Here is a 54,092-nt window from a genome sequence, read left to right on the forward strand (position 1 = left end):
GCGCAGGCTCAAGAACCATTGTGGCAGGCCGAGCGCGCCCACGAAGCCGAGCCCGAGCGCGATGAGGAGCGATCCGCTGACCATCAGCACCACGAGGAACAGGGTCAGGCCGAGGGCGACGCAGGCCATGATATAGGCCCGAACGGAGATGCGCAGACCCGCCTGCAACAGGCGCGCTTCGAGGCTCGCCTTTCGCAGATGGCCGTTGCGCTTGCGGTTCTTCTCTTCCAGATCCTGAAGCGAGGCCTGAAGCGTCTTGCGCCGCTTGCTCACCTCCTGCATCCGGTCGCGCGCCGCCTGGCGCAGCGCCAGATCGTTTTCGGAGGCCGAGAACTGGTCGAAGCGCGAGCGCGACGCCTTGTCGTTTTCGAGACGCGGCTGGACCAGGCCATAGATCAGCGCGCCGGTTGCCAGCGCGACGAGCAGCATGAAGAGAAGAGCGGTCACAGCCCACGCTCCCCTTCGACATTGGCCGCGTCCAGCGCGCGGGCCAGGCGCTGCTCTTCGTTGTAGTAGCGCGCGCGGTCCCAGAAGGCCGGCCGGCCGATGCCGGTGGAGCGATGCCGCCCGAGGAGACGCCCGCGCGAGTCTTCGCCCAGAATGTCGTAGAGGAAGAGATCCTGCGTGATGATGACGTCGCCTTCCATGCCCACCACCTCGGTGATGTGGGTGATGCGGCGCGAGCCGTCGCGCAGGCGCGCGGCCTGGACGATCACGTCCACCGAGCCGACGATGATCTCCTTCACCGTGCGCGAGGGCAGCGAGAAGCCGCCCATGGCGATCATGGCCTCCATACGGTTGAGGCATTCGCGCGGGCTGTTGGCGTGGATCGTGCCCATCGAGCCGTCATGGCCCGTGTTCATCGCCTGAAGGAGATCGAAGACCTCCGGTCCGCGCACTTCGCCGACGATGATGCGTTCGGGGCGCATACGCAGGCAGTTCTTGACGAGATCGCGCATGGTGATCTCGCCCTCGCCCTCGATATTGGGCGGGCGCGTTTCGAGGCGCACAACATGGGGCTGCTGGAGCTGGAGTTCGGCCGAATCCTCGCAGGTGATGATGCGCTCGTCCTCGTCGATATAGCGCGTCAGACAGTTGAGGAGCGTGGTCTTGCCCGAGCCCGTGCCGCCGGAGATGACGACGTTGCAGCGCACGCGGCCGATGATCTCGAGGATCGTCGCCCCTTCCGGCGAAATCGCGCCGAAATCCACGAGCTGCGGCAGGGTCAGCTTGTCCTTCTTGAACTTACGAATGGTGAGCACCGTGCCGTCGATGGCGAGCGGTGGGGCGATCACGTTGACGCGCGAGCCGTCCGGCAGGCGCGCGTCGCAGATGGGCGAAGATTCGTCCACGCGTCGGCCGACCTGCGACACGATGCGCTGGCAGATATTGAGAAGCTGCTGGTTGTCGCGGAAGCGCACCCCGGCTTCGATCACCTTGCCGCCGACTTCGATGAAGGTCTGGCGCGCGCCGTTGACCATGATGTCGGCGATGTCGTCGCGAACCAGAAGCGGCTCCAGCGGACCGTAGCCCAGAACGTCGTTGCAGATGTCGGCGAGCAGGTCTTCCTGCTCGGCGATCGTCATCGCGAAATTCTTGATCGAGATGATGTCGTTGACGATGTCGCGGATTTCCTCGCGCGCCATCTCGGCTTCGAGCCGGGCGAGCTGCGACAGATCGATCGTGTCGATCAGCGCGGCGAAGATCTTGCTCTTGGTCTCGTAGTAGCTGTCGGGCCGTGGCTTGGCGGCCACCGGTGCGGACGCGCTGGCGGGGGCGGCCGAGGCGGGAGCGGCGCTTTTCACTGGCTTGGGCGGGGCAGCGGCCTCGCGCGGCGCGGGAGCCGCGACAGGCACGGCGGTCACAGGCGGCGCGGCCGGTGCCGGCCGCGCCAAAGTGCCCGTGTCGTTTCCGCGCTTGCCGAACATCGCCGCTGGTTCCCTATTCCTCGCGGGGGCGACCGCCGCCCCTCACTCTGTCTTGTCGAAGCGTCTGCTCCGCCGCCCGTCAGGCCGAGCGCCGGCGCATCAGGGCACGCAGCCCACTCAGCCCCGCGCGTGGCGCCTGCTTGGCGACGCTGCGCCCCGTCAGCACATGCGCCATATGCTCGAAGGCCGCGACGGCGGCGTGTTTGCCGTCGATCTCGGTCAGCATCCGGCCGGTATTGGCGGCCGTGCCGAAGGTCAGCGGGTCGAAGGCGATCTGGGCCGCCGGCTGGACGCCGAGCGGCTCCACGAATTCGGCCGGCGCGATCTCGGGCCGCTTGGGCACGCCGACGCGGTTCAACACGAGATGCGGGGGCTTGTCGTTGGGGCGCGCCTTGCGCAGCGTGTCCATCAGGTTCTTGGCGTTGCGCAGGTTGGCGAGATCCGGCTCGGCCACGATCACCACCTCGTCGGCGCGCTCCAGAACGGTGCGCGTCCAGCTGTTCCAGACATGGGGCACGTCGAGCACGACGCAGGGCGTTCCGCGCTGGGCGGCGTCGATCAGCGCCGAAAAGGCTTCCGCGTCGAAATCATAGGCGCGCTCCAGCGTGGAGGGTGCCGCCAGAAGCGAGAGATGCTCGGCGCAGGTGACGAGGAGCCGGTCGAGAAACACCTCGTCCAGCCGCTCGGCCGAGAACACCGCCTCCGCCACGCCCTGCGGCGGATCGCGGTCGAAATCGATATTGGCCGTGCCGAAGGGCAGGTCGAGATCGGCCAGCATGACCTCGCCGCCGAACAGCTTGGCGATGGTCCAGCTGATATTGTGGCAGATGGTGGAGGCCCCCGAGCCGCCCTTGGCACCGACAAAGGCCAGCGTACGGCCGAGCGGCTCGGCGTTTTCGGCCATGAACAGCTGCGACACGACGCTGATAACATCGGCCATCTGCACGGGTGCCAGCATATAGTCCGACACGCCGCGCCGGGTCAGCTCGCGATAGAGCGATACGTCGTTGTGGTGGCCGATGATCACCACTTTCGAGCCGGGATCGCAGACCTCGGCCAGGCCGTCGAGATCGGCCAGGAGATCGGCCGGCGACTGCGCCGATTCCAGGAGCACGAGATTGGGCGTCGGCGCGGTGGCGTAATGCTCGTTCGCCGCGCGGATGCCGCCCAGGTGCACGCGCGCATGCGCCTTCACCATGCGCCGGTCGGCAGCCGCCGCCTCGATCGCGGCGGCGACGGGCGCGGTTTCGCAGAAGGCCTGAATGGTGATGCGCGGCACCGGACGCAGGGCTTCGAGGCGCTCGCGCATGTCCATGTCGGACGGACGATAGGCGGCATCGTCGAGGGGAAGATCGGTCATCGCGTGTGGCCTACCAATTGTAATCGGACGATTGGCGAGGCGGCTCGGAGGCCGTCCGTTGCCCTTGGCGATACTTCTCGATCACCACCGAGCGGCGCTCGGCATCGATCTCGCTTTCGCCGCGGGGCCCCAGAAGATCGCGCGGATCGGCGATCTGGGCGGCCAGATTGCTCTGCGTGGCGCAGCCGAAATTCTGATAGTTGCGGTTCTCGCTCGTGTCGGCGAGGTCGTCCGGCCAGCGTCCGCAGGGCGCGACCTCGGCCACCATCCCGTTGAAGGACAAAAGCAGCGGCGGCACGTCGGCGACGCCGTGCGCGGGGTATGACGTGACCAGAATGCGCTGGCGCGGCACGCCGATCTGGCGAAGCACCCGCGTCACGTCGTCGGCGACCAGCCGGGCGGCCGCCTCGTTGCGCGCGCCCGACGGCACACCAACGCGCAGGACCGAAGCCCGCGCCCGGCGAAAGCGGGTGCCGAAGCTTTCGACGCGCGTCAGGTCGGGATGGGTCAGTCGCGTGTCCGACGAGGCGACGAACAGTTCCAGATCCTCCGTCGCCTCGCGCACCGTGATCGGGTGCCGGGTGCGATAATCGTCGGGAACGGCGCCGACCTCCACATGCTGGTTGGCGCAGCCAGCCAGAAGCGACAGGGCGACAAGGGGCAGGAAACGGCGGGGGGAAAGGCTGCGGCGCGCGGTCATTTGTAGATGTATCCGACGTTGCCGTGGTAGCGGCCGGGGGGAAGACGGGTGTCTGCGGCGCCATAGACGCGGTTCACGCGGCCAAGGAAGTTGGAAGCGCCGTCCGAGGAGAAGTTCAGATTGTCGTCCGGCCGGGCCAGTTGCTGGCGCGCGACCGGGCGCACCAGATAGGGCGTCACGATCACCACGAGTTCGGTCTCGTAGCGCTGGAAGTCGCGCGAGCGGAACAGGGTGCCGAGGATCGGAAGCTTGGACAGACCGGGAAAGCCCGAGATGACCTGACGCATCTCGTCGCGCACGAGGCCCGCGATCACCAGCGAGCCGCCGGAGGGCAGCTCGACCGTGGTGTCGGCGAGGCGCTTGCGAATGCCCACGAGGTTGACGCCCGGCGCGATGCCGCCCGGAATCGCATAGGGCGACTCAAAGGTGGGCTCGGACACCGCCGTTCGGATCTTCAGGCTGATGCGCCCCGGCGACAGGACCACCGGCGTGAAGTCGAGCCCGATCCCGTAGTCGATGTCCTTGTGCTGGTACTCGACGCTGGCCGGGGTTTCGTCGTAGCCGATGATCCCGCCATTGGCGTTCAAGATCGGCGTGCGCTTGGCCGGCGTTTCCGACTTGCCGCTGGCAACGGTGAATTCGCCACCGACCTTGAACGAGGCGCTTTCGCCCGAGATGGCCGTGAGGCTCGGCTCGGCCAGCGTTCGCATCACGCCCGCCTGCTCCATGGCGCGAAGCTGGGCGGAGATGCCGTTGGGGCTGTTGCCGCCATTGGCAATCGCCGCGCCCGCCGAGGAGATCGCCTTGCCGAGGCCGAACGGATTGTCGCTGACGGAGGAGAAGAGCATTCCGTCGAGCGAGGAGGTGCCCGTGCCGTCGATGCCGAGCTGCTTGACCACGGAGCGCTGCACCTCGGCGACGGTCACTTTCAGCGTGACCTGATCCTCGCCCTGGATTTGCAGCATGTTGACGATCTGACTGCTCTGGCGGCGTTCCTGCGCCTGCGACACGCCGCCGATCGCCACCCCGCCGCCGCCAGCCGCCGAGGCTCCGCTGGTCGCCGTCTTGATATATTGGCCGGTGGTCGCCTCGCCGCCCGTGACGAAAATGTTCGCCAGATCGACCGCGCGCTGGGCATCCTGCGCGTTCTCGACCGTGCCGGTCAGGATCACGTTGTCGTTCAGCATCTCGGCCCGCACCTCGGCGGTCGGGATGAAGCGCTTGATGGTGGAGGCGAGCGCCGAGATGTCACGCTCGATGCGCAGATCGAGAACCGCGATCTCGCGCCCATTGGCGTCGAAGACGAAGATGTTCGTCTGGCCGATCTGCTTGCCGAAAATATAGATGCGCCGGGCCGTGCGCGTCACGGCGTCGGCCACCGCCGGATTCGACACGACGATGTCGTGCGCGTCGCGCGGCAGGTCGATCACCTTGGACTTGTCGAGGCCGAGGCTGATCGTCTGCTGCGGGCGGTTGATGGCGATTACGGCACTGTCGGCCAGCGCCGGCAGCGGCACGAGAGGCAGGACGGCCAGCGAAGCTTGCAGGAGAGCGGCGATCCGGCGCGAATGGGATCGGCGGAAGGAAAGCGACATCCGTCAGTTCCTCGTCGTGATGTCGGTGGTCTTGCCGTAGCGCACCACGCGGATCTGCGTTTTCTGCGGAGCCTGCTCCTGCTCCAGCAGGAAGCGGGCATAGCCGGGCGAGCCGGGAACGGAATCGGCCAGCGCGCGCAGCGACAGGATGAGACGATCGCTCATCCGGCTGGCTGCCGTCAGGGCTTCGGCCTGTTGCGGATCGACTTCCAGCGTTGCCGTGGAGCCGACCACGACCCGCGTTCCGTCCTTTTCCTCGATCGTCTGGTCGATCGCGAGGACGCGCAGGTTCTTCAGGATCGTCGTGGTCTCGACGCTCGTCTGGGGCTGGGAGGCCGCGCCCGGCGTCGTCTTCTCGCGCGCCATGATCACGTCCACATGGTCGTTCGGCAGGATGAAGCCGCCGGCCGAGGTGTCGGCGGCGATCTGCACGGCGATGGCGCGCTTGCCCTCCGGCAGGATGGCCGACATGAACCCGCGATCGCTCTTGATCAGCTTGGCATCCCGGATGGGCTCGCCGGTGAAGAAGGCCTGCCGGGCGATGGAGCCCTTGGACTCCTCCAGGGCATTGGGGCTGCTGTCGCGGCGAAGAAGCCCTTCCGACAGCGCGGTTTCAGGCCATTGAACCCATTCCAGCGCGCCATCCACGCGCTCGCCCATGGCGATGTTGCGCGAGGCAGCGAGAACCTCCACCAGCTTGATCGGAGGCTCGGCCGGCTGAGCCGTGATCACCACGGTCTCGGGTGCGGCGGTGGGCGCCGTGAGATTGACGGCAATGAGGCCGGCGCCGGCCGCAGCAGCCCCTGCCACGCCAAAAATCGCCAGACGCGTCCCACGCATTGCGTTCCCCCGATCGTGCTCCGAGCCGGATGTCCGCTCGTTAAGCCTTTATCGACGGAAAACTCTCAAGACATGGTTAACAAGCCGGAAACACCGCCGGCTTTCGCGACGTCACATCAGCGCCAGAAGAGATTGCATCTCGGGAAAGCGCGCAAGCACGAGAAGGCCGGCAGGCCCCAGCGCCACGCCATAAGGGACGCCCGAACCGGCATCCAGCAGCCGGTCGATCGAGGCGTTGCCTGTGGTGGGACGCAGACACGCGCGCAGCGTCAGGATCGCCAACGTCAAAACGCCGCCGAACAGGCTGGCCAGAAACAGATAGTCCCAGAACGCGGAGGTCGGGCCGAACCAGAGGGCGCTCGCCGCGATCAGCTTCGCGTCCCCTCCCCCCATCCACCCGCAAGCGAAGGCGGCAAAGGTCAGGCACAGGATGGCGCAACCTGTCGCCAGATGCCAGCCGACGGAAGCCCAAGGCCAACCAGCGCTCAGAGCGTAAACGAAAAAGGAGAGCGCGACCGCACCCACGAGGCGGTTCGGGATCGTCATGCTGGCGAGATCGGTGACGACGGCCAGCAGCAGCGCGCCGGCAAAGATCAGGCAGCAGATCGTCGCGAGCATGTCGCCTCCCGCATGGGCCGGTGCATTCGATGTCGGAGGGATGCTTCATCAACCGGAGAAGGGACATCCCTGCATGGAAAACGTCAAAATTCCCGATAGCAGCGCGCCGGGCGGGCACCCAAGCCCGTCCGGCGCAGCTCAAAGTCCGAGTTCGTCAGCCTGACTCAGATCAGGGAACGGTCGTGCCGATCTTCGTGCCGATGTTGCTGAACTTGGTGTTCAAATTGTTGCCCAGAGTCGACGCACCGGCAATGATGCCCACGCCGATCAGCGCCGCCAGAAGGCCGTACTCGATGGCCGTGGCGCCGGATTCGTTCTTCTGGAAGCGAGCGAAAAGCTTCATCATGAATGAGGTCCCCTGAGGAGCTGTTATGGTCTCATCCCGACGACCCGGCCCAGCCTCGTCGTTCGGTTAAGCCCAAACTAAGCCCCTCAGGATTTCCCTTAGGTTAAGGAGCGTACTTAACGATCACTAAAAATGCCGGCCGATCACGAAGTGGTAAACAAGGGGGGAATCGAACCGAAACCTGTTCTTAACCTTGCCGCCACATGATCGGGCGCAAGGGCGACACTAGCCCGAGCCTGATGGAGTTCGCGTGTTCATGCGCCGGTCCGCCCCCTTGTCGATCGTCCTGACCCTCGCCGTCCTGGCTGCGAGCGCGCCTGCCGCCATGGCCGAAAGCGTGGGCGGCCTCGACGTCGCGGTGGACCACGCGCGTATCCTGAAAATCCCGCGCGCGGCCGGCACGATCATCATCGGCAATCCGTCCATCGTGGACGTGACCGTGCATGATGCCGAAACGCTGGTGCTGACGGGCCGCTCCTATGGCGTGACGAATGTCGTGGTGCTCGGCCCTGCGGGCGACGTGGTGCTGGACGACGATGTCACCGTCACGAGCCGGGAAGACCGTTCCGTGCGCATCTACCGGCAGGCGGCCCGCTCCACCTTCTCCTGCTCGCCGCGCTGCGAGCCGAAAGTGACGGTGGGCGACGAGGACGACAATTTCAGCCGCGCGCTCGCCCAGTTCAAGAGTCACGAGGGCATGATCACCACCGGCCAGTGATCACCCGAGTTAACGGCTTCTCAAGCCTTCTATCACCCCTATACCCCCGCGCCATGCGGCGTGAAGGGAGACGAGGATGAAAGCCAGGCTGCCCGGCGAAAGAGCCCGAAGCCGCCGAGGTGTCTGGGCACGGCGTCCTTCTCGGGACAATTCGGGCGCAACCGCCATCGAGTTTGCGCTTCTAGTGATTCCGTTCCTGTTCGTGGTCTTCGCAACGGTGGAAACGGGCCTCCTGTTCATGTCGCAACTGACACTGGACGGCGGGGTCGATCAGGTGTCGCGACTGGTTCGAACGGGGCAACTCGACGCCGACGATCTGAAACCGGAAACCTTCCGCAAGATCATCTGCGAACGGGTCGAGGTCTTCTTGTCGTGCGACAAATTGACGATCGACCTCCGAACTTACTCGTCGTTCAAGGATGTGGACCTCTCGCAACCGGCCGAAAGCGAACGGAATGGCACGCAGACTCAGCAAGGTTCGGCCAAGACGATCATGGCCCTGCGCGTGTATTATCCGTGGACGCCCGTGAGTGACGTCTTGAATCTTCTATCCGACGCCGATCGCACGGTGATGCTCGCCAGCGTCTCCGCCTTTCGCACGGAGCCCTATTGATGGGCGGTACGGCAATAGACCTTTTGGCCCGGTTTCACCGAAACAGGCAGGGCATCGCGGCGGTCGAGTTCGCCGTGATCGTCCCGGTGATGTTGCTCCTTTACATAGGCGCGTCGGATGTGGCGCTGGCGATCACCGCCCATCGCAAGCTCCAGTCTACCGCCAACGCGACGGCCGATCTCATCGCGCAGGATTCCGCCACCACCAAGGCGGACCTCACGGCCGAACTCGACATCGCCCGCGCGCTGATGCAGCCGCTGGACGCCGCGAAGGTCAAGATCGTCTTGAGTTCGATCCTGATCGACGCCAAGGGCAAGGCGGTGGTGGATTGGTCGAGCGCGGTCAACGGCGCGGTGGCACGGCGCAAGGGCACGGAGTTTATCCTGCCGGACTCGCTCGCCAACCAGCCGTCGCGCAGCTTCGTTGTGGTGGAAGCCAGCTATCTTTACACGCCGCTCGGCGGTTTCGGCTTCACGCATGGGATCGAGATGAGCAAATCCGCCTATTTCGCACCACGCAACACAAGCGGCAACGCCGGCATCCAGTGCTCGGACTGCTCCTGAGGATCGCCTGCAAACGCTAAGACAGGAGAGGTCTGCGATGCGCCCCTTCCCTTCGTCTTTCGTCGCCGGCCGCGCCATGGCACAAGACGGGCAAGGAGACTTGGTTCATGACCCGCGCCGTTCTGATCGTTCTGGATTCCTTCGGCATCGGCCAAGCCGGCGACGCGAGCGCCTTCGGTGACGAGGGCGCCGACACGTTCGGCCATATCCGGGAAGCCGCCGAGCGCGGGGAGGCCGATCGAACGGGCCAGCGCGCCGGGCCGCTGCGCCTGCCCAACATGGAGCGGCTCGGGCTTTTCCATGCGGCCGGTCGCGGGCATGGCGGCGAGCCCGCCGGGCTCTGGGGTTCGGCGGCCGAGATCAGCCGGGGCAAGGACACGCCATCGGGCCATTGGGAGATCGCGGGCGTCCCTGTCCTGTTCGACTGGGGCTATTTCCCGCGCACGGTCCCCTGCTTCCCGCCCGAGCTGATCGCGGCAATCCAGGACGATACGGGCATTCCCGGAATTCTGGGCGATTGCCATGCTTCGGGCACGGAGATCATCGAGCGCTTCGGCGAGGAGAGCATCCGCTCGGGCAAGCCGATCTTCTACACATCCAGCGACAGTGTGTTGCAGATCGCCGCGCACGAGACCCATTTCGGCCTCGACCGTCTGTACGAGCTTTGCATCGCGGCCCGCCGCCATGTCGATCCGCTCAATATCGGCCGCGTCATCGCCAGGCCCTTCACCGGAGAAACAGCGGACAGCTTCCGCCGCACGGCCAACCGGCGCGATTATTCCGTGCCGCCCCCGGAAGCCACCGTGCTCGACCGTGCCGTGGCCGCCGGCCGCCGCGTCATCGGCATCGGCAAGATCGGCGACATCTTCGCCCATCAGGGCATCAGCGAGGTGCGCAAGGGCGACGGCAACATGGCGCTGTTCGACGCCATGCTCGGCGCGGTTCACGACGCGGGGGATGGCGATCTCGTCTTCGCCAATTTCGTGGATTTCGACATGATCTACGGCCATCGACGCGACGTGCCGGGCTATGCGAAAGCCCTCGAAGAGTTCGACGCGCGCCTGCCGGAACTCGAAGCCCTGCTGCGGCCGGGCGATCTCGCGATCCTCACCGCCGACCACGGCTGCGACCCGACCTATCCCGGCACCGACCACACGCGTGAGCATGTGCCGATTCTCGGCTTCGGGCCGGGCATGGAGCCCCGCGCCATCGGCCTTCGACCGAGCTTTGCCGATATCGGCGAAAGCGTCGCCGCCCATCTCGGCCTGCCGGCCGGCGCGCATGGAAGGAGCTTCCTGTGATCGCCTCCTCCACCGACGCCCGTTTTCCGCTGGCCGAGCTTCACGCCCATGTCGAGGGCACGCTGGAGCCCGCCTTCGCGCGCGAACTGGCGCGGCGCGAGGGCGTGGATCTCGGCAGCTTCGCGGAAGGCGAGACCTATCGCTGGGAGGGCTTTTCCGGCTTTCTCGCGGCGTATGACCGGGCGGCGGCGCTTCTGCGTCGGCCGGAGGATTATCGCCGTCTCGCCTATGATTATCTGACGCGCATCGCCGCCGACGGCGCGATCTATAGCGAGCTGACGATTTCACCCGACCATGCGCGGGCGAGCGGCCTGTCGCCTGAGACCTATCTCAACGCGCTTTCGCAAGGGGCAAAGGACGCGGAACAGGCGAGCGGCATCGTCTGCCGTTTCCTCGTGGTCGGCGTGCGCCATCTCGGCCCCGAGGCGGTGGAGGAAGCCGCGCGCTTTGCCGCCGGCGCGCCTGGCGTCACGGGCTTCGGCATGGCCGGCGACGAGCGGCTTCACCGCCCGCGCGACTTCGCCCGCGCCTTTCGCATCGCCGCCGAGGCGGGGCTCGGCCTCACCGCCCATGCCGGCGAGTTCGCGGGGGCCGATGGCATCAGCGAGACGCTGGATGAGCTGAAGGTCACGCGGATCGGACATGGCGTGCGGTCGATCGAGGACGCGGACCTCCTGAAGCGCCTGCGCGACGAGGCGATCACGCTGGAAGTCTGCCCCGGCTCGAACCTCTCGCTCGGTGTCTATCCCGACGCCGCGGCTCATCCGCTGAAGCGCCTGCGCGAGGCCGGGCTGCGCCTGACCGTGAATTCCGACGATCCGCCCTTTTTCGGCACCGATCTCGCCCGCGAATATATCTTTGCCGCAGCGGCGGGCTTCGGTCCGTCCGAACGGCTGGCGCTGACGCGCAACGCCATCGAGGCCGGTTTCATGGACGCGGCGACGCGCCAGCGCCTCCTGTCCCTGTTGACCATGCGCGCGCTCCTGCTTGGCGCGCCGGCCGCAACGCAATAGACCTGTCATACGAACGAACGACCAGAAGAGGTTCCCGCATGGACGGCGTCACCGTCATCGACCATCCGCTCGTGCAGCACAAGCTCACCCTGATGCGCAAAAAGGAGACCTCGACGGCGAGCTTCCGCCGGCTCCTGCGGGAAATTTCGACGCTTCTGTGCTACGAGGTGACACGCGATCTCGACCTGACCACGACCCGCATCGAAACGCCGATGCGCGAGATGGACGCGCCGATCCTGGAAGGCAAGAAGCTGGTCTTCGCTTCCATCCTGCGCGCCGGCAACGGGCTCTTGGAAGGGATGCTGGATCTCGTGCCGGCCGCGCGCGTCGCCCATATCGGCATGTACCGCGACCACGATACGCTCCAACCCGTGGAATATTACTTCAAGGCGCCCGAAGACCTCGCCAACCGCCTGATCATCGTGGTGGACCCGATGCTGGCGACGGCCAATTCCGCCACCGCCGCCATGGAAAAGCTGAAGGAGCGCGGTGCCAAGAACATCCGCTTCCTGTGTCTTCTCGCCGCGCCCGAAGGCATCCAGCGCTTCCGCGCCGCCCATCCCGACATTCCCGTCTTCACCGCCTCGATCGACGAGGGGCTGAACGAGAAGGGCTACATCATGCCAGGTCTGGGCGACGCGGGCGACCGCATGTACGGCACGAAATAAGCCGCGCCGCGCAACAGAAGCGCGGAGCGATGGATGAGAACGGCCCGGACGGCGAGCGCGCCATCCGGGCCGTTTCGCGTTTCATGAGGAAGAGGCCTGGAGGCCTCCCCGCTCACTTCGACAGGTCGAGCGCCGCCGTCAGATCGCCCATAGGCTTCTCGTGGTTCTCCGCCAGCGCCTTGTCGCGCAGCACGAGACCGGGAAGAACCGGCAGGTCGTAGCGCTCGGTGATGAAGCGCAGGATCGAGGTCGTGTCGTACTGCGTGTGGTCCACCGTGCCCTTGCGCGCGAAGGGCGAGACGATGATGGCGGGGATGCGGTTGCCCGGACCCCAGCGGTCGGCCTTGGGCGGGGCGACATGATCCCACAAGCCGCCGTTCTCGTCATAGGTGACGACGACGAGCATGTGCCCCCATTGCGGGCTCTTTTCGAGATGGGCGATCACGTCGGCGATGTGCTCGTCGCCGCTCGCCACGTCCGTATAGCCATTGTGCTCGTTCAGATTGCCCTGCGGCTTGTAGAAGGAGACGGCGGGCAGATGGCCCGCGTCGATATCGGCGATGAACTTCGCCCCGGCCATTCCGCCGTCCTTCAGATGCTCGGCGCGCGCGGGCGTGCCCGGCGCATAGGCCGCGAAATAGTTGAAGGGCTGGTGGTGGAACTGGAAGTTCGGCACGGGCCGGGCGTTCTTGCCGTCCAGCGTGTCCTGCCAGGCGCCGGCATACCAGGCCCAGCCGATCCCCTTCTGCGACAGGAGATCGCCGATCGTCGCCTCATGCTGCGGCGGCAGGGTCGTGGGCTTGGCCGGGTCCGCATAGGCCTTGTCGCCACCCTCGGCCGGGGCGTTGGCGCTCGGCTGATAGGGCGGCTGCATCGTATTCACGGCGTAGAAGTCCGGCGTCAGATTGCCGTCCTTCTCGAATTTCGGCATGCCCTCCAGCGCCGAAGCCGGGGAGTTGGCCGCGAGCGTCAGCGTCTTGCCGTCGCCATCCACCGCCGCGATCAGATCCTTGGCCGGGCTCTTGTCGGCGTCGGGATAAACCGGCGCGCAGGCGCAGGCGAGCTGGAAATGGTTGAAGAACGAGCCGCCGAAGCCCGCCTGGAAGAAGTGGTCGGCCAGAACGTATTTCTGCGCGACCTTCCACATGGGCATTTTCGAGCCGTCGAAATGGCTCATGACCAGCGCGCCGGAATCGGCCCATGCCGCGAACTTGTCGTTCTTGCCGCCGTCGATCTGCATCTGCTCCTGATAGAAGCGGTGCCAGAGATCGCGTGTGACGGCGCCGAGCGACAGGTCGAAGCCTTTGGGATCGTCCAAAGCGAAAGGCGCGTTCGGCAGGTGCTCGGTCTGCGTTTCCGTGATGACCGGGGTCACGCCCTTGGCCGTAAGACCTTCCCAAACCGGCGGCAATTCGCTGAGTGGCTTGCCGTCGCGGTCGAGCTGGAGCTTGGATTCGGCGGAGGCCTGCGCGATACCGTCCGCGCCGGGGAAGGCGCCATAGAGATTATCGAAGCTGCGGTTCTCGGCATAGATCACGACCACGGTGTCGATCTTGTCGAGCCCCGCCGGCGCGGCGGATGCGATGCTCGGCGCGAGCACGAGCGCGGCGGATGCGCCCGCCAGAAGACGGCGAGAAAGCTGGGAAAGCTTCATCATCAAGAGCCCTTCGAAAGAGGCCGGCCGCAAGGGAAGGCGGCGAACGGCACGGCCCTCCAGCGGGAGGGTTCGCGCCGCCGCTCTAGGCCCGAGTTCTGACAGGTTCGTGACAGTTTCACATTTGCGTGAAAATTAAATCGACGCTGGAATTCATCGAGATGTCACGAACCACGCCGATAGGAGCGAGCGCCAAGCGCGCCGAATCGCTGTTGCCTGCGAGTTGTCTGGACGATCCGCCGCGGCCAAGCCCGCCGCTTCGCGTGCTGCTGGGTGCGCGAGGTTCGCCCTGTCGATGTGAAGAGTCGCCGATATGACCCCGCAGCCCCTTCGTCTGCGCCTTGCTGCCCTGCTGGGCCTGACGCTCACCGCCTTTGGCGCGCCCTTCCTGCCCGCGCTGGTTCAGGCCGGCGGGCCGCCGCGTCCCGATGCCGCGCCGATGAGCCGTGTGCAGGCCTTTGCGCGGGCCGATGCACTCCGGGCGCTCGGGCAAGAGATGTTCTTCGACCCGTCCCTCTCGGCGTCCGGCCGCCAAGCCTGCTCGACCTGCCACGACCCGGCCCATGCTTTCGGCCCGGCCTCGGCCGACCCCGTGATGATGGGCGGGCCGGCGCTGGACCGACCGGGTGTCCGGGCCGTGCCGTCGCTGCGCTATCTGCAGGCCGTTCCCCCCTTTACCCAGCATTATTTCGAATCCGACGACGAGGCCGACGAGAGCGTGGACAATGGCCCGACCGGCGGCCTCACTTGGGACGGGCGCGTGGACGGCGGCGCGGCGCAATCGGCGATCCCGCTTCTCTCACCCTTCGAAATGGCCAATGCGGATGCGGCGAGCCTCACCCGCTCGCTCGCCGCAGCGCCCTATGCGCCCGAGCTGAAGCGCCTGTTCGGGGGCGATATTTTCGAGCGGCCCGAGGATGCGCTGCACGCGGCCGGCAAGGCGCTCGCCGCCTTCGAGCAGAACCCGGCCGAGTTCTATCCCTATTCCAGCCGCTACGACGCCTATCTCGCCGGCAAGGGCGATCTCACGGACCAGGAAAAACGCGGGCTCGCCCTGTTCCAGGCGGAGGACAAGGGCAACTGTTCGAGCTGCCATGTGAGCGAACGCGCCAATGACGGCGAGCCGCCGCAATTCTCCGACTTCGGTTTTCTCGCCATCGCGCCGCCGCGCAACGAAGCGATCCCGGCCAATCGCGATCCCCACTATTTCGACCTCGGCCTGTGCGGCCCCTATCGCACCGATCTCAAGGATCACACCGATTATTGCGGCCTGTTCCGCACGCCCTCCTTGCGCAATGTCGCCCTGCGCACGAGCTTCTTCCACAATGGCGTGTTCCATTCGCTGCGCGATGCGGTGGCCTTCTATGCCACGCGCGACACCGACCCCGGCCGCTGGTACGGGCACAAGGCCGACGGCACCGCCCGAACCTATGACGACCTGCCCGAGGCCGCGCGCGCCAATGTGAACCAGGAGCCGCCCTTCGGCCGCAAGCCGGGCGGCGCGCCGGCCTTGAGCGAGAGCGAGATCGACGATGTCGTGGCCTTCCTGAAGACGCTGACGGACGCGGACCTCGCGCCCAAGACGGATGCGCCCCGGCCCTGACGCCCAATTCCTTGCCCGGCGAAAGGCGCGGAACCCATGGGGGGAGAACGGGATTAACCTTTTCGAACAACGAGAAGGAGCGATCGCATGTCCTCCAAATCCCCGCCGATCCCGGCCGAGAATCTGAGCCCGAAAGGACCGGGCGACCACGAGACCCACAAGGCTGATGCCGTCGCCAAAGGCGCTCAGGCCTCCCCCGGCAATCTCGACACGCAGGGCCGGCAAGGCAATATCCACCAGAACACGACCCATCAGGGTCATCAGCAGGACCGCTAGCCATGTCCAGCTCATCGAAGACGGAAAGCGCGAACCGCCATCATGGCGGCCCCGGCTCCAGCCATCAGGCGCCCGACCGGGCGGACCCGACTGAAGGTCGCGGCCCCAAGCCGGGCGAGCCGACCAACGGCCCCCGCGCGCAAGTCTCGGGCGGTGGCGGCGAGCAGGACACCCACCATACGCATGACGCGAACCTGAAATAGGCGGATGCGTCGGAACTCAGGAAAGGCCCGTTTCACGGCGGGCCTTTCTCCTTGTTGAATATCTCGGCCGGGTTGCCCTGTCCGCCCGCCGTCTCGTGGCCGAGGCTGGACCTGGCCCACGTATCGTCTTCCTTGGGCGCTTCACGCCGACGACACATCTCACGCCGTCCCGGCCCGATAAGTGGCCCGACAGGCCCTGAGATCGTCGGCGCGAAGGCCGGCGCGTTTCCCAACCCGAGCGTCCGAGCCGCATTGCTTCGGCGAGCCAAGGAGCCGTCAGCGAAAATCGAAGCCCGACGCCCCATTGATCCCTAACCATAAGGTGTCCGACGAGGCATTCCCCAAGCCTTCGTTCACCATTTGCCGCCAAGCTTCCTCAATCGGCCTCCGCTCGCTGCCCAGGGAACTTGAGCATGACCCGGCTTCTCGGCTTTGCCGTCTTCGCCTCGATCGTCGCCATGGCCTTTCCATCGGTGTTCGAGCGCTATCGCGCGACGCTGCAAACGGGCGAGGCCGAGCAGTTGACCCCGCCGGCCAAGGTGGTGGAAGCCAAGCTGCCAGCGCCGGCGAGCGGTCGCGGCCTTCAGCTGCGCGCCGACGCGGACGGGCATTTCCGCACGGAGGCGCGCTTCGAGGGGCGCATTGAACCCGTGCTGATCGACACGGGCGCGACCTATGTGGCGGTCAACGAGCGCACGGCGCGCCGACTCGGCATCAACGTGTCCCCCGAAGCCTTCACCGGCGTGGCCCAGACCGCCAACGGCCCCATGCCCGTCGCGCTCGCCAAGGCAAGACGCATCGCCATCGGCTCGGTGGAGGTGCGTGATGTCGATGTCATGGTGGCCAAGGGCGAGGCGCTGTCCACCACCCTTCTCGGGATGAGCTTCCTCAAGCGCCTGAAGAGCTTTTCGGCGAGCGGCAATACGCTGACGCTGGTGCCCTGAGGACGACGGGCCGGCCGAGCCATAGGTCGCGCGAGGCCCAGGCTTCCGGCACCCATTGCGCCCCATCGCAGGGACGGCTTATCCGATCCGGTCGATCACATCGCGGCTTTCAGGAGCCGTCTCGGCCAGCGTGATACCAGCGAGAACCTGCGCCACCCCGCGCTCGGCTTCTGCTTCGCTTCGGGCATGAACGAAGCCCAGTGGATCGCCTAGCGCGACAGACGTCCCGAGCGGCGCGATGGCTGACAGGCCGACCGAGGGGTCGATCGCCTCGCCCGGCACGCTGCGCCCGCCGCCGAATTGCACCACGGCCAACCCCAGCGCGCGCGTGTCCATGTTAGCCACGATGCCGGCCGAAGGCGCGGCGACGGGGCGCACCACGGGCGCGGCTGGCAGGTAGGCGTCCATGCGCTCCACGAAATCGACGGGACCGCCGAGCCCGGCGACCATCGCGCCGAAATGCTCCAGCGCCACGCCGCTTTCCAGCGCGCGCGCGGCTAAGGCCTCGCCTTCATCGGCGTTTCCGGCGAGCCCCGCCTGGACCAGCGCTTCGGCGCACAGCGCCAACGTGATCCGATGCAGCCGCGTGCCGGCGCTTTCGCCCTTCAGGAAACGAACGGCGTTGGCCACTTCCAGCGCATTGCCGGCTTCCGCTGCCAGCGGCTGGCTCATATCGGTGAGCAGCGCGCTGCAGGGCAGGCTAGCCCCGTTGGCGACATCCACCAGCGCGCGGGCAAGCGCGCGCGCATCCGCCTCATCCGCCATGAAGGCCCCCGAGCCCGTCTTCACGTCGAGAACGAGGCTCTGGAGGCCGGCCGCAAGCTTTTTCGACAGGATGGAGGCGACGATGAGCGGTGTCGATTCCACACTGGCCGTCGTATCGCGCACGGCATAGATCCGCCCGTCCGCGGGGGCAAGGCGCGCCGTCTGCCCGACGATGGCGCAGCCGACTTGGCTGACCACGGCGCGGAAGCGCTCGGGCTCGGGCGTGACCGTGTAGCCCGGAATGGCTTCCAGCTTGTCCAGCGTGCCGCCGGTATGGCCAAGGCCTCGGCCGGAGATCATCGGCACCGCCGCGCCGCAGGCGGCGAGAATGGGTGCCAGCATCAGCGAGACATTGTCGCCGACGCCGCCGGTGGAATGCTTGTCGGCGACCGGGCGCTCTAGAAAGCGCCAGTCGAACACATCGCCGGAATCGCGCATGGCGAGCGTGAGCGCCACCGTCTCACCGCGATCCATCCCGCGCAGGAAGATTGCCATGCAGAGCGCGGCGATCTGCACATCGGGGATCGCGCCCTCGCTGACGCCGCGCACGAAATCCGCGATCTCGGCTCCGCCCAGCGCCAGCCCGTCGCGCTTGGCGCGGATGATCTCGGCAGGCAGGCGCATCAATAGCCGCTCGTCTCGCCGCCCCGCCCGGCCCCGCCGGCAACCGCCAGAAGGTCGGTCAGAACGCCGGACGCGCCGAGCCGGAAGCGTTCGGGCGTCGGCCAGCCCGCGCCGCAGACCTCCTCGGCCATGTCGCGATAGAGCTTGGCGTCCTCGTAGGTCTTGATGCCGCCGGACGGCTTGAAACCGACCGCGCCGCCGCCATTCGCGATGACCTGAAGCAGGATACGGGCGGCCTCGGGCGTTGCGCTGACGGGCACCTTGCCGGTCGAGGTCTTCAGGAAATCCGCTCCGCCCCGCAGCGCTGCCTCTGAGGCCGAGAGGATCAGGTCGGGGTCGGTAAGCTCCCCCGTTTCCAGGATGGCCTTCAACCGCGCCGAACCGGCCGCCGCCTTCACCGCGCGGACCTGAGCCTCCACGAAGCCGGCATCGGCGGCGACACGGCGATAGGCGATCACGAGGTCGATCTCGTCCGCGCCATCGGCCACGGCCTGCTTCGTTTCCCGGACGGTGGCCTCCACGTCCTCGCCCCCGGCCGGAAAATTCACGACCGTCGCGAGATGGATGGTCTCGGGCAGAATGGCCCGCGCCTGCGCCACGAAGCGCGGCCAAATGCAGATGGCCGCGACCTCGCCTTCGGGCGTCTGAGCGCGCTTCACCAGCGCGTCGATATCGGCCGGCGTGCAGGTCTCGTTGAGATTGGTGAGGTCGAGAGAGGCGATCAGCCGGCGTGCGTCGTCAGCGCGATCACTCATAGGGCGAACTCCGGCAGGGCGTGGGCAAGGATGCGGGCGAGCTTGGCGCCGCCGACCGGCGCCATGTCCTTGGTTTCGGTGTGGCTGAGTTCCGCGCCCGTCATGCCCGCGCCGAAATTGGTGACGACGGAGGCGCCGACGACGCGCAAGCCCAGAAAGCGCCCGAGGATCGTTTCCGGTACGGTGGACATGCCGACCGCATCCGCGCCCAGAACCCGCGCCATGCGGATTTCGGCCGGGGTCTCGAAGGACGGGCCGGAGAACCACATATAGACGCCGCGATGCAGCGCCTCCTGCGCTTTGATCGCACCGCGCAGCATGGCCTCGCGCAGCTGCGGATCATAGGCCGAGGTCATCCCGACGAAGCGGGCGTCGGTCGGCTCCCCGATCAGCGGATTGGCCCCGGAAAAGGCGATGTGATCGTCGATCAGCATGACCTCGCCGGGCGCGATCGCGGGGTTCACCGAACCGGCGGCGTTGGTGAGGCACAGGATCTCGACGCCGACCGCCTTCAAGGCTTCCAGCGCGGGGCGCATGGCCGCCGCGTTACCCGCCTCGTAGTAATGAATGCGGCCCGACAGGATCAGGACATCGACGCCCGCCAGCCAGCCCGAGACCACCTCGCCCGCATGGCCCGACACGGCCGAGACGGGAAAGCCCGGCAGATCGCGATAGGGAATGTGATGGGCGTCCTCGACCTCGCGCACGAGCGCGCCGAGGCCGGAGCCGAGCACCAGCGCGACGCGCGGCCGACGCGCGCCGAGCCGCTCGCGCAGAGCTTCGCCGGCCGCGTTCACGAGACGGCATCCGTCGGAAAGGCCTTGGGCAGAAGTTCGCCCATCAGCATGGTTTCCACCACGCCCTCAACGGCGTCGCACAGGAACACGCGCGTCTCGGCGCTGGCGAACTCCGCGATGCGCTGGCGACAGCCCCCGCAGGGCGAGCAGGCGCGCAGCCGCTCGGCGACGACCGCGATCTCGGCGATCTTGCCGCCGCCATCCATCACCATATGGGCGATGGCCGTCGTCTCGGCGCACCAGCCTTCGGGAAAGCTCACGACCTCGATATTGCAGCCGCTATAGATGCGCCCGTCTTCGGTGCGCAGGGCCGCGCCGACGGGAAAGTTGGAATAGGGCGCGTGGCACTTCTTCATGGCCGAGCGCGCCTTGAGGAACAGGTCTTCCGACATCAGCGCTCTTTCACATAGGGCACGCCGCCGGCTTTGGGCGGGTGCGACTTGCCGACGAAGCCGGCGAGCAGGATCACGGTCAGGATATAGGGCAGCGCCTGGACAAGCTGCGGCGGGATCTGGCCGATGAGAGGCAGTTCCGTCGTCTGAAGGCGGATCGAGGCCGCGTCCAGAAAGCCGAACAGAAGGCAGGCGAACATGACGGGCACCGGCTTCCAATTGGCGAAGATCAGGGCCGCCAGCGCGATATAACCGCGCCCCGCCGTCATCTCGCGCGCAAAGCCCGCCGACTGGGCGATGGCGAGATAGGTGCCCGCCATGCCGGTGAGCACACCGCAGATGATCACGGCGCGGTAGCGCAGCCATGTGACGGAGATGCCTGCCGTATCCACCGCGCCCGGATTTTCGCCGACCGCGCGCAGGCGCAGGCCGAAGCGCGTGCGGTACAGAACCCACCAGGTGAAGGGCACGGCGAGAAAGGCGAGATAGACGAGAAGATTCTGCCCCGACAGAAGGCCGGAATAGACAAAGCCCAGAACCGGCACGTCCCGCACCGCCTCAGCGCCCGGCAGCGTGATGTCGAGGAAGCGCCCGCTCTGGCTGAGCGTCGGTGTGTTGCCGCCCTGCCCGAACCAGGCTGCGCCGAGAATGATGGTCAGGCCCGAGGCGATGAAGTTCAGCGCCACACCCGAGACGATCTGGTTGCCGCGATAGGTGATCGAGGCCAAGCCATGCACCAGCGAGAAGACGACGGCGACACCGATGCCGGCCGCGAGGCCCGCGAAGGCATTCTGCGACAGCGCCGCGACGGCGGCGGAGGCAAAGGCCGCCGCCAGCATCTTGCCCTCCAGCCCGATGTCGAAGACGCCCGAGCGCTCGGAATAAAGGCCGGCCAGCGCCGCGAAGAGAAGCGGCGTCGAGAGGCGGATGGTGGAATCCAGGAGATTGAGAAGGCCGAGCATATCCATCAGCGGGCCTCCTCGGCGGGCACGGATCTCGTCAGCGGCAGACGCACGAAGCCGTAGAGCCGGCCGACGCCCGGCCGCAGCATGTTTTCGAGCGCGCCAGCAAAGAGGATCACGAGGCCCTGGATGATGACGATCATGTCGCGCGAGATCGAGGGCATATCGAAGGCGAGTTCCGCCCCGCCTTGGTAGAGGACGCCGAAGAGAAGCGCGGCCGGCAGGATGCCGAGCGGATGGCCCCGGCCCATGAGCGCGACGGCGATGCCCACGAACCCGGCCCCGGCGGGGAAGTTGAGCTGAAGCCGGTACTGATCGCCCATCACCGAGTTCAGCGCCATGATGCCGGCGAGCGCGCCGGAGATCAGCATGATGGTCACGACGAGGCGCGTTTCCTTCATGCCGGCATAGCGCGCGGCGGCGGGCGAGAAGCCGAGCGTTCGGATTTCGTAGCCGAGCCGCGTGCGCCAGATCAGCACCCAGACGAAGAGCGCAGCCGCAAGCGCGACGAAGAAGGTCATGTTCAGGGGCGCGCCGCCAAGGCTCATGCCCAGACTCTCGAACAAGCCGCCGAGCTTGGGCAATTGCCCGCCGGCATCGAACTGGCGCGTTTCGGGCTGCATCGTACCGAGCGGGCGCAAGGGGCCGACAAGGAGATAGACCATCAGCGCCGAGGCGATGAAGTTGAACATGATCGTCGTGATGACGACATGGCTGCCGCGTTTGGCCTGAAGATAGCCCGGCAGGAACGCCCAGGCCGCGCCGAACGCGCCGGCCGCGACCACCGCCAAGGGCAGGTTCACCCACCAGGGCAGGACGGTGCCCAGATTCAGCGCCACCAAGGCGACGCCAAGGCCACCCACATAGGCCTGCCCCTCGCCGCCGATATTGAACAGGCCGCCGTGAAAGGCGACCGCGACGGCAAGGCCCGTCAGGATGAAGTTGGTCGTGTAGTAGAGCGTGAAGCCGAAGCCCTCGCCATAGCCGAAGGCCCCGCGCAGCATGAGACGCGCGGCCTCGACCGGACTTTCTCCCACGGCCAGAACCACGAGCCCGGCGACCAGAAAGGCCACCACGACATTGACGAGCGGAATGACGCCATGGTCGATCCAGGCGGGAAGCTTGGTATAGGGTCGGCTCATGCCGGGTCCTTCGGCTGATTCAGAAGGTCGAGCCGCCCGGCGGCGTCGAGCGCGAAGAAGGGATTGTGGGCGATCTCCCAGAGATGCCCGTCGGGATCGGCGAAATAGCCGGAATATCCGCCCCAGAAGACCTTTTGCGGGGCCTTCACGGGCACGCCGCCGGCCTCGCAGGCGAGCGCGAAGAGCCGGTCGGTCTCGGCCTCGCTGGACAGGTTGATCGCCAGCGTCATGCCCCGAAAACGCGGCAGCGCTTCCAGCGGCAGCGACGCGTCGTCGGCGAGATCCTGCAATCCGAAGAGCGAGAGAACCAGCCCCTCCCCTTGCAGGAAGATCACCTTGTCGTTGCCCTGATCCGTCCTCACCCAGCCGAGCGTCTCGTAAAAGCGGGCGGCGCGGGCGAGGTCGGTGACGCCCAAGGTGACGAGCGTGACGCGCGCGTCCCTCATTCCGCCGCCTCCTGCTCTTCGCGATCGGGATTGGCAGCCTTATCGCGCCGAGCCAGCCATTCACTCAGAGTGGAATTGTCGCTTTCGGCGCGCCAATCGCGCGGTCCGTTAGCTTGACGATTCAAAATGACGGCGGCGGCAGCGCTCGGGCTTCTAAACGCAAAATCTCTTGCAAATGTCAGAAGGCGAGCATCTTCGCTCGGGATCATAACGCCCTCGGCGATGAGCTTATCGCGAAGATGCCGATAATTGTTATGCGCAAATTCTTTATGTGCATTCGCGCTGGACCCGGCGAGAACAATGAAGTTCCCGTCGACAATTACAGCTTGTGCAGCAGCCCCCGTAGGATGGCTCAATTCAAACCTCTCACGAAGGTCGGCCTCTGAAGAACTGGTCGCCATTTTCGCAGACACCGGCGGACGCAAGGCGTTGAAACCCAGAACTGGCAAGAGAATACAAAGCTGACTCAGAAACTTCGAAACGTCCACAAGATCAGCTTCGCCCAGAACACCGGCGGCTTCGTCGGGAGAATTCCCATTGTCGAGCGCGACGTGCCCCCCCTGCTTTGCAAGTTGGATCATCTTCGATTCGAGCGCCATGTAATGAGCCGAAGTGAAGCTGAAATCGGAGGTGGAGATAATCGCAACGCGAACCCACCAGTCCTTCTCGCGTTGATGTTTCGTCAGACGGGTGCTGAGTTTTCGGGCCTGCCCGATATAGGCCGTTGGTAAGGCTTCTTCTGCGTCCGGATCCGATTGCAGTATGTAGCAACCGGCCCGATCTGCCTCCGGTCGCTCCATCAAGCGCGGCAGATCGAGATTGGAAGCAACCACAACCGAACCGGTCCAATTCGGTATACTGGCCACGACAAGGCCGTTCGGTGAACCATCGACCAAGAACAACTTGATCGACTGGCCGATTACATCCGAAGGCAAAGCGTTCACTCCGCCGCCTCCGCCGCCGTTTCGCCGGCCATCATCAGGCCGAGTTCGCCTTCGGACGTGTCGGGGCTGCGCTCGCCGACGACGCGGCCCGCGCACATCACGAGGATGCGGTCGGACAGGGCGCGGATTTCGTCGAGTTCGACGGAAACGAGCAGAACCGCCTTGCCGGCGTCGCGCATCTCGATGATGCGCTTGTGGATGAATTCGATGGCGCCGACATCGACGCCGCGCGTCGGCTGGCCGATGAGAAGCACGGCGGGGTCGCGCTCCATCTCACGCGCCAGAACGACCTTCTGCTGGTTGCCGCCGGAGAAATTGGCGGTCTTCAGATCGGCCGAGGGCGGGCGAATGTCGTAGGCCGCGATCTTTTCCTTCGCTTCCGCGCGCATGGCCGAAACGCTCAAGAACGGCCCCTTCGCATAGGCGGGGTCGCGGTGATAGCCGAGAATGGCGTTCTCGTATTCCTTGAAGGGCAGGACGAGGCCCATATGGTGCCGATCCTCCGGCACATGGGCGAGCCCGCGCGCGCGAAGGCCGGCGGGGTCCATGTCGCGCTTCAGGTCCAGCGCCTCCCCGTTCAGCCGCAGCGTGCCGCTTTCCGCCGCCCGAATGCCCGACAGCGCTTCCAGAAGCTCCGACTGGCCGTTGCCCGCCACGCCCGCGATGCCGACGATCTCGCCCGCGCGCAGGCTGAACGACACGTCGTCCACCATGGTGACGCCGCGCCCGTCCCGCACGGTGAGGTTGCGCACTTCGAGAAGCGGAGCCTTCGGCGCGGCCTCGCCCTTTTCGACGCGCAAGAGCACGCGCCGACCGACCATGAGTTCGGCGAGTTCCGCCGCGCTGGTCTCTGATGTCTTGACCGTCGCGACGATCTCGCCGCGCCGCATGACGGAGACATTGTCGGTGACGGCCAAGATCTCGCGCAGCTTGTGCGTGATCAGGATGACGGTCTTTCCCTCGTCGCGCAGGTGGCGGAGCACGGAAAAGAGCTGGTCGGCCTCGGCGGGCGTCAGCACGCCGGTCGGTTCGTCGAGGATCAGGATTTCCGCGCCGCGGTAAAGCGCCTTCAAAATCTCGACGCGCTGCTGAAGCCCGACGGGCAGTGTTTCCACCACAGCGTCCGGATCGATCGCCAGCCCATGCTCGCGCTCCAGACGGAGAAGCTCGGCCCGCACGCGGCGAATGCCGGGCGACAGGAGGCCCGACTGCTCGGCGCCGAGCATGACGTTTTCCACGACCGTGAAATTCTCCACCAGCATGAAATGCTGATGCACCATGCCGATGCCGGCCGCGATCGCGGCATTCGAGTCGGGGATGGAAACCGGCGCGCCGTTGACGCGAATCTCGCCCTCGTCGGCCTGATAGAAACCGTAGAGGATCGACATGAGCGTGGACTTTCCCGCGCCGTTTTCGCCGACGATGCCGTGGATCGTGCCTTTTTCCACGCGCATGTTGATGTCGCGATTGGCCTTCACGGGGCCGAAGCTCTTGGAAATACCGATCAGTTCGATCGCTGGCGCCATGCCGTTCCCGGATCTCGAAATTCCTGTTGCGCGCAAGCTTAAAGGCGGGCGCGCCTGATTGCCAGCGGGGCGACGCAACGAGGCGTGGAGCAAAAACGGCTTGAACCCCGGGCCATTGCAGGCCACCTCCTTCGGACACTTTGCCGGAGCCAGCCGCCGCCCATGTCCTCGCCCAACCCGACCCCGTCCCGCCCCCAGCCCCGCCGCCGCGCGGACTTCGGCGCCTTCGTGCCGGTCACGACCCGCTGGTCGGACAATGACGCCTACGGGCACATGAACAACGCGGCCTATTACACCTTCTTCGACACGGCGGTGACGACCTGGCTCCTGCAGCAGGGCCTGCCGACGACGCCCGGCGAGACGCTGCTTTTCGTCGCCGAAACGGGCTGCCGCTATCTCTCGGAAATCGGCTTCCCCGATCAGGTGACGGTGGGCCTTGCGATCTCGCGGCTCGGCACCTCGTCCATCGCCTATGACATCGCGCTGTTTCGCAATGACGAGGACGTGGCGTCCGCCGAAGGCATCTTCGTCCATGTGCATGTGAGCGCGGCGACGCGCCGCCCCACGCCCCTGCCCGACCAGTTGCGGACGGTTCTGGAAAGGATCGTGCGATGAGCGGATCGGAGGAACGGCTGGTCGAGCTGGAAATCCAGATCGCCCATCAGAACCGCACGATCGAGGAGCTGTCCGGCGAGATGGCGCGGCAGGGCGCGGAGCTCGACCGGCTCCGCAAGACGATGAAGGCGCTGGCCGAGCGCTTCCTGGCGCTGGAAGAGGTTGCGACGCCCCGGCCCGAGATCACCAAGCCGCCGCATTATTGAGGACCGCGCGAGCCCGTCAGGGCAGGCGCGCCACGCGCTCGGTGAGAAGTGCGAAGAAACGGTCCGCATCGCCCGAGCGCACATAGAAGGCGTTGGGCTGGCGGTCGGTCACGCGCCAGAAGTCCACCACCGTCATGCCGCGCGTCAGCGCGCTGCCGGTCTCGACCTCGACATTCACCCGCCGGCCCTCGAACAGGTCCGGCCGCAGAAGAAAGGCCGTGACGCAAGGATCGTGCAGCGGCGCGCCGTTCCAGCCATATTTCTTGAGATCATAGGTCTCGGAGAAGGTGAGCATGGCGGCCACCGCCGCGCCCGCCTTGTTGCCGATCTGCCGGAAAGCCTCGATGCGCGGCGGCGTCGAATGCATCTGATGCGTCACGTCCAGCGGCAGGACCGTGATGTCCGCACCCGAGCGGAACACGATCCCGGCCGCGTCCGGGTCCACATAGATATTGAACTCGGCGGTCGGCGTGATGTTGCCGACCTCGAAATAGGCCCCGCCCATCAGGACGACGCCCTGAAGCCGCTCGATGATGTCGGGCGCCTTGAGGAAGGCCAGCGCGATATTGGTGAGCGGGCCGAGGGCGGCGATCGTCACGGTCTTGTCCGGTAGGCGGCGCACCGTGTCGATGATGAAATCCACCGAATGGCCCTCGCGGGGCTTCGTCACGGGCTGGGGCAGATCCGGCCCGTCGAGCCCGGTCACACCGTGCACATGCTCGGCCGTGACGAGGCGATGGGCGAAAGGACGATCGGCCCCGGCATAGACCGGAATATCCGGCCGCCCGGCGAGTTCGACGAGGCGCAGCGCGTTGTTGACCGTGTGATGCAGAGGGATGTTGCCGGCGACCGCCGAGATGCCGAGCACCTCGATCTCGTCCGGCGAGCCCAGCGCGGCGAGAATGGCCACCGCATCGTCCTGCCCCGGATCGGTGTCGAAAATCACCTTGCGCATGGCGCGCTCCTTTTTCATCCGCATTCGGGCGGGCGTCTAACACTCCGCCTCCCGCTTGGCCAGAAGGCGGCCACCTCCAACGAAAACGGCCCGGAACCTCTCGGTTCCGGGCCGCCCGACACCGTCAGAAGCCTTACCTCAATAAGGGCAGGTGTTGTCCGTGTTGTAATTGTGGACCTTGATCGTGCCAGCGATGATGTCGGCCTTGGCCTTCTCGACGGCCGCCGTCATCTCGGGCGTCAGCAGCGCCTTGTTGTTGTCGTCCACGGCATAGCCGACGCCATCCTCCTTGAGGCCGAGCGTCACCGTGCCGCCCTTGAACTCGCCCTTCTTGGCGTCTTCGAAGGTCTGGTACACGGCGTTGTCGACGCGCTTCACCATGGAGGTGAGCACATGGCCGGGATGCAGCATGTTCTGGTTGGAGTCGACGCCGATGCCGAACTTGCCGGCATCCGCCGCGGCCTGGAGCACGCCGATGCCGGTCGCGCCAGCAGCGTGGAAGATCACGTCCGCGCCCTGCGACATCTGCGAGCGGGCGAGTTCGCCGCCGCGCACCGGGTCGTTCCAGGCGGCGGCCGTGGTACCCGTCATGTTTTCCAGATATTTGGCGTCCTTCTTGGCCGCCATGACACCGCCCTTGTAGCCGCAGGCGAAGTTGCGGATCAGCGGAATGTCCATGCCGCCGACGAAGCCGACCGTGCCGGTCTGCGACTTCATGGCTGCGAGCATACCGACGAGATAGGAGCCTTCCTCTTCCTTGAAGAGGATGGAGCGCACGTTCGGCAGATCCACGACCGTGTCGATGATGGCGAACTGGAGGTTCGGATATTCCTTTGCGACATTCGTCACGGCCGCCTGCTGCGCGAAGCCGACCGCGATGATGGGCGAATTTCCGTCGCGCGCGAAACGGCGCAGCACCTGCTCGCGCTGCGTCTCGTTCTGCATCTCGAACTCGCGATAGGGCGTGCCCGACTCCGCCTTGAACCGCTCGGCGCCATTGAAGGCGGCCTCGTTGAAGGACTTGTCGAACTTGCCGCCGAGGTCGAAAATGACGGCGGGCTTGAGGTCGGCCGCGAGCGCGGGGCCGGCGACGGAGGCGAGGCAGGCGGCGAAGAGGCCGGCGAGGATGGACTTCATGGGTTTCGCGCAATCCCTGTTGCTGGGGCGAGGCGCGTGGCCTCGCTCGGCTTTGGCCCGGCTTGTGGCCGCCGGACTCTTCCGATTGCGGAAACTGGCACGAAGCGCCCGCGCGCGCACCTAAAATTCGCTGTTATCCTCAACGCAACGCCGTGAATCCACGCGGCTTTGCACCTTCCCTAGACGGAAGGGGAAGCGGCGGGAGGGCGCTGCCTCGAGCATCCCGCCCACTTGCCTGTTTGGGAAGCTGACTGCCTTACTCGGCGGCAACAGCGCCCAGACCAACGGGGCAGCTCACGCCCGTCCCACCCAGACCGCAATAGCCGCGCGGGTTCTTGGCGAGATATTGTTGATGGTAGGTCTCGGCGTAGTAGAACTCCGGCGCGTCGAGGATTTCCGTCGTGATCGGGTCGCGGTGCCCGGCCTGGCGCAGGGCGTCGCCATAGGCCTCCTTCGCGCGCTCGGCCGCCTCGCGCTGGGCTTCGCTGGTGACATAGATGCCGGAGCGATACTGTGTGCCGACATCATTGCCCTGGCGCATCCCCTGCGTCGGATTGTGCGCCTCGAAGAAGACGCGCAGCAGTTCCTCGTAGGACACGCGCGAGGGATCATAGGCGACGAGCACCACCTCATTATGCCCCGTCAGGCCGGAACAGACCTCCTCATAGGTCGGGTTGGGCGTGATGCCGGCGGCATAGCCGACCGCCGTCGAGACGACGCCCGGCACCTGCCAGAACTTGCGCTCCGCGCCCCAGAAACAGCCAAGGCCGAAAATCGCCGTCTCGACGCCATCGCCGAACGGAGCCTTCAGCGGCGCGCCGTTGACGAAATGCGTCTGGGCGGTGGGGATCGGCTGCTCGCGGCCCGGCAGGGCATCGGCGCTGGAGGGCAGCTGCGTCTTTTTCAGGAAGTTCAATCCGAACATGATCGTTAGACCTTTCGTGGTGGCTCGCCCGGCCGGCGCGCGCGGGGCGCGCTTCCGGCGGCGATGAAGGCAATTCCAACAAGACCCAGAACGATCGAGGCGGGCTGACGGCCAAGCTCCGCGACAAGACGTCCTCGGTCTCCCCCGGTGAACACGGGATCGGCCGTCGGCTGCTCCGCCGCCGCCCCGTTCAGGCCCGTCAACGCCACGGTCTCGGAGATCGAGAGAAGGCGCACATTGCTGGACGCCAGCGAGCGCGCGACATCCCCCACGGCCAGAACCGCGCCGGCCGCCAGAACCAGCACCCCGAGCGTTCGCAGGCACCAAGCCAGAAACCGCATGGACCCGACCTCCCCTCGCAGCCCGCGCTCCGCCTCTTGCCGTTCGACGGAACCGACCCGAGGGCGAAGACCGCCAAGCTTTGCCTCGTTTCTCCGAGATATGGGACGCACCCCCTCGTCGCGCAATGGCGCGGAGCCGCGTCCCGCCTCTCAAGCTCGATCGCCGAAGCTTGCGCGAAGCCGGCACCGTCGCAGGCTTTTCACAAAAGCCCTTGCGAGCGTCCCGCCCCGATGATACTGCGCGCCATCGGATCGATCGCGGCGCCCCAAACGCCGGCTCCGCCCGCAGGCGGCAGGCTTCGATCCGGTCTGGAGGGGTGGCCGAGTGGTTGAAGGCGCACGCCTGGAAAGTGTGTATACGGGAAACCGTATCGCGGGTTCGAATCCCGCTCCCTCCGCCATGCTTATTTTCTGTCCCCTAGATTTCAATGGGTTACGGGCGTTTTCGTCCAACTCGCCAGTTGAGTGAGACACTTCGGCTTGCGGTCCTGCCCCGTGAGCGGTCAGGGCGCGGCCTTCCTCGCCCTTGTTCGGATAGGTCGCGTTATCGGTGATGCCGATCGCGGAGGGCGGGAGGCCGAAAGTGCGAGAGATGACGAGACCGGAAATCTTTCCGGCCGTTCAGACGCTCGCTGTCCTTGTTCGAGATGGTGCAGAAGGCTGGCGATCCTCCATTCGCGCTTGGCGAAGGAGGTCAGGCCGAGCCGCATCTCGCCTTGGAGCACCGGACAGAGAGCATGGTGCGTGGCGGGCGCGATCCCCTCCCTCGCTGAAGCGGTGCGGCTTGAGCGGCATGGCCGCCAGGGTTTCAGCAATGAGGCGGATGCAGGCGAGCGCCGTGATCACCGCCTCCTCGCAACCCGGCCACGCGAGGACGATCGAAACCTCATGCAGCTCAATGGCGCACAGCTCGCGCCTGTCGCCGGTGCAGTGCTCGTCCATTGCGTCGAAGCGGAAGGACCTGCCGCCGAGATCACCCCGCCCGGCCAGCGCCAGAACGTCCGGCCACGCGCATCTCCCGAAAGACCAAGCCTCCCGCTTCGGGTGCGGCCAGGAACCCGGCCGGGGTCATGATCGATCAGGGCGAGCATGTCGCGGCCGGACCGCAGCGAAGCGGCGAAAGCGCCCGCCCGGATCGTCTGCGAGACGCGCTTGCCGATACGGGCCTCGATCCCGAAGGATGCGGCGTAGCCCTCCAGCTGCCGCCCGCGCCCGGACTTCGACCGGCACGGCTCGACGTTCGAACGTCGCCGCATCCATCTGCAATTTTCCGCGTGTGCGAAAGCCTTCGGTTCGCGGACCACGCCGTCCGCGTCGAGGACGGCATGGATGAGGACGCTTGATCGGCCCCATGCTGGAAGCCCGCGCCTGAAGACGGAAGAAGTTCCAATGCCCAAGGGGCAACGGCATCCGGCGGTGCTGAAGCAGGCAAACCTTCGGGAACAGCCGATCATTCGCGGATCCGTTCTGGCGCAGACATGTCCCTTGCGGAAGGGGGCGAGGTAAGCTCGCTTATGGTCTCGGGTCTGCCCCGTGGCACGGCTAGGGCGTGCCACAGATCGAGCGGCCTCGCTCATTTCGATCCCATCATGGGAAGGCCCGATCGGGTCGATCCCGAAGAGAGGCGTGACAGCCAAGGGCCACGGGTCAACCAGAGCGAGACCTCAGCTCAGAAGCGCTTGACCCAACACGCCGGATGGGGAAATCCCGATCACGACGATCCAATTGGCTATTCGAAACAGACCCTTCGTGGAGCGCCGATCCGCCTACAACATGTTCTCCACTCTCTCCCACGCATGGGAAAGATGGCGGGTGAGGATTTCGGCGAGCGCGGGACCGTCGCGCTTTTCCAGGGCCACGATCATCTCTTCATGCTCGGCAACGGCCGCCGCCCATTTTTCCGCACCCTCATGCGCGATGAAACGCACGCGCTTCAGTCGCATCTGCAACCCGGCATGGACATGGGCGAGAGCCGAATTGCCGCTGAGTTCGACGATCCGCGTGTGGATCTCCTGGTTGAGCTTGTAATAGGCCAGCCGGTCGCCGGCCCGATATCGCTCCATCATGGCGTCGTGCGCGCGTCGGACGGCGGCGATGCCCGCGTCCGTGCCGGCCTCGCAGGCGAGGCGGCCGGCGAGGTGCTCCAACTCGCGGATCACGACCAGCATGTCGTGGACGTCCTTGCGGTCGAAGCGCCGCACGGTGGCGCCGCGACTGGGGATCAGCTCCACCAGCCCTTCGCTCGCCAGATACTTGATCGCCTCGCGCAAAGGCGTGCGCGACACCCCGAGCTGTTCGCCGAGCTGGCCCTCGTGCAACCGGGTGCCGGGCTCCAGCGCGCCTTCGATGATCATGTCGCGCAACCGCCCGACGATCGTGTCGTGCAGCGAGGTGCGTGAGATGCGCCCCATGTCCGAACCGGCCGCGCCGTCGCTCGGGCGCGGTGCCGACACCGTTTCGCTCATCGTTCCTCCCTGCGGCAGACGCCTGCGCCTTCTCATCCGTCAATCACCACAAACGCACGACACCGTCAAACCGGAATTATGTATGCAGAATACAAAAGGCTTGATGCGTGTGTTCAGATGGGTTAGCGATAGCGCCACGCTTCATACGGGAGGACTGGGAATGGCTTTTGCGACCAACGGCACCGAGCGTCCGATCGTGGCCCTCGCCATGGGCGACCCCGCCGGCATCAGCCCGGAACTCACCGCCATGCTGCTGGCCGATCCCGAGACCAACGAGCGCGCGCGCGTCGTGGTCTTCGGCGACCGCCGCATTCTCCATCGCGGCGCGAGTGAGGCCGGCGTGACGCTCGATCTCGGCGAGGCCGCCGACGCCACATCGATCGGCGACGGCTCGCGGCCCGTCATGGTCGATCTGAAGAATCTGGCGGTCGAGGACGTGCGCCGGGGCGAGGCGACGCTGGAGGGCGGCACCTTCGCCACCACCAATTTCCGCCGCGCGCTGGAAATGGCCCATGCCGGCCAAGCCGACGCCGTGATCTTCACGCCTTTCAACAAGCAGGCGATGCGCTTCGCCTATCCCGGCTACGACGACGAGATCCGCTTCGTGGTCGACGTCACGGGCTTTTCAGGCAAGGTGCGCGAGTTCAACGTTCTAGAGAAGGTCTGGAACGCGCGCGTCACCTCGCACATCCCCCTGAAGGAGGTGTCGGACCACCTGTCGGTTGAGGCGATCCTGGCCGAGGTGAAGCTCACCCACGACTGCCTCAAGCAATCCGGCGTCACACGCCCGCGCATCGCGATCAACGGGTTGAACCCGCATGCCGGCGACGGCGGCGCTTTCGGCATGGAGGAGATCGAGATCATCGAGCCCGCCGTGCGCGCCGCGAAGGAGGCCGGCTACGAGGTGGACGGGCCGTTCCCGGCCGACACCGTGTTCCTGCGCGCCCTGAAGGAAGGCTGGCACGCGGTGCTCACCATGTATCACGATCAGGGCCAGATCGCGATGAAGCTGATGGGCTTCGACAAGGGCGTGACCATGATGGGCGGCCTGCCGTTCCCGCTCTGCACCCCCGCCCACGGCACGGCCTACGACATCGCCGGCAAGGGCAAGGCCGATCTGGGCGCGACGCGCGAGGCTTTCCGCCTGGCGGTACGCATGGCCAACCAGCGCCGCGCGCTGGCCGCCGCTGCCGAATAGGCGAAACGTTCCGAACAGGCGGGGGGAGAGAAACCGCATGTCAGAGGCAAACGGGCGCAAGTTCGATCGAACCAACTGGCCGATCGCGGCCGCGATGATCCAGTATCCCGGCACCCTGCCGGACGGCCGGTCCACGCAGGACCAGTCGGCGGAGGAATGGTCGGCGACGCTCGCCGACGTCGCGGATGCGGGCTTCACCGAACTCGACCCGACGGACGGCTGGCTGCGCATCGCCGACCTCGAACCCTCGCGTCTCGCCGAGTTCATGGGCGTCGTCGCCTCGCATGGGCTGACGATCCCTGCGATCTCGACCGCGCGCAAGAACCTGATCGATCCGGCTCTGGGCGAGGCGCATGTCGCCTATGGGCACCGCGTCCTCGACACGGCGGCCAAGGTCGGGGCGAGCGCCGTCTCCTTCGGGTTCTTCGGTCCGCTCAACGACGCGCAGAAAAAGGCGCTCTGGTTCTGGACCGTGCAGGGCGAGCGCAATCCGACCGACCCGGACACCTGGGCGCTGGCGGTCTCGCGCCTGCGCGATCTCGGCCGCCACGCGAGCGACCTCGGGCTCGAAATTTCGCTGGAAATGTACGAGGACACGTTGATCGGGACCGCCGACGGCGCGGTGCGCTTGGTGACCGACGTCGATCTGCCGAACGTGAAGATCAATGCCGACATCGGCAACCTCATCCGCCTCCATCGCCCGGTCGAGCCCTGGCAGGCGATGATGGAGAAGATCGCGCCCTTCGCCGGCTTCTGGCACGTCAAGAACTACACGCGCATCGAGGACGAGACGACGGGCGCGGTCATGACCGCGCCGGCACCGCTCGAATTCGGCACGATCAATTACCGCACCGCCATCCGCATGGCTCTGGCGCACGGCTTCCGCTCGCCCTTCCTGGTCGAGCACTACGGCGGCGACGGCCTGTCGATCAGCGCCACCAATCGCGATTATCTTCGCCGCATCCTTCCGCGACCGGAAACCACGGCATGACTCTGATCCACGACGAACCCGAACGCTTTGCTTCGAGCGCCCTCGAAGGCTTCTGCGACATCCATTCTCATCTGGTGCACCCCGTGCGGGGCGGCGCGGTGCGGGCGACCGAGACGCCGCAAGGCAAGGTCGCCCTCGTGATCGGCGGCGGCTCGGGCCATTATCCCGCCTTCGGCGGCTATGTCGGCGTCGGGCTGGCGGACGCGACGGTGGCAGGCGACGTCTTCGCCTCGCCCTCGACGGAATCGGTCGCTCGCATCTGTCGGCAAGCCCATCGCGGCGGCGGCATCGTCCTCGGCTTCGGCAATTATGCCGGCGACGTTCTCAATTTCGGCGCGGCGGCGACCCGCCTGCGTGACGAGGGCATCGACGTGCGCGTCATCGCCGTCACCGACGATGTAGCGAGCGCCCCGAAGGAGACGCCGGCTCTGCGCCGGGGCGTCGCGGGCGACGTGCCCGTGTTCAAGATTGCGGGCGCGGCGGCGGAAGCCGGCCTCTCGCTGGACGAGGTGGAGCGGCTGGCACAGCTCGCCAACGCGCGCACCCAGTCCTTCGGCATCGCCTTTTCCGGCTGCACGCTGCCGGGCGCGAGCGCTCCCCTCTTCACGGTGGAGAAGGGCATGGTCGCGGTCGGCCTCGGCATCCATGGCGAGCCGGGCATCCGCGACGAGACGGCGATGCTGGCCAAGGATCTGGCCAACCTCCTGGTCGAGCCGCTGCTCGCCGAGCGGCCCGAAGGCGCGAGCGGGCGGGCGGCCATGCTCCTCAACGGGCTGGGCGCGACGAAATACGAGGAGCTGTTCGTTCTCTGGACGCATGTCGCTCGTCGCCTGCGCGGCGCGGGCCTGACGCTCGTGCAGCCCGAGGTCGGCGAATTCGTCACCTCGCTCGACATGGCCGGCTGCTCGCTGACGATCACCTGGCTCGACGACGAGCTGGAGCCGCTATGGCTCGCCCCGGCTCATGGCGCGGCCTTCCGGCGCGGCCATGTCGAACCGCGCGCCGTGGCTGGAAAGCCGGTCGAGCCGGACGCGGAGGCGCCGCGGTTTCCGCCCGCTTCGGACGCCTCGCGCGAAAGCGCTCGCCGCGCCTGTGCGATCGTCGAGCGGCTGGCCGCCGTGCTGGCCGACGCCGAGGAGGAACTCGGCCGCATCGATGCCGTGGCCGGCGACGGTGACCATGGGCAGGGCATGCGGCGCGGCTCGTTTGCCGCCGCTGAGGGCGCGCGCAAGGCCCTCGCCGCCGGGGCTGGGGCGGGCTCGCTGCTCGCCCATGCCGGCGACCGCTGGGCCGACACGGCGGGCGGCACGTCCGGGGCGATCTGGGGGCTTCTCCTGCGCGGCTTCGGCACGGCGCTGGGCGACGAGGCGGGTGTCGATGCGGCTGCCGCATCGCGCGGCATGATCGCGGCCCGCGAGGCGGTGATGACGCTCGGGCGGGCCAAGCCCGGCGACAAGACGCTGGTGGATGCGCTCGTGCCCTTCGTCGAGACGCTGGAGGCCGAGGTGACGCGCGGTGCCGGGCTGCGCGACGCCTGGAGCACGGCCGCCGAGGCCGCCACGCGCGCCGCCGAGGAGACTGCCAAGCTCACGCCCCGGCTCGGGCGCGCCCGGCCGCTCGCGGCCAAAAGCATCGGGCATCCCGATGCCGGCGCGGTCTCGCTCGCGCTCTGCGCCCGCACAGTGGGCGACGTTCTCAAGGCCGGATAGCCGGCCTTCCCTTCTTCACTTCAACGATCCGTCTGGGAGGCATGATCCATGAAGCTTTTCGCGACCACCGCACTCGTCACCCTCGCCCTTGCCGCGCCCGCCATGGCGCAGTGGGCGCCGACCAAGCCCGTCGAGTTCATCGCGGCGGGCGGTGCGGGCGGGGGCACCGACCAGTTCGCGCGCCAGATCCAGGCGGCGATCGCCAAGGAGAACCTGTCGCCCACCAATGTCGTCGTCTCCAACAAGGGCGGCGGCTCGGGCGCCGAAGCGTTCATCTACGGCGCCGGCTCCAAGGGCGACGAGCACAAGCTCATCCTCGGCACCTCCAACGAGTGGCAGCTGCCGCTCGTCACGCGCCTCGGCTACAAGTCCGAGGACCTGACGCCGATCGCGACCTTGGCGGTGGACGAGTTCGTGGTCTGGGTGCAGGCGAACAGCCCCTACAACACGATCACCGATCTCGTTGAGGCCGGCAAGGCGACGCCCGGCAAGATCCGCTTCGGCGGCTCGCAGTCCAAGGACGTCGATCAGACGCTGGTGCGCCGCATCGAGGCCGCAACGGGTGCGAAGTTCCTCTACATCCCGTTCAAGTCGGGCTCGGAAGCCGCCGTGCAGCTCGCGGGCAATCATATCGACGGCAACACCAACAACCCGGCCGAGAATGTCGGCCAGTGGCGCGCGGGTCAGGCGAAGCCGCTTTGCGTCATGTCGGACCAACGCATGGCCGACACGACCAAGGTGACGGACACGATGTCCTGGAACGACATCCCGACCTGCCGCGAGCAGGGCCTGCAGGTGGATGCCTACCAGATGCCCCGCACGGTCTTCGCGCCCGCCGGCGTACCCACTGAGGCGGTCGCCTGGTACACCGATCTCCTGAAGAAGGTCTCCGACACGCCGGAGTTCAAGGCCTATCTCAAGAACACCTCGCAGACCGCTCGCTTCATGACCGGCGACGAGTTCAAGTCCTACATCGCCACCGATGTCGAGCGCTCGCGCAAGCAGTTCGAAGCGGACGGCTGGCTCGTCAACTGAGCGACCGATCGACAACCGGGGCGGTCGCGATCGGCCGCCCCGACTTTTGAAGCGGACATCGCAAGGGAGGACGCGCGATGGTCACACGCCGTCATATCGAAGTGGGGACCGGCTTGTCGGCGGTGCTTCTCGGGCTCGTCACGGCCTATGGCAGCCTGGAGAACGGCATCGGCTGGACGGATTTCGGACCGTCGGCCGGCTATTTCCCGTTCCGCATCGGCGTGATCCTCGCGATCCTCGGCCTCGTCATCGCCGTCAAATACGGCCTGACGGGCCGCCGCCGCGCGCCCGCCAATCTGGAAGCCCAGGCAGCCGGTGCAGCCGCCGCGCTGCACGAGCCCACGGGCCTCGACGAGCGGTTTCTGGAAGACGGTGCGCTCGGGCGCATCGCATCGGTTTTCGTGCCGACGGCTGTCTCGGCCGCGCTGATCCCCTGGCTCGGCATCTATCTCTCCGGCGCGCTCTTCCTCGTCTTCTCCATGATGACGCTCGGCAAGGTCGGCGCCGCGAAGGCCACGCTGATCTCGGTCGCCACCATGGCCGTGTTCTTCGTCACATTCGAATTCTGGTTCCAGGTGCCGCTGGCCAAGGGCGTCGTCATGCCCTTGCTCGGCATCTACTGAGGAGGCGCTCGCCATGGCCGATATCGCCAATCTCCTGCACGGCTTCTCCGTCGCCTTCTCCTTCTACCATGTCGCCCTCATCGTCATGGGCGTCCTGCTCGGAATTCTGGTCGGCGTGCTGCCGGGCCTCGGCGCGCCGAACGGCGTGACGCTGCTCCTGCCGCTCACCTTCACGATGGAGCCGGTCTCGGCGATCATCCTCCTCTCGTCGATGTACTGGGGCGCGCTGTTCGGCGGCTCCACCACCTCGATCCTCTTCAACATTCCCGGCGAGCCCTCGTCGGTCGCCACCACCTTCGACGGCTATCCGATGGCCAAGCAGGGCCGCGCGACGGAAGCGCTCTCGACGGCCTTCTTCTCGGCGGGCATCGGCGCGCTGACGGGCGTCGTCGTCATCACGCTTCTCGCCGGTTGGATCGCGCAGTTCGCGCTTCAGTTCTCCAGCCCCGAATTCTTCGCGATCTACCTTCTCGCCTTCTGCTCCTTCATCGGGCTCGGCGGCGGCGATCCGATGAAGGCGGCGGTGTCGCTGCTCGCGGGCCTCGCCTTCGCCACGGTCGGCATGGACACCGTGTCGGGTGAACTCCGCCTCACCTTCGGCTGGCCGGACCTCCTGCGCGGCATCTCCTTCCTCGTCGCCGTGATCGGCCTCTTCGGCATCGGCGAGTTGCTCCTCACCGTCCAGGAGGAGCTGAAGTTCAAGGGCGTCTCCTCGAAGATCGAGGTGCGCGAGATCTTCAAGGCGCTCGCCCGCCTGCCGCATTATTGGGTGACCTTCGTGCGCTCGGCGCTCGTCGGCGTCTGGATGGGCATCACGCCGGGCGGGCCGACGGCGGCCTCCTTCATGAGCTACGGCCTCGGCCGCCGCTTCGGAAAATACGGCAGGAACTTCGGCAAGGGCGAACCCGAAGGCGTCATCGCGCCTGAGGTCGCCGACCATTCGGCCGGCACCTCGGCGCTCCTGCCCATGCTCGCGCTCGGCGTGCCGGGCTCGGCGACGGCGGCGGTGATGATGGGTGGCCTGATGATCTGGGGCCTCCAGCCCGGCCCGCTCCTCTTCGTCGAGCAGCCCGATTTCGTCTGGGGCCTCATCGCCTCGATGTATCTCTCCAACGTGATCGCCGTGGTGCTGGTGCTCGCCACCGTGCCGCTCTTCGCCTCGATCCTGCGCATTCCCTTCGGCATCATCGGCCCGATCATCATCGTGGTCTGCCTGATCGGCGCCTATACGGTGGCGAACGCCGAGTTCGACGTGATGATGGCGGTCGCCTTCGGCATCGTCGGCTATGTCTTCAAGCGGCTGGACTACCCGATCGCCCCGCTGGTGCTCGCCATGGTGCTGGGCGACAAGGCCGAGGACGCGTTCCGCCAGTCGATGCTCTATTCCGGCGGGTCGCTGTCGATCTTCTGGTCCAACGGGCTCGTCAGCACGCTGATGGCGCTGGCCCTCCTGCTTCTGGCCTGGCCGCTGATCTCAAAGGCGATGCAGCTGGTCAGACCGGCACAGGCCGCTTGAGGGGGCACGGCGACTGTCATGTGCAAGGGGCGCGGGAGATGATCCCGCGCCCCTTTCCGTCGAATTGGGTCGCAATCTGGCAGGACGCTCTGCGGCAGGCCACGGGTGGACGACCAGCGGGTTCCCGGCGGCATCATCTTCGCCAACCGCAACGGTCTGCGCTGGCGTGACACGCCCAAGGACTATGAGCCCGCAAAGACGCTCCACAACCCTTGGAAGCGTTGAGGCGAAGAAGGTGTCTTCGTCCGAATGATGGAAGGTCTGGCCGCAGTCGGCGCCGATCCCAGGACCATCATGATCGACGCACCGACCTGAAGGCCCATCGTGCGGCGTCGAGCCCTGCGCTCAAAAAAGAGGTCTCGGTCACCTGATCGGTCGGACATAAGGCGGCATGAACACCAAGCTCCATGCTGTCGCCGATGCGAACGGTCGCCCGCTCAGCTCCTTCTTGACCGCTGGACACGTCAGCGACGATACCGGCCCGGCAGCCTTGCTTGACGATCTGCCCGAGGCAATGGCTGCTGGGTGATCGCGGCTATGATGCTGACTGGTTCCCGGACGCTCTGGCGGCGAAGAGCATCAAGCCCTGTATCCTAGGGCGCACGTCGCGCAACGCGCCGGTGGGCTATGACAAACGCCGCTACATCAGACGCAACCGCATCGAGAGCATGTTCGGGAGACTGAAGGACTGGCGGCGCGTTGCAACCCGCTACGATCGCTGTCCGCCCGTCTTCTTCTCAGTCATCGCGCTGGCTGCCACCCTACTCTTCCGGTTCTAAGCTATGAGTCCCCTACCTAACTTGGCTGTTGTGCGACACGCTTTGCTTTGTTGCTGGCGCTTGTTCTGCGCCAGACCTTGCCCCTGTTGTCATGGGAGCTTTCGGGTCTTCTGGTTCTGCCCTATGCCGCGCACATCGCCCTCATGTTGAGCCGCGCGGCCTGGCCGAAGCCATGGCCGGGCCGACGCGACAGGCCCGGCCTTTTGTCAGCGCGAATGTTCGAGCGCGTCGGTGGCCTCGGCGGCAGGGCGCTTGACGGTTTCCGCCACGCGCCCGTGGCCGCTGATCTCGCGCCCGGCATCGGCCGCAAAGCGCAGGTTCCAGATCGTCGCCGCCAGCGAGATCACCACCACCACGGCGAAAGCCGCCGAGAAGTCGGAGAGTTCGGGCGTCTCGTGCTGGCGCAGGCCCATCGAGCCATGCAGCGCCAGCGCCGCCACGCAGATGCCGAGCGAGAGCATGAGCTGCTGGAAGGTCGTGTAGAAGCTCGTCGCCGAGCTCATCTGCGCAGGCGCGATCCGGTCATAGGCCACGGTGTTGTAGGCGGTGAACTGGAAGGACATGGAGAAGCCGCAGCAGACCAGCACGCCGAAGATCATGGGCAGCGGCCAATCCGGCCGGAAAAAGGCGCAGGTGCCGTAGAGCAGCGCCGCGACGATGCCATTGGCCGCCAGCGCCGTGCGAAAGCCGAAGCGGCGCAGGACCTTCGGCGCGACGGCCTTCATCATCAGCGAGCCGATGGCGGTCGCGATCGTGACGAGGCCGCTCGTCGCCGCCGACAGGCCGAAGCCGAGCTGCATCATCAAGGGCAGGAGGAAGGGATGCGCCCCTTGCGTGATGCGCGTCAGCGACCCTGCGATGACCGAGGTGCCGAAGGAGGGCACGCGCATCAGACGCGGATCGAGGAGCGGTGCGGGATGGGTCTTGGCATGGCGCAGATAGAGCACACCGGCAACGACGCCGACGGCGATCAGCGAGGCGGCCATCCAGCCCTCGTCGGCGCGGCTGGCGCTCTCGAAGCCGAACAGGAGCGAGCCCAGCGAAATGCCGGACAGGACCATGCCGAGCGCGTCGAACGGCCCGGTGCGCTCGCCCTTGGTCTCCTCGATGAAGAGACTGACGAGAACCATGCCGAGAAACCCGATCGGCAGGTTGATGTAGAAGATCCAGCGCCAGTCGGCATAGGTGACGATGAGACCACCGACGGGCGGCCCGAGAATGGGACCGATCAGGGCGGGCACGAGCAGCCAGGACATGGCCGAGACGAGATCGCGTCGCTCCACCGAGCGCAGAAGCACGAGCCGCCCGACCGGCATCATCATGGCCCCGCCGAGACCTTGCAGCAGCCGGGCGAAGACAAGGAATGTCAGCGAGGGCGCCTGCGCGCACAGGACAGAGCCGAGCACGAAGACGCCGATGGCGGCGCGAAACACGGTGCGCGAGCCCCAGCGATCGGCCACCACGCCGCTGACGGGAATGAACACCGCGAGGCTGATGAGATAGGAGGTGAGCGCAATGCTCATGGAGGGCGCATCGACGCCGAAATCGCGCGCCATCGTGGGCAGAGCCGTCGCGAGGATCGTGGCGTCGAGCTGCTCCATGAACATGGCGCTGGCGACGATCAGGGCGATGGTGCGGAAATTGCGCCGGGCAGGCGCGGCGTCGAGACGCTCGACGCTGGATGAGGAAACCGACATGGGATCGAGACGAACGCTTCACGGGCGGCGATGAGCCGGGCCGCCAGACGGCGTGACACCTTCGAAGGAAATCGCAAGCCGGACATACGGCGTCGCACCGTCCCTGACCAGCCCCTTTTCGCTCACAATCCTCGCGGGCACGATTTTCGCCGCGAGCGAGGCGCCGGATTGCAGGCCCTCGTCCGTGCGTTCGCGCGAGGCACGCCTGGCAGACGGAACACTCGTATCCCGCTCATGGAGCCGCTCGGCGCTCAGCCAACAGCGCACACGAAAAAGCCGCTGGGGATTTCACCCAACGGCTCCAGCGTCTCCACGGGGGAGAACGGCCCTGCATTTCACCTCGCCAGTACATCCGTGGTCGGACGATCTACGGGGCCTGACAACGCATCGACCTTTCGGGACGCGCCGTTGATCCTAAAATGGTTGAGACACCTCTCCCCTTCAAGGGGTGCCTCGAAACATCGGTGTCACGGCCGGCGGATCGTGTCGAGACTATCGCTCGCGGGGCCTTGCCCCACATCCGAGGGCTTCGGCGCGTTCGGCCTCTCGGCATGGTCCTGCTGGGTGTCCGGGCTGCCCGGATCGGCCTCGGGGTCGGTGAACTTGCCGACATTGACGAGATCATTGTCGAGGCCTTCGAACTCGTCGGCGATCGCCGCTTCCTCGCGCTTGTCCGCGTCTTCGCGCCTATCGTCACTTTTTCTCGTATCGGACATGATCGGCTCCTGACATTTCCTTGAAAGACCAAGAGCCGGGAGCGCCAAAGCGTTCCCTTCTGTTCTCGGCGCGCGTGTTCCCGAGGCTGACTTTGGCGGAAGAACGGGGCCGTTCGTGGCGGCCCCGCTCTTCCCCTCTCGCACCGTGTCAGACGCGAGACGCGCCAAGCTCCGACGTTTCGAGCGTCTCGCCAGCGTCCGAGATCGTGGTCACGCGGGGGCCGTCGGCGTCGATGATCTGTTGAAGACCGTTCATCACGGCGCAATAGGCGGGAACCTCAGCACCTGCGAGATTGACGCGCTCCAGAAACTTCTGGGCTGCGGCGGCCGCGTCCTTGTTCAGCATGAGCTTTCCTATCCTCTGGATTCGACCAATTTTGGGAGAGGGGCACATCCTGCGATGTGCCCCGGGGTTCGCGCGTCGGGAGAACGAGGGCTTAGTTCGTCCAGGCCTCGGACGGATCGATCAGGCCATGGGCGCGAAGAACCGTGATGATCGCGTTGATGACGTTGTTCTTCGTGTCGTTGTTGGTCGACCCGGCGTTGATCTTGGGCACGTTGGTCTGACGCTGGCTCAAGACACGCTGGCCATTGACGCGAACGGCATCCTGCGAGGCGCCGCTGCCCTGCGTGAACAGCAGGAGCGGAACGCCATTGCCCGAAACACCGATCTGGATGCCGTCATTGACGCCCTGCACGGCGCGGGGATTGTTGTAACCGCCCCACTGGAGCCGCTGTCCATAGCCCATGAACAGGACCGCATCCGCCTCGAAGGCCGCTTCGTCCACCTTCAGGCCGTATTTGAAACGGTTGTTCACGTAGGCGCCCGGCGCGTTGCGCAGCCGGATGCCGCCGATCAAACGATCCTGCAGGTCCGAACTCTGGATGCGGATGGCTTCACCATCCGTCGCGGCGGCCGTCTGGCCGACGATGGCACCGGCCTCGAAGTTCAAGCCGGTATAGAAGCCGTTGTCGCCGCCATTCACGGCCTTGCCGATCGACACGCCCGTCGACATGCGATTTCCAGCAGCGGACGTATCGGTCATGTTGATGCGAAGGGCCTGCGCACCTCCATCCCAGCCGGGATCGACGCCTTGGTTGAGGCCGTTCAATTCCATGACGTGCCAGGGCGTGCGGGTCTGGTTGTAATTGTTCGTCTGGCCCCAGTAGGCCCAGCCGCGCCCCCCGGCGCTGTTGGTCGAGATTGTCACCCGCGAATGCATGCCGACGAGATCGTTGCTGCCGCCGTCATGATGGCCATAGGCCGAGACAACGGCCGTATAGCTGTCGCCGGATACCTTCCTCATCGCGAAATGAGCGCAGCCGGCATCCCAAATGCGGCCGCTCGCGGCATTCTGCGAGGCGCTGGAAACCTTCTCGACATAGATGATCGGATCCCACGTGTCGGACGGCGCCGACTGGGTGCCCATATAGACCCCCATACCACGAGCATTGTTATAGGTCGCCGCATTGGTCTGGTCGTACATCGACTTGACCTGCTGGACACCGAAGTCGCCAGGACCAAGGTAGACCGGGCGGTTCGGACCGCCCGCAGCGGAACGCGCGGACACCATCGCCGACTGATTTGCCGCCGAGCTGGCGCCCGATACGACTCCATGATCCTGCCCGTCCGTCATTCTCCAAGTCATGCTCTCATCTCCTTTTGAATGAACGTGTCGTCAGCTCAGATCCCGTCAGGATCTATCCAGACGACGTCGCGCGTCGAAGAACTCATTTTGAAACGACTGTCTTGGCATCGACGATGTTGCTCTATCCGTGGCCAAATCGCCTGGCTGGGAAAGCAACCTACGTCGGATGGTGGCGTCGTCGCCCGTGTACAGACAGCAAGTCCACGAGACTGATTATCGCCGGGGAGCGGGTCGATCGCTTCTTCAACAGAGGCTTCGTCATCCCCGCTTCCTTTCGCATCCCGCCATCCACACCAGGGACGATGCCATCAAAAAGCGAATTTGAAAAGGATTATCTTCCTATAATCGTATAAATAGGAACAAATGCTTATTCGCCATCGCATTATGGCCGCCGGCCTTGATGAGGAAGGACGTCTTTGCACCGGCTGCATAGGCAGACGTTGAGACGGACCGTCGTCACTCGCGGGATGCTCGGGACTCAACTATGCCCCGTCGCAAGGCGAGCGCCCTCCGGTGGGTGATCAAAGTCTGGGATGGAACAGCTAGCGCGGATCATCGGATGGGCTGCAGTTTGCCGGTTACCATTCGGTTCTGGAAAAGGGGAAGCGAGCGTGGGAGACGTCATGCGCAGGCAATGCGAACGTCCGCTATGGCCGACCTGCGACCCGGCAAGCACGACAAGCATGGGAACGACATGAGCGACCACAAAAAGGGCGTATGGGTTCAAACCCGTTTGATCCCCTTTCCTCAGTCTATCAGCCCGGAGGCCCGCGCCAATCTCGAGCGAGGGGTAAACGACGATGGGGTTCCGCTGAATGCGCTCCATACGATGCCGCCAACCGACGATCATGCCGCCTGGATGACGATCAAGGCAGCGGCGGATGGACACTATGCTGCGGCGGTGAAAGGGCTCGCCGGCACGCTGCGGGCAGACGTCCAGACGGTTCGAACCGGTGACGCCACTCTTCACGTGGCAACGCCCGAAACGCTGCTGAAGCCGGATTGCGCTTATGTGGATTTCCACGGCGGAGCACTGGTGTTTGGCGGCGGAGAGGCATGCCGCGCGCAGGCGCGGATGCAGGCAGATCAGCACGGGGCGCTTTGCTACGGTGTCGATTACAGGATGCCGCCCGAGCATCCGTACCCTGCGGCGGTGGACGACGCCATCGCGGCGTATCGCTATGTGTTGGAACGGCACGCAGCATCGCGCGTCATCGTCGGCGGCCGATCAGCGGGCGGCAACATAGCGGCGGCGATGCTTCTGCGCGCCAAGGATGAAGGCCTGCCTCTGCCCGCAGGGCTGATCCTTCTCTCCCCACAGGTCGATCTGACCGAGTCCGGCGACAGCTTCCAAGTCAATCAGATGGTCGATGTGGTGCTGCCCGGATCGCTGATGCGCAACAACGAGTTGTATGCCGGCGGCGCCGATCTGTCCCACCCCGACCTCTCGCCCTTGTTCGGAAATCTTTCAGGTCTTCCGCCCACATTCCTCCAATCGGGCACGCGTGACCTTTTCCTGTCCAACGCGGTACGAATGCACCGGGCGTTGCGCCAGGCGAAGGTGGACGCCGAGTTGCATGTCTTCGAGGCTATGCCGCATGGTGGTTTCCAAGGGAACACACCCGAGGACCAAGACTTGGCGGCGGAGGTATCGCGCTTCATCGACGCCCGCTGGAGGTGACGCGCCTTCTCGAAACTCTCCCATTCTCGAAAAAACGCGATGCGAACCGCGGATCGCTGCGATCGTGCTCCAGATGCGGACCAACCGCCAACCATCGAGACGGGTGAAAACACGTTTTTTGGAAAATGCAGTCGGAGCATCATTCCTGCTGACTGCCTCAACCGCTTCAGAAAGAGCTGCCGACCCGCTCATGTGACCGGTTCTCCGCGCATCCGACCCTTTCTGAAAAAGACGATGGGAGTCGGTTCATGCAATGCACGCCCGCACGTCGATCCGACGATCTTCGGTGCGACCTCTGTCACGATGGCGGCAGGAGACGCAGGAGACGCCCGTCTGTTCCATCGGTCAGGACCTGGATCGATCCGTCCGGAGCCACCCTCACGTCGCGCATGCGCTCGCCGAATTCCGCCAGAAGCAGCTCCTGCCCGGTGATGCCGCCGTCCTGCCGATGCACGAGACGCACGGCCTTCTCGACCAGGGCCGGCACGAGAAGAGCACCGCGCCAATGGGGGAACAGCCTTCCCTCGTAGACGGCAAGTCCGGCGGGGGCGATCGAAGGCGTCCATTCCAGGAGTGGCGCCTCGAAGCCCGGCAGCGACGCGAAAGGGGTGACGCGCGCGAAACTGTAGTCGACACCGTCGGACGCAAGCGGCCAGCCATAGTTGCCTCCCGGAACCAGTCGGTTCACCTCGTCGCCGCCGCGCGGTCCGTGCTCGGTGATGAGAAGCGAGCCGTCCGTCGGGTCCAGCGCGATCCCTTGCACGTTGCGATGCCCCAGCGTGAGAACCTCCGGTGCGGTGCCGGGTCGGTGAACCAGCGGATTGTCTGGCGGGATCGATCCATCGCGGTTGAGCCGCACGATCTTGCCCAACGTGTTGGAGGGGTTCTGTGCGTCCTCTCGCCGGTCGAACCCGTCGCCCAGCGAAAGCACCAGCGTATCGTCAGGCAGGAAAGCGATGCGGCTTCCATGATTGAACGCGCCCGCCTTGGGCGTCGCCGTGAACAGGACGCGCATGTCCTGCAGGGTGCCGTCCCGCAAACGGGCGCTGACCAGTCTGACATTGTTGGCCTCGGCGTCGCCGTGCAGGAATGTCAGGAAGATCCGTCCCGTTTCGGGAAAGTCCGGGTCCACCGCCACGTCCATCAGCCCGCCCTGGCCCGCGGCGTAGATCGGTGGCAGGCCGCCCACCGGCGTCGGATCGAGCGTGCCGTCCGAGCCGACGACGCGCAGGCGCCCCACCGCTTCCGTTATGAGGCGGCGCCCGTCGGGCAGAAAGGCGAGCGACCAAGGCCGCTCCAGTCCTTCGATCTCGGTGACGACGCGGTAAAGGCTCGGATCGACGCGCGGCGGCTCGGCCCATGCGGGCCATATCGGACCGAAGATCAGAGCGGCGCAAACAAGCGCGAGCGGACCGCGAGAAAGGCGGGCTTCTGAGTTCACGTCAATGTTCGGGTTCATTCCTACCGCCTCGCCTCCATGTAGACGGCCAACATAGGCGCGGAACGGCTGGCGGCGCCGCGGCACAAGGAATGGTGAACGATGATCCGAATAGTCGGCCGTTTGGCGATCGCGTTGTTTCTGGCGGTGCTGGCGAGCGCGATCCCGGCGAGCATCGTCCAGACCCAGATCAACCTGTCGCGGCTGATCGACTTCGGGGCACCCGTATCACCTGGGATAGGGGCGCTCACGACGGCACAGGACATCGCCTTCTTCGGACCCGTGATGGCGGCCATCACGGCCGCCGCCTTCCTGCCGGCATTTCTTGCCGCTTGGCTGGTGTCCCGCGTCCTTCCGCCTGCAAGGGTCCCGATCCACATGCTGGCGGGGGCCGCATCCCTCTGGACGGCATTCGAGCTGATGGGCTTCTTCACGCCGATGCCCACCTTCGTCGCCGCAGCTCGTACGCTTGACGGCCTCTTGACGCTGTCATCGACAGGCCTGATCGGCGGAGCCATGTTCGCGTTCCTGACGAAGCGCCACGCCGAACATGCCGCTGCGCGAACCTGACACGAAGGCTGGGGAATGAGCCTATCCGAGCCTTGCCTGTCCCAAGTCTCGTCTTCTCTGCTTGCTGCCTGAGGGAATGGGAGCGCCGGGCTTTGGAAACAATGGCAGTCGGAAACCGCTGCCTCGTTCAGCATTCTGGTCGATGTCTGGCGGCCCCTGTATAGGGCCTGTGAACAGCGAATCCCGCCTCGAAGAACGCTCCGGTTGTGCCTCCCTTCTCCGCCCTGCAGCTCACCGAATGGTTGATGCAGAGCGTTACGCCTCGATTTGGGATCGAGGTGTTCGCATGAAGCCGTCTGGTCGAGGGTCGATTGGGAACTCCCCCGCCTCCGTCTCGTAGTCCCCTCATGACAGAGAGTGACGACGATGCGGCGAAGAGTGAGCGGAGCGATGGCGTGTTTTCGCCGATCCCGGTCCTGATGATGCTGGGTGGCGGATTTGCGACCTTCGCGATGGCGCTGGGTGCTTATCGCCTGCTGCGGGCTTACGGCGGTTTTTGAGTTTATGCGCGCACGGCTCACTTCCGGCGGCAGCTTCGGCCACGGCACCGCGTGGGGAAAGGACCGCGCGATGTGTCTTCCATCGGAACAAACGAAAAACGCCCCTGCCGGGGGAGGACCGGCAAGGGCGTTGAGAGAAGCCGAAGGGTGGGAGGAACCTCTCGGCCGGTTCGCTTCAGATGGGGGAGTACCAGCTGAAGCGAAAGGGGGAAACTCTTAGCGGACCGCCTGACGGGCGATGGCCGGGATGTCGGCGCGGGTAATGCCGAGGTCCGAGAGTTCGCGCTGCGAGAGACGGTTCAGTTCGGCGGCCGTGTTGCGATACTGGCGCCAGGTGCTGAAGGAGCGAGCGAGGGACATGGTGTCTTGCCTTTTGTGCCCGGCCTCTCATCGGTGGTGGCCGGCATGTGCGTGTTCTTCCGATGGAGAGAACCTACGCCTCCCGCTGACTGGGCAGTAACGCAAAGCTCGAAAGGGAGGGTTGCGCTTCTTCGCTATCGAACCGATGCTACGGTGATATGCAGATTTCGCATAGCGAACGCAGGCCGTTCCGAAACAAAGGCGAATATCGCGCGATCGGTCATCAGGCCAGCCGCCTCACCGGGGCGTGCATAGCCCTGCCGGCGAACGCGCTCTCGAAAGGGCGCTTCCCTTCGTTCGACGGAACCTGACGCTGCCTCGCCTGTCGGAGCTGCGATGTCGCGCTGATCGCAGCGCTGGCGATCCTCCCGTCAGCGCGTCTTGATGCGGCGCGGAGGCTTGGCGGACAGAGCCAAGGCCCGGCGGGCCGCTTCGCCCGCCAGCCGGTCCACCTCCTCGTTTCCGGCATGTCCGTAGTGGCCCTTGATCCAGACCCAGGCGATGTCGCGACCTGTGGTCAACAGGTCGAGTTCCTTCCAGAGATCGCGGTTTCGGACCTTGGCTCCGGCGGCGTTCTTCCAGCCGTGGGATTTCCAGGGGCGCAGCCATTCGGTCATGCCCCGCACCAGATACTGACTGTCGGTGAAAAGAGTGGCACCTCCCGAAGGAAGCGCCTTGAGCGCCTCGATGGCCGCCGTCAGTTCCATGCGGTTGTTGGTGGAATGGGCCACGCCGCCCGTCAGGACGATCGGCTCCCGTTCCGCGTCCCCGCCCGCGAAGCGGATCACGGCGGCCCAACCTCCCGGGCCGGGATTGCCCGCGCAGGACCCATCGGTGTGAATCACCGCGCGCGGCGCATCGGAGGGGGCGATATGGGTCAGCGCGGTTTCCTTCCTGCCACCGGCCTGTTCGCCGAAGCGCCTCCGATAGGCAGCCTCATGGGGCTCGATCGGAGGGCGCTTCGCCTTCATGGCGTCGCCGCCCTGGCACGGTCAAGCAGGAACGGCTCTCACTTGGATCATGTCCCGTGAAAGCCGAGGGCAATTTGGGGCGGAGCCTGTCATCAGGCTGTATTGGTCGGAGCCTATGAGGACCCTGCGGCATCCGCCTTGAGGGTGTCGGGCAGCGCGCTCGGCATCCTCCCCATCCTCCTGTTCGCACCCACTTGCCTGTTTGCAAGGTTTCGCTGTCGAACCATCGCGCGAGGATGCTTGCCTGAGGGGCCCGATTTCGCGTGAACATGCCCGCACCAGATAAAACGGGCGTTTTCCAAGAATGACCAAGCCGTATAGGGCGGGCGGCCAAGTTCTCAAGCTCGAAACATGGCCCGGCGATGGTTCAAGATCACAGCCCGACCCATCTGTATTGATCAAGGCCATCGATCAGCCTGCCTTCCAAATAAAAAGTCAAGAAAGGTTCAATGGAGCCTGTAACCAAAAAATCAGAATTTCAATCTACTTCAAGGACGCATCAACGAGGATGCCAGACATGCTGTCACGCCGCACCGCCATCTGCGCCCTTGCCGCAATGGCATGGACATGCTTGGCCACCGCTCCGTCCCCGGGCGTCGTCGCCCCGGCCCATGCCGAAGACGACACCATCCTGAAGGTCTCCGCCAACGGGAAGACCACCGAGTTCAGTCTCGCGGCGTTGGATGCCATGCCTCAGACGAGCATTCGAACCGGCCTCCCTTGGTATGATGGCGTGCGCGAATTCTCGGGCGTTCCGTTGAAGGACATCCTGAGCGCGGTGGGGGCCACGGGCACCACCCTGCAAATGACGGCGCTCAACGACTATCTCGTGAGCGCACCGATTCAGGAAATGATCGACGCCGGCGCGGTTCTGGCGACGCGCCATGAGGGCCAGCCCATGCCGATCAGCGACAAGGGGCCGATCTTCGTCCTGTTTCCGTTCGATGACCGCCCCGAGCTGAAGCATCAGGCCTATTACAGCCGTGCCGTCTGGCAGCTCGATCGTATCGAAGTCGATCCATGAGCGTGCGGGCTCAATCCCATCTTCCGCTGCGCCATCGCCATGTCCGCATCGGGCTGACGATGATCACGGGCGCGCTCGCGCTCGTGGCCGTCGTCTGCTCGGCCCTGGCCATGCGATACCAGGAGCGGATCGTGGAAGCGTCCCGTTACAACGGGACGTTCGATTTCAGCCAAGGCGCCGTTGAGCTTTTGCGGCTGCAACTGGCGCTGGAGCGACGCCCCCAGCCGAACCAGATCAGCGAGATCAACCTGCGCTACGGCATCTTCAACAACCGGCTGAAGGTTCTGAAAAGCAACCCCATCCTCAAGGAAGCCGGCTATTTGCCGATGGTCGAAAATCTGGAGAGCCAGATTCGCGAAATCGGCGAGACCTTGGCGGGGTCGCGCGACATCGCCGTCCTCGCGCAGCAAGGCCAGCGTCTGACGCCCATCGTCCCTTCGCTCATGCGACTGGTCTCCGTGTCCCACGCCAGAACCGGCGATGTCATCCTGCAGAACCAGCAGGAACTGAAGCTGATCTCCGCCATCCTGTACTCGATCATCCTGGCGCTCGTGGCCTTCGGTGCCATCCTGATCACCCTCGTCTTCCGGCAGAACGGAAAGCTCGACGAGGCCGTGCGCACCGATGCGCTGACGGGTCTTTCCAACCGCCTCGATTTCAAGTCGGTCATCACTTCGCCCGCGATCCGCGGCCAGACTCATTCGGTGATTGTCATCGACGTCGATCACTTCAAGGCGCTGAACGACACGCTCGGCCATGATGCGGGCGACTTGTTCCTCAGCGATCTGTCCCGCCGCCTGCAGCGGGCCGCGCCGGACGGGCGCCTCGTCGCGCGCATGGGCGGGGACGAATTCGCCATTCTCTACAGCGGCCCGGACGCGGACCGCCGCAGTACGGCGGCCTGCGAACGCATTCTCTCGATCATGCGCATCCCCTTCCTGATCGACGGGCGCGAAATCCATTCCAGCGTCACGATGGGTCTCAGCCATTCGGGCGGCGAGGGTGAGACGAGCGACGAGCTCTACAAGAATGCCGACATCGCCCTCTACATTTCCAAGACGGAGGGGCGAGGCCGCTTCCGCGCGTTCCGTCCCGACATGAAGCACGCCCTGATGCGCCGCCAGAAGCTGCAAGCCGACCTCGGCGAGGCGATCGCACGCGACGAGTTCTTTCTCCTGTTCCAGCCCATCGTCGATCTCGCGACGGGGCGCACGCGCGGCTTCGAGGCCCTGCTTCGCTGGCAACACCCCGAGCTCGGTCTCATCCCGCCGCTGGAATTCATCTCGATCGCGGAAGAGTCCGGCCAGATCGGCGCGATCGGGCGCTGGGTGGTGGAGGCCGCCTGCCGGCAAGCGGCGCGCTGGCCCGAATCGATCTTCGTAGCCGTCAACGTCTCGGCCAAGCAGCTGACGGACCCGCGCCTGGCCGAGGACATCTCCTCCTGCATCCGCTCGCACGGGATCACCGCCCAGCGGCTGGAAATCGAAATCACCGAAACGGCGCTGATCGAGAATGACGAGACCGCCGTGCGCACGCTCCACACCTTGCGGGAGAACGGTTGCCGCATCTCGCTCGACGATTTCGGCACCGGATACGCTTCGCTGAGTTATCTCTGTCGCTTCCCCTTCGACAAGCTGAAGATCGACCGCTCCTTCGTACGCAACGCCGTGCAGAACACCGAAAGCATCACGGTGATTCACATGGTCTGCGCGTTGGCCGAAAAGTTGGGCCTGAACATCGTGGCCGAGGGAATCGAAATGGAGGACCAGCGCCGGCTTCTCCAGGCCGCTTCCTGCCAGTATGGCCAGGGCTACCTCTTCGCGCGCCCCTTGTCGGCCAATGACAGCGAACAAAGGCTGGGATCGGAACACGTGTTCGCACTGCCGCTCAGCGCCTGACCGCCTCGATACAGGGCACGGAAAGCGCCGTGCGAGTGCCCAGCACAAACCTTGCTGGGTCGGCTCGCCGGGTCTTCTCGGCGGCCAACGGGCGGGCCACGGGCCTCGCCTGTCCTTCGAACCGTCGCGAATTCTCGCGGATGCCGACCTTTGCATCGACTGCGCTTCGCTCCGCCAGGACTGACAGCAATCCCTCGACCAACCTCCGCCGGGGCCTTCCGAAACAGCATCTCAATCCAGTCGATCCGATCCGCCCGATAGGTCGGGCGAAGAGGGGGTCGGCTCGGCGGCGAAGAACCTTTCCTGTTCAGCGCGCGGCGACGATGCCCTGGCGGAGTCCCTCCAGTATTCGCGAGGCGTGAATTGGAGCCGCGCAAGCGTTCGAGGCGAGCCGGAAACCACGCTTGGCATCGAGACGCGCAGTCGCACGAGAGGCAAGCACAGGCTGCGCCTCCCGTTCGACAAGCTCCCCCAAAGCCCCCACATACGCTCGGACAGGGCCGCTCTTTCCACTCGCCTTGAGTCGAAAACGCGCCCCTCCGCGCTCGGTCCGGCAAGATCGGCTGCACCAAGGGCAAATTCGATCCACCGGCCTGCCGTGTCCGCCCGCGCCGTGAGGCGCCAGCATCCACGGCGCTGCAAGACGTCGAAGCGAGATCGCTTCCCTTCGGCGCGTTGACCGGCACGTTCTCGTAGCCTCTTGCGCGCTTCGTCCCGTTTCCGCCATGTTCGGGCGGAATCGAGATCACGGAAGCCTCTCGCCTTTGTGATAGGCTCCGCACGATCCGATCCGTCCTGGCGCGAAGCCTCCCGCGCCCTTGCCTTGTGAGACCCCATGCGTCTTCGCCCCTACGCCCCCGCACTCGCCCCACTTCTTCTGGCTGCCTGCGCGCTGCTTCTGCCCGGCACGGCCGAAGCTCATATCCTTCAGGGACAGGCGGGCGGTTTCGGTAGCGGCTTCGAGCATCCGCTGACCGGCGCGGACCATTTCCTCGCCATGTTCGCGGTCGGCCTTTGGGGCGCGCAGATGGGCGGGCGCTCGGTCTGGACGCTGCCCGTAACCTTCCCGCTCATCATGGTTCTGGGTGGCATGGTCGGCATTGCGGGCATCGCGCTGCCGGGCATCGAAATCGGCATCGCGCTGTCGCTGGTGGCGCTGGGCTTGGCCGTCGCCTGCTCGTGGAAGCCGGCGGAATGGGTGGCGCTGGCGCTGATCTCGGTCTTTGCCGTGTGCCATGGCTATGCGCATGGCGCCGAACTGCCCAATGCGGCCGATCCCGCCGATTATGCGATCGGCTTCGTGCTCGCGACGGGCATGATCCATCTCTTGGGCATCGGAGCCGGCCTTGCCCTGGAGCGCCCGTTTCACGGCCGTGTCGCCCGCGCGCTCGGGATCATGATCACGCTGGGCGGCGGCTATTTCCTTGCCGCCTGAGGGCACGGGAAAACCTAGTGCTCGATTTCGCCGGGCTCTGCGCTGGGCGGGTCCGGGGCTGATCGCCGCCGGCGGCTTGGCCGTGGCGCTTCTGCTTCTGGGCAGAGCCGGGCTGGGCGATACGCTGACGCGCTGGATGCTGGTGTCCGTTCTGTCCTTCGAGCGGATTCTGCCGCTGGTCGGATTGGGAGCGGCGCTGGCGCTGGTGCCGCGCCTGTCCTTCGCCTTCTCGCTCGCCGCGTTCTGTGCCGGATCGGCCATCGGCTGGAATGCGCAAAGCCTCTACCTCTCGCTGGTGGCGCGCGTTCCCCATGCCTCGGAGCACCTGTTCCTGACCGGACCGCTGGCGACGCTGGCGGCCG

General features: G+C 65.9%; 56 protein-coding genes, 1 tRNA gene and 1 pseudogene (2 of these 58 only partly in view). 27 read left to right on the plus strand and 31 right to left on the minus strand.

Going from position 1 to position 54,092, the window contains the following annotated elements:
- The 8 genes from AUL36_RS18030 to AUL36_RS18065 form a co-directional block, all read right to left on the minus strand.
- Positions 1-429 carry the beginning of a type II secretion system F family protein gene (locus AUL36_RS18030; RefSeq protein ID WP_058601028.1) on the minus strand. It extends 552 nt beyond the left edge of the window, so the window shows 429 of its 981 coding nt (coding positions 1-429); the start codon lies at positions 427-429; the stop codon falls past the left edge of the window.
- A gap of 14 nt (positions 430-443) precedes the next feature.
- Complete coding sequence (locus AUL36_RS18035; RefSeq protein ID WP_062222928.1) at positions 444-1,928, minus strand: CpaF family protein; 1,485 nt, start codon at positions 1,926-1,928, stop codon at positions 444-446.
- A gap of 79 nt (positions 1,929-2,007) precedes the next feature.
- Complete coding sequence (locus AUL36_RS18040) at positions 2,008-3,288, minus strand: AAA family ATPase (protein ID WP_062222931.1); 1,281 nt, start codon at positions 3,286-3,288, stop codon at positions 2,008-2,010.
- A 10-nt stretch (positions 3,289-3,298) separates the two neighbouring features.
- Positions 3,299-3,988, minus strand: a complete 690-nt coding sequence (locus AUL36_RS18045; protein WP_062222933.1) for a CpaD family pilus assembly protein — start codon at positions 3,986-3,988, stop codon at positions 3,299-3,301.
- Positions 3,985-5,583 carry a type II and III secretion system protein family protein gene (locus AUL36_RS18050; RefSeq protein WP_062222935.1) on the minus strand — a complete coding sequence of 533 codons (1,599 nt, stop codon included), beginning with the start codon at positions 5,581-5,583 and terminating at the stop codon, positions 3,985-3,987. Before AUL36_RS18050 ends, AUL36_RS18045 begins: the two co-directional genes overlap by 4 nt.
- A 3-nt stretch (positions 5,584-5,586) precedes the next feature.
- Positions 5,587-6,423, minus strand: coding sequence for a Flp pilus assembly protein CpaB (cpaB, locus tag AUL36_RS18055; RefSeq protein WP_058600984.1), 837 nt, complete (start codon positions 6,421-6,423; stop codon positions 5,587-5,589).
- A 111-nt stretch (positions 6,424-6,534) separates the two neighbouring features.
- Positions 6,535-7,041, minus strand: a complete 507-nt coding sequence (locus AUL36_RS18060; RefSeq protein ID WP_062222937.1) for an A24 family peptidase — start codon at positions 7,039-7,041, stop codon at positions 6,535-6,537.
- A gap of 169 nt (positions 7,042-7,210) precedes the next feature.
- Positions 7,211-7,387: a Flp family type IVb pilin gene (locus AUL36_RS18065; protein ID WP_062222939.1), complete on the minus strand. Its 177-nt coding sequence runs from the start codon at positions 7,385-7,387 to the stop codon at positions 7,211-7,213.
- Positions 7,388-7,643: 256 nt separating this feature from the next.
- Here AUL36_RS18065 and AUL36_RS18070 point away from each other — a divergent pair, with 256 nt between their 5' ends.
- From AUL36_RS18070 to upp, 6 genes are all read left to right on the plus strand, one after another.
- Entirely contained in the window at positions 7,644-8,105 is a 462-nt protein-coding gene (locus tag AUL36_RS18070) for a pilus assembly protein N-terminal domain-containing protein (protein WP_062223034.1), read from the plus strand.
- Positions 8,106-8,181: 76 nt separating this feature from the next.
- Positions 8,182-8,718: a TadE/TadG family type IV pilus assembly protein gene (locus AUL36_RS18075; RefSeq protein WP_062233905.1), complete on the plus strand. Its 537-nt coding sequence runs from the start codon at positions 8,182-8,184 to the stop codon at positions 8,716-8,718.
- On the plus strand, positions 8,718-9,281 hold the full coding sequence (locus AUL36_RS18080; protein WP_082655923.1) for a TadE/TadG family type IV pilus assembly protein: 564 nt from the start codon (positions 8,718-8,720) through the stop codon (positions 9,279-9,281). The genes AUL36_RS18075 and AUL36_RS18080 overlap by 1 nt, the downstream gene beginning before the upstream one ends.
- A 107-nt stretch (positions 9,282-9,388) precedes the next feature.
- Complete coding sequence (locus tag AUL36_RS18085; protein WP_062222941.1) at positions 9,389-10,582, plus strand: phosphopentomutase; 1,194 nt, start codon at positions 9,389-9,391, stop codon at positions 10,580-10,582.
- Positions 10,579-11,595: an adenosine deaminase gene (add, locus tag AUL36_RS18090; RefSeq protein ID WP_062222943.1), complete on the plus strand. Its 1,017-nt coding sequence runs from the start codon at positions 10,579-10,581 to the stop codon at positions 11,593-11,595. Before AUL36_RS18085 ends, add begins: the two co-directional genes overlap by 4 nt.
- Positions 11,596-11,633: 38 nt before the next feature.
- Positions 11,634-12,263, plus strand: coding sequence for a uracil phosphoribosyltransferase (gene upp / locus AUL36_RS18095; RefSeq protein ID WP_058600977.1), 630 nt, complete (start codon positions 11,634-11,636; stop codon positions 12,261-12,263).
- A 112-nt stretch (positions 12,264-12,375) separates the two neighbouring features.
- On the opposite strand, the gene AUL36_RS18100 is transcribed toward upp, so the two are convergent.
- A complete protein-coding gene (locus tag AUL36_RS18100) occupies positions 12,376-13,920 on the minus strand; it encodes an acid phosphatase (protein WP_062222945.1) in 1,545 nt (514 codons plus the stop codon).
- Positions 13,921-14,230: 310 nt separating this feature from the next.
- Between AUL36_RS18100 and AUL36_RS18105 the strand changes: the two genes are divergently transcribed.
- From AUL36_RS18105 to AUL36_RS18120, 4 genes are all read left to right on the plus strand, one after another.
- Positions 14,231-15,520 (plus strand): cytochrome-c peroxidase, encoded by a 1,290-nt coding sequence (locus AUL36_RS18105; RefSeq protein WP_062222947.1) that lies wholly within the window; start codon positions 14,231-14,233, stop codon positions 15,518-15,520.
- Positions 15,521-15,607: 87 nt separating this feature from the next.
- The gene (locus tag AUL36_RS18110) at positions 15,608-15,796 is read left to right on the plus strand and encodes a hypothetical protein (protein ID WP_058636944.1); all 189 of its coding nucleotides are present in this window, start codon (positions 15,608-15,610) and stop codon (positions 15,794-15,796) included.
- A gap of 2 nt (positions 15,797-15,798) precedes the next feature.
- The gene (locus AUL36_RS18115) at positions 15,799-15,999 is read left to right on the plus strand and encodes a hypothetical protein (RefSeq protein ID WP_062222949.1); all 201 of its coding nucleotides are present in this window, start codon (positions 15,799-15,801) and stop codon (positions 15,997-15,999) included.
- Between the two features lie 413 nt (positions 16,000-16,412).
- Positions 16,413-16,943, plus strand: coding sequence for a retropepsin-like aspartic protease family protein (locus AUL36_RS18120; RefSeq protein WP_062222951.1), 531 nt, complete (start codon positions 16,413-16,415; stop codon positions 16,941-16,943).
- A gap of 78 nt (positions 16,944-17,021) precedes the next feature.
- On the opposite strand, the gene deoA is transcribed toward AUL36_RS18120, so the two are convergent.
- The 9 genes from deoA to AUL36_RS18165 are packed head-to-tail and all read right to left on the minus strand — an operon-like array spanning position 17,022 to position 25,296.
- On the minus strand, positions 17,022-18,332 hold the full coding sequence (deoA, locus tag AUL36_RS18125; RefSeq protein WP_062222953.1) for a thymidine phosphorylase: 1,311 nt from the start codon (positions 18,330-18,332) through the stop codon (positions 17,022-17,024).
- Positions 18,332-19,087 carry a deoxyribose-phosphate aldolase gene (gene deoC / locus AUL36_RS18130; RefSeq protein WP_062222955.1) on the minus strand — a complete coding sequence of 252 codons (756 nt, stop codon included), beginning with the start codon at positions 19,085-19,087 and terminating at the stop codon, positions 18,332-18,334. The genes deoA and deoC overlap by 1 nt, the downstream gene beginning before the upstream one ends.
- On the minus strand, positions 19,084-19,884 hold the full coding sequence (locus AUL36_RS18135) for a purine-nucleoside phosphorylase (RefSeq protein ID WP_062222957.1): 801 nt from the start codon (positions 19,882-19,884) through the stop codon (positions 19,084-19,086). The genes deoC and AUL36_RS18135 overlap by 4 nt, the downstream gene beginning before the upstream one ends.
- Entirely contained in the window at positions 19,881-20,276 is a 396-nt protein-coding gene (locus AUL36_RS18140) for a cytidine deaminase (RefSeq protein ID WP_062222959.1), read from the minus strand. Before AUL36_RS18140 ends, AUL36_RS18135 begins: the two co-directional genes overlap by 4 nt.
- Positions 20,276-21,244, minus strand: a complete 969-nt coding sequence (locus AUL36_RS18145; RefSeq protein ID WP_062222961.1) for an ABC transporter permease — start codon at positions 21,242-21,244, stop codon at positions 20,276-20,278. The genes AUL36_RS18140 and AUL36_RS18145 overlap by 1 nt, the downstream gene beginning before the upstream one ends.
- Positions 21,244-22,380 (minus strand): ABC transporter permease, encoded by a 1,137-nt coding sequence (locus AUL36_RS18150; protein WP_062222963.1) that lies wholly within the window; start codon positions 22,378-22,380, stop codon positions 21,244-21,246. The genes AUL36_RS18145 and AUL36_RS18150 overlap by 1 nt, the downstream gene beginning before the upstream one ends.
- On the minus strand, positions 22,377-22,826 hold the full coding sequence (locus tag AUL36_RS18155) for a VOC family protein (protein WP_062222965.1): 450 nt from the start codon (positions 22,824-22,826) through the stop codon (positions 22,377-22,379). Before AUL36_RS18155 ends, AUL36_RS18150 begins: the two co-directional genes overlap by 4 nt.
- A complete protein-coding gene (locus AUL36_RS18160; protein ID WP_062222967.1) occupies positions 22,823-23,770 on the minus strand; it encodes a GIY-YIG nuclease family protein in 948 nt (315 codons plus the stop codon). The genes AUL36_RS18155 and AUL36_RS18160 overlap by 4 nt, the downstream gene beginning before the upstream one ends.
- Positions 23,767-25,296 (minus strand): ABC transporter ATP-binding protein, encoded by a 1,530-nt coding sequence (locus AUL36_RS18165; RefSeq protein ID WP_062222969.1) that lies wholly within the window; start codon positions 25,294-25,296, stop codon positions 23,767-23,769. The genes AUL36_RS18160 and AUL36_RS18165 overlap by 4 nt, the downstream gene beginning before the upstream one ends.
- A 162-nt stretch (positions 25,297-25,458) precedes the next feature.
- Between AUL36_RS18165 and AUL36_RS18170 the strand changes: the two genes are divergently transcribed.
- Both AUL36_RS18170 and AUL36_RS18175 read left to right on the plus strand, forming a co-directional pair.
- Complete coding sequence (locus tag AUL36_RS18170; RefSeq protein ID WP_062222971.1) at positions 25,459-25,911, plus strand: acyl-CoA thioesterase; 453 nt, start codon at positions 25,459-25,461, stop codon at positions 25,909-25,911.
- The gene (locus tag AUL36_RS18175; RefSeq protein WP_058602634.1) at positions 25,908-26,117 is read left to right on the plus strand and encodes a SlyX family protein; all 210 of its coding nucleotides are present in this window, start codon (positions 25,908-25,910) and stop codon (positions 26,115-26,117) included. Before AUL36_RS18170 ends, AUL36_RS18175 begins: the two co-directional genes overlap by 4 nt.
- Before the next feature lie 16 nt (positions 26,118-26,133).
- On the opposite strand, the gene AUL36_RS18180 is transcribed toward AUL36_RS18175, so the two are convergent.
- The 4 genes from AUL36_RS18180 to AUL36_RS18195 all read right to left on the minus strand — a co-directional run bounded on the left by AUL36_RS18180 (position 26,134) and on the right by AUL36_RS18195 (position 29,475).
- Positions 26,134-27,072: a nucleoside hydrolase gene (locus tag AUL36_RS18180; protein ID WP_062223035.1), complete on the minus strand. Its 939-nt coding sequence runs from the start codon at positions 27,070-27,072 to the stop codon at positions 26,134-26,136.
- Positions 27,073-27,210: 138 nt separating this feature from the next.
- Positions 27,211-28,209, minus strand: coding sequence for a BMP family lipoprotein (locus AUL36_RS18185; RefSeq protein WP_058636370.1), 999 nt, complete (start codon positions 28,207-28,209; stop codon positions 27,211-27,213).
- 256 nt (positions 28,210-28,465) lie between these two features.
- Complete coding sequence (msrA, locus tag AUL36_RS18190) at positions 28,466-29,134, minus strand: peptide-methionine (S)-S-oxide reductase MsrA (protein ID WP_058636369.1); 669 nt, start codon at positions 29,132-29,134, stop codon at positions 28,466-28,468.
- 5 nt (positions 29,135-29,139) lie between these two features.
- Entirely contained in the window at positions 29,140-29,475 is a 336-nt protein-coding gene (locus AUL36_RS18195; RefSeq protein WP_062222973.1) for a hypothetical protein, read from the minus strand.
- 311 nt (positions 29,476-29,786) lie between these two features.
- On the opposite strand from AUL36_RS18195, the gene AUL36_RS18200 reads away from it, so the two are divergent.
- Positions 29,787-29,876, plus strand: a tRNA-Ser gene (locus tag AUL36_RS18200).
- Between the two features lie 441 nt (positions 29,877-30,317).
- On the opposite strand, the gene AUL36_RS24950 is transcribed toward AUL36_RS18200, so the two are convergent.
- Positions 30,318-31,052 (minus strand): HK97 family phage prohead protease, encoded by a 735-nt coding sequence (locus tag AUL36_RS24950; protein WP_306302841.1) that lies wholly within the window; start codon positions 31,050-31,052, stop codon positions 30,318-30,320.
- A 189-nt stretch (positions 31,053-31,241) separates the two neighbouring features.
- The gene (locus AUL36_RS18210; protein WP_192843473.1) at positions 31,242-31,886 is read right to left on the minus strand and encodes a GntR family transcriptional regulator; all 645 of its coding nucleotides are present in this window, start codon (positions 31,884-31,886) and stop codon (positions 31,242-31,244) included.
- Between the two features lie 214 nt (positions 31,887-32,100).
- Between AUL36_RS18210 and AUL36_RS18215 the strand changes: the two genes are divergently transcribed.
- The 7 genes and pseudogenes from AUL36_RS18215 to AUL36_RS23385 form a co-directional block, all read left to right on the plus strand.
- Positions 32,101-33,138, plus strand: coding sequence for a 4-hydroxythreonine-4-phosphate dehydrogenase PdxA (locus AUL36_RS18215; RefSeq protein ID WP_058636364.1), 1,038 nt, complete (start codon positions 32,101-32,103; stop codon positions 33,136-33,138).
- 37 nt (positions 33,139-33,175) lie between these two features.
- Positions 33,176-34,129 carry a sugar phosphate isomerase/epimerase family protein gene (locus tag AUL36_RS18220; protein ID WP_062222977.1) on the plus strand — a complete coding sequence of 318 codons (954 nt, stop codon included), beginning with the start codon at positions 33,176-33,178 and terminating at the stop codon, positions 34,127-34,129.
- Entirely contained in the window at positions 34,126-35,838 is a 1,713-nt protein-coding gene (locus AUL36_RS18225) for a dihydroxyacetone kinase family protein (protein WP_062222979.1), read from the plus strand. The genes AUL36_RS18220 and AUL36_RS18225 overlap by 4 nt, the downstream gene beginning before the upstream one ends.
- A gap of 48 nt (positions 35,839-35,886) precedes the next feature.
- A complete protein-coding gene (locus AUL36_RS18230) occupies positions 35,887-36,873 on the plus strand; it encodes a Bug family tripartite tricarboxylate transporter substrate binding protein (RefSeq protein WP_062222981.1) in 987 nt (328 codons plus the stop codon).
- Between the two features lie 77 nt (positions 36,874-36,950).
- The gene (locus AUL36_RS18235; RefSeq protein WP_062222983.1) at positions 36,951-37,496 is read left to right on the plus strand and encodes a tripartite tricarboxylate transporter TctB family protein; all 546 of its coding nucleotides are present in this window, start codon (positions 36,951-36,953) and stop codon (positions 37,494-37,496) included.
- Positions 37,497-37,509: 13 nt separating this feature from the next.
- The gene (locus AUL36_RS18240; RefSeq protein WP_062222985.1) at positions 37,510-39,012 is read left to right on the plus strand and encodes a tripartite tricarboxylate transporter permease; all 1,503 of its coding nucleotides are present in this window, start codon (positions 37,510-37,512) and stop codon (positions 39,010-39,012) included.
- A 93-nt stretch (positions 39,013-39,105) separates the two neighbouring features.
- Positions 39,106-39,791 (plus strand): annotated as a pseudogene (locus tag AUL36_RS23385) (IS5 family transposase); the annotation flags it as partial.
- Between the two features lie 206 nt (positions 39,792-39,997).
- Here the strand turns inward: AUL36_RS23385 and AUL36_RS18255 are convergent.
- The 4 genes from AUL36_RS18255 to AUL36_RS18270 form a co-directional block, all read right to left on the minus strand.
- Complete coding sequence (locus AUL36_RS18255) at positions 39,998-41,488, minus strand: MDR family MFS transporter (protein ID WP_062222987.1); 1,491 nt, start codon at positions 41,486-41,488, stop codon at positions 39,998-40,000.
- A gap of 467 nt (positions 41,489-41,955) precedes the next feature.
- Positions 41,956-42,204, minus strand: a complete 249-nt coding sequence (locus AUL36_RS18260; protein WP_062222989.1) for a hypothetical protein — start codon at positions 42,202-42,204, stop codon at positions 41,956-41,958.
- A gap of 148 nt (positions 42,205-42,352) precedes the next feature.
- Entirely contained in the window at positions 42,353-42,550 is a 198-nt protein-coding gene (locus AUL36_RS18265) for a hypothetical protein (RefSeq protein ID WP_062222991.1), read from the minus strand.
- A 91-nt stretch (positions 42,551-42,641) separates the two neighbouring features.
- The gene (locus tag AUL36_RS18270; protein WP_156418452.1) at positions 42,642-43,853 is read right to left on the minus strand and encodes a hypothetical protein; all 1,212 of its coding nucleotides are present in this window, start codon (positions 43,851-43,853) and stop codon (positions 42,642-42,644) included.
- Between the two features lie 694 nt (positions 43,854-44,547).
- Here AUL36_RS18270 and AUL36_RS18275 point away from each other — a divergent pair.
- A complete protein-coding gene (locus AUL36_RS18275) occupies positions 44,548-45,534 on the plus strand; it encodes an alpha/beta hydrolase (protein WP_062223036.1) in 987 nt (328 codons plus the stop codon).
- A gap of 298 nt (positions 45,535-45,832) precedes the next feature.
- Here AUL36_RS18275 and AUL36_RS18280 read toward each other — a convergent pair whose 3' ends face one another.
- Complete coding sequence (locus AUL36_RS18280) at positions 45,833-46,993, minus strand: PQQ-dependent sugar dehydrogenase (RefSeq protein WP_062222996.1); 1,161 nt, start codon at positions 46,991-46,993, stop codon at positions 45,833-45,835.
- An 81-nt stretch (positions 46,994-47,074) separates the two neighbouring features.
- Between AUL36_RS18280 and AUL36_RS18285 the strand changes: the two genes are divergently transcribed.
- Both AUL36_RS18285 and AUL36_RS24470 read left to right on the plus strand, forming a co-directional pair.
- The gene (locus tag AUL36_RS18285) at positions 47,075-47,542 is read left to right on the plus strand and encodes a hypothetical protein (protein WP_062222998.1); all 468 of its coding nucleotides are present in this window, start codon (positions 47,075-47,077) and stop codon (positions 47,540-47,542) included.
- Positions 47,543-47,889: 347 nt separating this feature from the next.
- Positions 47,890-48,042, plus strand: coding sequence for a hypothetical protein (locus tag AUL36_RS24470; RefSeq protein WP_210168869.1), 153 nt, complete (start codon positions 47,890-47,892; stop codon positions 48,040-48,042).
- A gap of 216 nt (positions 48,043-48,258) precedes the next feature.
- Here the strand turns inward: AUL36_RS24470 and AUL36_RS23390 are convergent, their stop codons facing one another.
- Positions 48,259-48,402 (minus strand): DUF1127 domain-containing protein, encoded by a 144-nt coding sequence (locus AUL36_RS23390; protein ID WP_082655924.1) that lies wholly within the window; start codon positions 48,400-48,402, stop codon positions 48,259-48,261.
- A gap of 371 nt (positions 48,403-48,773) precedes the next feature.
- Positions 48,774-49,373 (minus strand): ribonuclease HI, encoded by a 600-nt coding sequence (rnhA, locus tag AUL36_RS18290; RefSeq protein WP_082655925.1) that lies wholly within the window; start codon positions 49,371-49,373, stop codon positions 48,774-48,776.
- Between the two features lie 304 nt (positions 49,374-49,677).
- Here rnhA and AUL36_RS18295 point away from each other — a divergent pair, with 304 nt between their 5' ends.
- The 4 genes from AUL36_RS18295 to AUL36_RS18310 all read left to right on the plus strand — a co-directional run.
- On the plus strand, positions 49,678-50,397 hold the full coding sequence (locus tag AUL36_RS18295) for a molybdopterin-dependent oxidoreductase (protein WP_156418453.1): 720 nt from the start codon (positions 49,678-49,680) through the stop codon (positions 50,395-50,397).
- The gene (locus AUL36_RS18300) at positions 50,394-52,295 is read left to right on the plus strand and encodes a putative bifunctional diguanylate cyclase/phosphodiesterase (protein ID WP_062223000.1); all 1,902 of its coding nucleotides are present in this window, start codon (positions 50,394-50,396) and stop codon (positions 52,293-52,295) included. The genes AUL36_RS18295 and AUL36_RS18300 overlap by 4 nt, the downstream gene beginning before the upstream one ends.
- Positions 52,296-53,130: 835 nt before the next feature.
- Positions 53,131-53,730, plus strand: a complete 600-nt coding sequence (locus AUL36_RS18305) for a HupE/UreJ family protein (RefSeq protein WP_058600557.1) — start codon at positions 53,131-53,133, stop codon at positions 53,728-53,730.
- Positions 53,731-53,812: 82 nt separating this feature from the next.
- Positions 53,813-54,092 carry the start of a hypothetical protein gene (locus tag AUL36_RS18310; protein ID WP_156418454.1) on the plus strand. 431 nt of this gene lie beyond the right edge of the window, so the window shows 280 of its 711 coding nt (coding positions 1-280); it begins with the start codon at positions 53,813-53,815; its stop codon lies beyond the right edge, outside the window.

This window comes from Aureimonas sp. D3 (assembly GCF_001463805.1).
GTDB classification, from domain to species: domain Bacteria; phylum Pseudomonadota; class Alphaproteobacteria; order Rhizobiales; family Rhizobiaceae; genus Aureimonas; species Aureimonas ureilytica_A.

What these genes read in the sequence shown, in the direction of transcription:
- AUL36_RS18035 (WP_062222928.1), bottom strand. Translation starts at nt 1,928, where the DNA reads ATGTTCGGCAAGCGCGGAAACGACACGGGCACTTTGGCGCGGCCGGCA.
- AUL36_RS18040 (WP_062222931.1), bottom strand. Translation starts at nt 3,288, where the DNA reads ATGACCGATCTTCCCCTCGACGATGCCGCCTATCGTCCGTCCGACATG.
- AUL36_RS18045 (WP_062222933.1), bottom strand. Translation starts at nt 3,988, where the DNA reads ATGACCGCGCGCCGCAGCCTTTCCCCCCGCCGTTTCCTGCCCCTTGTC.
- AUL36_RS18050 (WP_062222935.1), bottom strand. Translation starts at nt 5,583, where the DNA reads ATGTCGCTTTCCTTCCGCCGATCCCATTCGCGCCGGATCGCCGCTCTC.
- cpaB (WP_058600984.1), bottom strand. Translation starts at nt 6,423, where the DNA reads ATGCGTGGGACGCGTCTGGCGATTTTTGGCGTGGCAGGGGCTGCTGCG.
- AUL36_RS18060 (WP_062222937.1), bottom strand. Translation starts at nt 7,041, where the DNA reads ATGCTCGCGACGATCTGCTGCCTGATCTTTGCCGGCGCGCTGCTGCTG.
- AUL36_RS18065 (WP_062222939.1), bottom strand. Translation starts at nt 7,387, where the DNA reads ATGATGAAGCTTTTCGCTCGCTTCCAGAAGAACGAATCCGGCGCCACG.
- AUL36_RS18070 (WP_062223034.1), top strand. Translation starts at nt 7,644, where the DNA reads ATGCGCCGGTCCGCCCCCTTGTCGATCGTCCTGACCCTCGCCGTCCTG.
- AUL36_RS18075 (WP_062233905.1), top strand. Translation starts at nt 8,182, where the DNA reads ATGAAAGCCAGGCTGCCCGGCGAAAGAGCCCGAAGCCGCCGAGGTGTC.
- AUL36_RS18080 (WP_082655923.1), top strand. Translation starts at nt 8,718, where the DNA reads ATGGGCGGTACGGCAATAGACCTTTTGGCCCGGTTTCACCGAAACAGG.
- AUL36_RS18085 (WP_062222941.1), top strand. Translation starts at nt 9,389, where the DNA reads ATGACCCGCGCCGTTCTGATCGTTCTGGATTCCTTCGGCATCGGCCAA.
- upp (WP_058600977.1), top strand. Translation starts at nt 11,634, where the DNA reads ATGGACGGCGTCACCGTCATCGACCATCCGCTCGTGCAGCACAAGCTC.
- AUL36_RS18100 (WP_062222945.1), bottom strand. Translation starts at nt 13,920, where the DNA reads ATGATGAAGCTTTCCCAGCTTTCTCGCCGTCTTCTGGCGGGCGCATCC.
- AUL36_RS18105 (WP_062222947.1), top strand. Translation starts at nt 14,231, where the DNA reads ATGACCCCGCAGCCCCTTCGTCTGCGCCTTGCTGCCCTGCTGGGCCTG.
- AUL36_RS18110 (WP_058636944.1), top strand. Translation starts at nt 15,608, where the DNA reads ATGTCCTCCAAATCCCCGCCGATCCCGGCCGAGAATCTGAGCCCGAAA.
- AUL36_RS18115 (WP_062222949.1), top strand. Translation starts at nt 15,799, where the DNA reads ATGTCCAGCTCATCGAAGACGGAAAGCGCGAACCGCCATCATGGCGGC.
- AUL36_RS18120 (WP_062222951.1), top strand. Translation starts at nt 16,413, where the DNA reads ATGACCCGGCTTCTCGGCTTTGCCGTCTTCGCCTCGATCGTCGCCATG.
- deoA (WP_062222953.1), bottom strand. Translation starts at nt 18,332, where the DNA reads ATGCGCCTGCCTGCCGAGATCATCCGCGCCAAGCGCGACGGGCTGGCG.
- deoC (WP_062222955.1), bottom strand. Translation starts at nt 19,087, where the DNA reads ATGAGTGATCGCGCTGACGACGCACGCCGGCTGATCGCCTCTCTCGAC.
- AUL36_RS18140 (WP_062222959.1), bottom strand. Translation starts at nt 20,276, where the DNA reads ATGTCGGAAGACCTGTTCCTCAAGGCGCGCTCGGCCATGAAGAAGTGC.
- AUL36_RS18145 (WP_062222961.1), bottom strand. Translation starts at nt 21,244, where the DNA reads ATGGATATGCTCGGCCTTCTCAATCTCCTGGATTCCACCATCCGCCTC.
- AUL36_RS18150 (WP_062222963.1), bottom strand. Translation starts at nt 22,380, where the DNA reads ATGAGCCGACCCTATACCAAGCTTCCCGCCTGGATCGACCATGGCGTC.
- AUL36_RS18155 (WP_062222965.1), bottom strand. Translation starts at nt 22,826, where the DNA reads ATGAGGGACGCGCGCGTCACGCTCGTCACCTTGGGCGTCACCGACCTC.
- AUL36_RS18165 (WP_062222969.1), bottom strand. Translation starts at nt 25,296, where the DNA reads ATGGCGCCAGCGATCGAACTGATCGGTATTTCCAAGAGCTTCGGCCCC.
- AUL36_RS18170 (WP_062222971.1), top strand. Translation starts at nt 25,459, where the DNA reads ATGTCCTCGCCCAACCCGACCCCGTCCCGCCCCCAGCCCCGCCGCCGC.
- AUL36_RS18175 (WP_058602634.1), top strand. Translation starts at nt 25,908, where the DNA reads ATGAGCGGATCGGAGGAACGGCTGGTCGAGCTGGAAATCCAGATCGCC.
- AUL36_RS18180 (WP_062223035.1), bottom strand. Translation starts at nt 27,072, where the DNA reads ATGCGCAAGGTGATTTTCGACACCGATCCGGGGCAGGACGATGCGGTG.
- AUL36_RS18185 (WP_058636370.1), bottom strand. Translation starts at nt 28,209, where the DNA reads ATGAAGTCCATCCTCGCCGGCCTCTTCGCCGCCTGCCTCGCCTCCGTC.
- msrA (WP_058636369.1), bottom strand. Translation starts at nt 29,134, where the DNA reads ATGTTCGGATTGAACTTCCTGAAAAAGACGCAGCTGCCCTCCAGCGCC.
- AUL36_RS18195 (WP_062222973.1), bottom strand. Translation starts at nt 29,475, where the DNA reads ATGCGGTTTCTGGCTTGGTGCCTGCGAACGCTCGGGGTGCTGGTTCTG.
- AUL36_RS24950 (WP_306302841.1), bottom strand. Translation starts at nt 31,052, where the DNA reads ATGAGCGAGGCCGCTCGATCTGTGGCACGCCCTAGCCGTGCCACGGGG.
- AUL36_RS18210 (WP_192843473.1), bottom strand. Translation starts at nt 31,886, where the DNA reads ATGGGGCGCATCTCACGCACCTCGCTGCACGACACGATCGTCGGGCGG.
- AUL36_RS18215 (WP_058636364.1), top strand. Translation starts at nt 32,101, where the DNA reads ATGGCTTTTGCGACCAACGGCACCGAGCGTCCGATCGTGGCCCTCGCC.
- AUL36_RS18220 (WP_062222977.1), top strand. Translation starts at nt 33,176, where the DNA reads ATGTCAGAGGCAAACGGGCGCAAGTTCGATCGAACCAACTGGCCGATC.
- AUL36_RS18225 (WP_062222979.1), top strand. Translation starts at nt 34,126, where the DNA reads ATGACTCTGATCCACGACGAACCCGAACGCTTTGCTTCGAGCGCCCTC.
- AUL36_RS18230 (WP_062222981.1), top strand. Translation starts at nt 35,887, where the DNA reads ATGAAGCTTTTCGCGACCACCGCACTCGTCACCCTCGCCCTTGCCGCG.
- AUL36_RS18235 (WP_062222983.1), top strand. Translation starts at nt 36,951, where the DNA reads ATGGTCACACGCCGTCATATCGAAGTGGGGACCGGCTTGTCGGCGGTG.
- AUL36_RS18240 (WP_062222985.1), top strand. Translation starts at nt 37,510, where the DNA reads ATGGCCGATATCGCCAATCTCCTGCACGGCTTCTCCGTCGCCTTCTCC.
- AUL36_RS18255 (WP_062222987.1), bottom strand. Translation starts at nt 41,488, where the DNA reads ATGTCGGTTTCCTCATCCAGCGTCGAGCGTCTCGACGCCGCGCCTGCC.
- AUL36_RS18260 (WP_062222989.1), bottom strand. Translation starts at nt 42,204, where the DNA reads ATGTCCGATACGAGAAAAAGTGACGATAGGCGCGAAGACGCGGACAAG.
- AUL36_RS18265 (WP_062222991.1), bottom strand. Translation starts at nt 42,550, where the DNA reads ATGCTGAACAAGGACGCGGCCGCCGCAGCCCAGAAGTTTCTGGAGCGC.
- AUL36_RS18270 (WP_156418452.1), bottom strand. Translation starts at nt 43,853, where the DNA reads ATGACTTGGAGAATGACGGACGGGCAGGATCATGGAGTCGTATCGGGC.
- AUL36_RS18275 (WP_062223036.1), top strand. Translation starts at nt 44,548, where the DNA reads ATGAGCGACCACAAAAAGGGCGTATGGGTTCAAACCCGTTTGATCCCC.
- AUL36_RS18280 (WP_062222996.1), bottom strand. Translation starts at nt 46,993, where the DNA reads ATGAACCCGAACATTGACGTGAACTCAGAAGCCCGCCTTTCTCGCGGT.
- AUL36_RS18285 (WP_062222998.1), top strand. Translation starts at nt 47,075, where the DNA reads ATGATCCGAATAGTCGGCCGTTTGGCGATCGCGTTGTTTCTGGCGGTG.
- AUL36_RS24470 (WP_210168869.1), top strand. Translation starts at nt 47,890, where the DNA reads ATGACAGAGAGTGACGACGATGCGGCGAAGAGTGAGCGGAGCGATGGC.
- AUL36_RS23390 (WP_082655924.1), bottom strand. Translation starts at nt 48,402, where the DNA reads ATGTCCCTCGCTCGCTCCTTCAGCACCTGGCGCCAGTATCGCAACACG.
- rnhA (WP_082655925.1), bottom strand. Translation starts at nt 49,373, where the DNA reads ATGAAGGCGAAGCGCCCTCCGATCGAGCCCCATGAGGCTGCCTATCGG.
- AUL36_RS18295 (WP_156418453.1), top strand. Translation starts at nt 49,678, where the DNA reads ATGACCAAGCCGTATAGGGCGGGCGGCCAAGTTCTCAAGCTCGAAACA.
- AUL36_RS18300 (WP_062223000.1), top strand. Translation starts at nt 50,394, where the DNA reads ATGAGCGTGCGGGCTCAATCCCATCTTCCGCTGCGCCATCGCCATGTC.
- AUL36_RS18305 (WP_058600557.1), top strand. Translation starts at nt 53,131, where the DNA reads ATGCGTCTTCGCCCCTACGCCCCCGCACTCGCCCCACTTCTTCTGGCT.